Below are 57671 nucleotides of genomic sequence, written 5' to 3' on the forward strand. Positions count from 1 at the left end.
TCGAGCGCTTCCTCGCGGGTGGCGCCGGTGACGATGAGCTTTGCGAGAAGGGAGTCGAACGAACCCGAGATGACGTCGCCGGCCGTGACGCCGCTGTCCACGCGCACCCCGGGGCCCCCGGAGGGCTTGAAGACGTGCACGGGGCCGGGGGCCGGCATGAAGCCGCGGCCGGCATCCTCGCCGTTGATGCGGAACTCGAAGGAGTGTCCGATCGGCTCCGGGTCGGGGTAGTCGAGGCGACCGCCCTCGGCCAGGCGGAACTGCTCGCGCACCAGGTCGATTCCGGTCACTTCCTCGGACACGGGATGCTCGACCTGCAGCCGGGTGTTGACCTCCAGGAACGAGACGGTGCCGTCCTGGCCGATCAGGAACTCGCAGGTGCCGGCGCCCACGTAGCCGACCTCGGCGAGGATCGCCTTGGACGCGCGATACATCTCGTTACGCTGCGCGTCGGTCAGGAACGGCGCGGGGGCCTCCTCGACCAGCTTCTGGTGGCGGCGCTGCAGGGAACAGTCGCGGGTGGAGACGACGACGACCGTGCCGGATGCGTCGGCGAGGCACTGGGTCTCGACGTGGCGCGGCTTGTCCAGGTACTTTTCGACGAAGCATTCGCCGCGACCGAACGCGGCAATGGCCTCGCGGGTGGCGGAGTCGAAGAGCTCGGGCACCTCCTCGCGGGTGCGGGCGACCTTGAGGCCGCGACCGCCGCCGCCGAAGGCCGCCTTGATCGCGACCGGCAGGCCGTGGAGGTCGACGAAATCGAGCACCTCCGCGGCATCCGCCACCGGGTTGAGGGTGCCGGGCGCCATCGGCGCATGCACCTTCTCGGCGACGTGCCGTGCGGAGACCTTGTCGCCGAGCTTCTCGATGGCGTCGGGGGAGGGGCCGATCCAAATCAGGCCGGCCCCGATCACGGCGCGGGCGAAGTCGGCGTTCTCGGCGAGGAACCCGTAGCCGGGGTGCACGGCATCGGCGCCGGACCGTCGGGCCACGGAGAGCAGCTTTTCGATGACGAGGTAGGTGTCGGCGCTCGTGGTTCCGTCGAGACCGTAGGCCTCGTCGGCCAGATGCGAATGCATCGAGTCGCGATCCTGGTCAGCGTAGACGGCAACCGAGGCAATGCCGCTGTCTTTTGCGGCTCGGATCACCCGGACGGCGATTTCGCCCCGGTTTGCGATGAGGACCTTCGTTATTGGGGGCACAGTGCCCTAGCTTATGGGGCAGAGCGACCGGGTTTTTGGTTCTCTCCCACAAAAAGAGGCCGGAGAAAGGTGCGGATGCCTACAAACAACCTCGAAAACCAGCAATCTGTCAGTTGTCGGTGCGGTTCCACAGGCTCGGCCACGCGTGCCCGAGACCGGTCACCAGCCGGCGCAGCGTCGGCAGCGAGAGCCCTACGACGGTGGACGGATCCCCGCTGATGTGGGTGATGAACGGCGCCCCGAGGCTGTCGATGGTGAAGGCCCCGGCCACGAGCAGAGGCTCGCCGGTGGCGATATAGGCGTCCAGCTCCGCATCCTCGATATCGTCGGCGAAGGTGACGTCCGCGACGGCGACGGCGCCGACACCGCGCCCGGCCACGCCGGCCGAGTGGTCGATCAGCCAATGGCCCGAATACAGCTGCCCGGTTCGGCCGCGCTGCAGGTGCCAGCGTTCGCGCGCCTTCGCGGCGGTGTGCGGCTTGCCGTAGATGACGTCGTCGATCACGAAGACCGAGTCGCCGCCGAGCACGAGGCCGTCGGTGATGTCGCCGCTGTCAGTCAACACGCGGGACACGGCCTCCGCCTTGGCCCGCGCCAGCAGCTCCACGACCCGGTGGGGAGTCAGCGGTCCGCCGCCCGACCGGGCCGCGTCGGCGGCGACCACGTCCTCGTCGACGTCGGGCGCGACCGTGACAGGTTCGATCCCCGCGGTGCGCAGCAGCATCAGCCGGGCCGGAGACGTGGACGCCAGGTACAAGCGCATGGGTTTCCTTCGGTGGGGGTGCAAGCGGTGTGGGATCATCGAAGGATGGGCACCAGCAATGACATTCAGGCAGATTCGAACGGGCACTCCGCAGAAGTGGGCGCGGAACTCGAACTCGACGTCACCAACGTAGCCCACGGCGGCATCTTCATCGCCCGGCACGAGGGCCGCGTGGTCTTCGTGAGTGACACACTGCCGGGGGAGCGCGTGCGCGCCCGGCTGACCTCGGCCAGCCACAAAAGCTTCTGGCGGGCGGAGACCGTCGAAGTGCTCACCCCGGCGCCGGAGCGTCAGCCGCACATTTGGGCCGCCGCCGCCCTCGACCGCGACCCCGTCGACCGCGCCGGCGGCGCCGAGTTCGGCCACATCGAGCTCGGTTTCCAGCGCGAGCTGAAGCGCCAGGTTTTGGCTGACGCCTTGAAACGGATGGCCGGCATCGAGTCCGAGGTCACGGTCGAGCCGGTCCCGGTCGGCCCCAACGCCTCGCCCGGAGACGCCGCCGACGGCACCGGCTGGCGCACCCGCGTGCGCCTGCATGTGGACGAGGACGGCTCTGTCGGCCCCTATGCCGCCCGCTCGCACCGGGTGATCCCGGTTGGCGACCTGCCGCTGGCCGACCGCCTACTCGAGGCGGCCGCGCCGCTGGACAAAATGTTTCCCGGCGCCGCATCCGTCGACATCGTCGCCCCGAGCCTGGGCACCGTGCAGATCCTGGTGGCGGAGCAGGACGACAAGGGCCGACGCCGGCACACCCCGAAAACGCTGATCCGCGAGGTTGTGGGCGAGCGCGAGTTCCGCCTCGACGCCGCTGGGTTCTGGCAGGTGCACACCAGCGCCGCCGAGACCCTCTACCGCGCGGTGCAGGACATCATCGACGCTGACGCCTTCGACCCCCGGGCCGCGAACCTGGACCTCTACGGCGGGGTCGGCCTGCTCGCCGCCGCCGTGGGCGACCGATTCGGCAGCACGGTGCGCATGACCAGCGTCGAGAGCGACCCGCAGGCCACGGACTTCGCGGCTGAGAACCTCGCCGAATGGGTGGGGGCCAGCGTGCAGACCTCCCGCGTCGACCGGTTCCTGAACGCGCTCGTGCGCGATTCGAGCGCCGCCGAGAGGGCTCGCCAGTCGGCCGCCACGGTGATCCTCGACCCGCCACGCTCCGGCGCCGGCAAGGAGGTCATCGACCTGCTCGGCGCCGTGGAACCGGCCCAGATCGTCTACGTGGCCTGTGACCCCGTCGCCCTGGCCCGCGACATCGCCCTCCTCGCCGGTCACGGGTACATCCTGCGCCGGCTGCGTGCCTTCGACCTGTTCCCCAATACCCACCATGTCGAAGCCGTCGCGCTCCTGTCCCGGTAGCTATCGTTGACCTGTACGACAACGTGAGGATGTAGGAACCGTGAACCAGCCAGCAACACCTCTCCCCTCGGCCCCGGGAATTCCCGGCGCCCTCGAACTCGGCCATCCCGTGCGGGTGGGCATCGCCGACGATCACGAGTCGGTGCGCCTGGGCATCAAGGCGGCCTGTGAGAACGTCGGCTACGAGGTCGTCTTCACCGCGCCCACCGTGCAGGAGCTCGTGGACGGCATCGACGGCCGCGCCGTGGACGTCATCGTGTTGGATCTGTCGCTGGGCGACGGATCCCGCGTCACCGACAATGTGCACCGTGCCCAGAGCACGGGCGCGTCGGTCCTCGTGCACAGCATCGCCGACCGGGTCGCCCTGGTGCGCGAGGCGCTTGCCGCGGGCGCAGCCGGTGTCATCCCCAAATCGTCCCCCACCACCACGGTCATGGCGGCCGTCGCATCCGTGGCCCGCGGCGACGTTCTCAACAACCTCGAGTGGGCCACGGCCATCGACGCCGACCGCGACTTCGCCAAGGCCCAGCTCGGCCGGCGCGAACGTGACGTGCTGCACCTCTACGCGTCGGGGCTCCCACTCAAAATGGTGGCGATGCAGCTTGGCATCGCTCACTCGACCGCCCGTGAGTACCTCGACCGGATCCGGGTGAAATACGTGGAGGTCGGCCGTCCGGCACCCACCAAGGTGGACCTGCTCCGGCGCGCCGTCGAAGACGGAATCCTGCCGGGCCTCGACCCGGATGGCGGAGATGCCCGCGGGTAAGCCCGCGGGCTCCGGCCCTCTGGGCTCCACCGCGGCGCACTCGGACGCCGAGCTGCTCGATTCCGACCCGATCGTGGGGCCCAAACAGCCGCGCAACCCGATCAGCCGCACCCGGATCGAAGTCGTGGCCTCGCGTTCCGTCGCCGGCGTCGGCGTGGTCTTCGCCCTCCAGGCGATGCCGATCATGCTCGCGCAGGCCCCGGTGCGGGTGCCGGTGATGGGTTTGCTCGCGCCGCTGCTGCTCGGTCTGTCGCTGGCGGCGGTCGTGGTGGCCGCCGTGACCAAGGTCGGGGTGCGGGCATCCGCCGGAACCGTGGCGATGCTCTATCTGGCGGCGCTGCTGGCCTGGCCCATGCTGATGCGTGACCCCGCGGCCGTGCTCGACGGCAAACCGTGGCTCTGGTACATGTGCACCATCGCAACGGCCTGCGCCGCTCTGGCCTTCCCGGTGTTCTGGGCCGTCATCTACACGGTGGTCGTGCCGATCGTCTACGGCGTGGTGCGGTCGACACCGTCCGGCGGCAACGCCGATGTTCTTCTGTCGTCTCTGGACACGGTCTACGCGATAATCCTCGGCCAGGTCATCCTGATCATCATCTTCATGCTGCGGCAGACGGCCCTCGCGGTCGACAACGCGCAGACCAACGCGCTGCACCAGTATGGGAACGCCGTGCGGCAGCACGCGACGGAGGTCGAGCGCGTGCAGGTCGACTCGATCGTGCACGACAGCGTGCTGGCCACGTTCCTCGCCGCGGCCGCGGCCGGCAGCCCGAAGGCGGCCGAGCTGGCCTCCGGCATGGCCTCTGATGCCCTCACCCGGCTCAACGACGCCGCCATCGTGCCTGCCGGTGACGACAGCACGGTTGCCTTCAGCGAGCTCAGCGCGCAGATCCGGGCCGCCGCCGACCGGCTGCCGGTGCCGTTCACCGTCGACGAGTGCGAGATCGACGGGTTGCGCCTCCCGGTCCACGCGAGCGAGGCGATCCTCGCCGCGAGCGTGCAAGCCATGGTGAACAGCGTCCAGCATGCCGGCACGCCGAGCTTCGAGCCCGACCGCGCCCTCACGATGAGCGGGAACGCCCGGGGGGGCTGCACCATCACGATCGCCGACACCGGCGTGGGCTTCGACCCGGAGCTTGTGCCGGCGGAACGGCTCGGACTGCGCATCTCGATCCAGGACCGGGTGGCCAGCGCCGGCGGATCCGTGCGCGTGCGCGCCGGGGTGGGCCGCGGAACGACGATCACCATCGAATGGCCGCCGGCCCAGGAAGGACGTCCCGAGTGATCACCGTTCCGCGCGGACTCGTGCTCTCCCTGGCCGCAATGTTCTCCGCCTATCACATCGTGCTCGGCTTCTACTCGCTGGGCCAACCGCGCAGCCCGGTGCCGGCGATCCTGGCGCTGCTCGTCTACGGTGTGGCGACCGTGCTCAGCCTCTGGCCGACGAGCCCGATGCGGATGCCGGTGTGGCTGGCGTTCTTCAACGTCGCTGTTTGTGCGATGCTGCCGCTGCTCGTGGGGAGCCAGCTCGACGGCTCCGTCGACAACGGCTACGCCACCTGGAATGTCGCGGCTGTGGGCACCCTGATGACTATTACCGCCACCCGACGGCGCCCAGGCCTGGCCTGGGTCGGCGCCGCGACGCTGGTCGTGCACACGATTTTCTGGGCCGGCCCGGCGGCCCTGGGCTCCATGGGCGTCATCGGCAGTGTGGTCTGGGTCGCGGTCGCGGTCATCCTGGCGCGGGCGCTGGCCAAGGCAGGCCGCGACGCCCGGCAGTACGCCCTGGCGGAGCAGGAGGCCACCGAGTGGCAGGCCGCCCAGGACGCGCACCTCTACGAGCGCCAGGTGCGGCTCGCCCAGACCATCCGGCTCGCGGCCCCGATGCTGCGCCGGATCATCGACCAGGGCGGGGTGCTGAACGACGAGCAGCGTCAGGAGTCCCGCTACCTGGAGGCGGCTGTGCGGGACGAGATCCGCGGACGGAAGCTGCTCAATGACGCCGTGCGTGACGCGATCATGGCCGCGCGTCGCCGCGGCGCCATCGTCACCCTGCTCGACGAGGGCAGTATCGACGACATCCGCGGCGCGGAGCTGGAATCGGTGCTCAACACTCTGGCGACCGCGATCGACTCCACCCTGGCGGACACGATCATCGCCCGCACCGCCGGCGACGGGTCCGCGACCGCGGTCACCGTGGTGGGTCTCAGCAGCGCAGACGCGAAGCTGAGCGCCCTCGGCCAGGAGTCACCGGAGCCTGAGGTGCACCTGTGGCTGGAGATCCCGCGCAACCCGGTCCTGACGTCCTCCGGCCCGGGCTAGCTGGTCAGCACGCGGAGCACCGTGCGCCGACGACGCACCAATTCGACGGAGATTTTCGTCCGTAACCACTTTTTCGGAGTGTTTGGGGCCGTTTCCCTCAAAATCTCCGTCGAATTCGTTCGAGACGGGGTTACACCCGGGCCACGCCGGGGCCATGCCGGCAAATGCGAAAGGGACCAACCGTGGTTGATCCCTTTCGACTTCGTGCCAGGGCGACAACCCGAATGTCACCCTGACGCGCCCCCAAAACCCGACTGCTTACCCTAGTCGACGGGCTTTAGTTGTGAACTCTTAAGAGCATCACCGAGCAATAACAATACTGGTCGAACCGGTTCGGTATAAAAAGTCGGCATTTAGGGGGACCGGGAGCCCCCGACGGTTGGGAACCGAAGGGTCAGGCCGAGAATCCGCGCCAGCGGCCTGCGCCGGGGGTCAGAGCCACCCGAACACTGCGCTGGCTGCGCTGCCACGCGCTCTGGCCGCGCACCGGCGTCTGGCGCAGGTTGTCGCCCTCCTCGCGCACCAGGCCGTGCAGCACGGCCGACACGGCGGCCGCCTCGGTGGGGGAGACGCCGCGGGTCAGGAAACGCAGCCCGGGCACCGGGGAAACCTCGGGCGAAGCAGACTCGGTCTTCTCGGCTGAGCTCGGGTCGCTCGGGACGCTCGGGTCATTCGTAACATTCGATGAATCGGTCATAGCACCCGCCTACAGCGGAATGTTCCCGTGCTTCTTGGGCGGCAGACTCGCTCGCTTGGTGCGCAGGGCGCGCAGGGCCTTGGTCACCGCGACGCGGGTCGTGGCCGGCTCGATGATGCCGTCCAGTTCGCCGCGCTCGGCCGCCAGGAACGGACTCGCCACGTTGTAGGTGTACTCGTTGGCCAGCCGGGTGCGCACGGCGGCAACATCCTCCTCGGCTGCTTCGGCCTTTTTGATCTCGGCACGGTACAGGATGTTCACGGCGCCTTGGCCGCCCATCACGGCGATCTCCGCGGTCGGCCAGGCCAGGTTGATGTCCGCGCCGAGCTGCTTGGAGCCCATCACGATGTACGCGCCGCCGTAGGCCTTGCGCAGGATGACGGTGACCAGAGGCACGGTCGCCTCCGCGTAGGCGTAGAGCAGCTTGGCGCCGCGGCGGATGATTCCGGTCCACTCCTGGTCGGTGCCGGGAAGGAAGCCCGGCACGTCGACCAGGGTGAGGATCGGAATCGAGAACGCGTCGCAGAAACGCACGAACCGGGCGGCCTTCTCGCCGGCCGGAATGTTGAGCGTGCCGGCCATGGCGTTGGGCTGGTTGGCGACGATGCCGATCGAGCGTCCCTCGACGCGGGCGAAGCCGACGACGATGTTCGGGGCGAACAACGGCTGCGTCTCGAGGAAGTCGCCGTGGTCGACGATGTGCTCGATCACGGTCTTCACGTCGTAAGGCTGGTGCGCGGAATCGGGGATGATCGTGTTCAAGCCCCGGTCGCCATCCGTCGTCTCGAGCTCGATGTCGCTGTCGAAGACGGGCAGGTCGGCCAGGTTGTTGTCCGGCAGGAAGCTGAGCAGGGTGCGGGCGTAGTCGAGGGCGTCGGGCTCGTCGCTGGCCAGGTAGTGCGCCACACCGGAGATCGTGTTGTGCGTGAGCGCGCCGCCGAGCTCTTCCATGCCGACGTCTTCGCCCGTGACGGTCTTGATCACGTCGGGGCCGGTGACGAACATCTGGCTGGTCTTGTCGACCATGATCACGAAGTCGGTCAGGGCGGGGGAGTAGACGGCGCCGCCGGCGGCGGGGCCGCAGATGATCGAGATCTGCGGGATGACGCCGGACGCGGCCGTGTTCCGGCGGAAGATCTCGCCGTACTTGCCGAGGGCGACGACGCCCTCCTGGATGCGCGCTCCGCCGGAGTCGAGGATGCCGATGATGGGCACCCCGGTCTTGAGGGCAAGGTCCATCACCTTGATGATCTTCTCGCCGGCAACCTCGCCGAGCGAGCCGCCGAAGATGGTGAAGTCCTGCGAGTAGACGCAGACCTGGCGGCCGTGGATGGTGCCGGTGCCCGTGACGACCGCGTCGCCGTAGGGCCGCTTCTTCTCCATGCCGAATGCGTGCGTGCGGTGCCGCACGAACTCGTCGATCTCGACGAAGGAGCCCTGGTCGAGCAGCAGGTTGATGCGTTCCCGCGCGGTCATCTTGCCTTTGGCGTGCTGTTTCTCGATCGCGGCCTCGCCGCTGGCGGTCACGGCTTCGTGATAGCGCAGCTTGAGGTCGGCGAGCTTTCCAGCCGTCGTGTACAGGTCGGGGCCCGCAAGGGGCGAGTTCTCAGTCACGCGGTTCACTCTACCGGCCAGCCCCTGCTCCCGATCGTTGACGATTGTCTACAAAAACCGGCCGGTTTGCTGGTCGGGTGCGTCTGCCTTCCCGTGGCCAACTCCTGAGGATTGGCGGATTCGGGCCGGAATTGTGCCATTTGCGCTCGTATTCGCCAGAATTACAGGAGTTAGCCACAGGGAGAGAGAACCAGATGGAGTTTCCGCTCAGCCGCGAGGTCGTGCCGCGTTTCGAGTACCTGCCCGAGACCGGGTCGACGAACGACGTGCTCGTCGCCCACGCTGCGGGCGAGGATGTCGCAGCCTGGCCCGACCTGTCGACGGTCGTCACCGACAACCAGACCCGCGGTCGCGGCCGACTGGGTCGCACCTGGCTCGCCCCCACCGGAAAGTCGCTCGCCATCTCGGTGCTGCTCCGCCCGAGGGCCTCGGCCGCCCCGCTCCCGATCGACCACTTCGGCTGGTTCCCCCTGCTCGCCGGAGCCGCGATGACCCGGGCCGTGCGCGCGGTCGTCGAGGCGAGCCTGGCAGCCCGGGTGGACGATCCCGGCGAGGAGGCGCCCCGGCACGAGGTCACCCTGAAATGGCCCAACGACGTGCTGATCGACGGTTACAAGGTGTCGGGCATCCTCTCGGAGCTGCTGCCCGGCGCGCAGGGGCTGGTTATCGGCGCCGGCCTGAACGTGTCCCTCGACGAGCACGACCTGCCCACGCTCACCTCGACGTCGCTGCTGCTGGTGACCGGTTCGGCCCCCGACCCGGATGCCGTGCTCGCCCGCTACCTCACCGAACTGCGGCAGCTCACCCGGGCCTTCCTCGACGCGGAGGGCGACCCGGTCCAAAGCGGGCTGCTGCACGCGGTGACCGAAGTGTGCGGCACACTCGGTGGGGTCGTGCGGGTGGAACTTCCCGGTGGCACCGACCTGGTCGGCACCGCGATTGCTCTCGACCGGAGCGGCCGGCTCATCGTCGAAGACCAGACGAACGGTGAACTGCAGGCTGTCGCCGCCGGGGATGTCACCCACCTGCGGTATTAATAGATTATGACAAAGACAGCGGGCTTCGGGGCGGCCGAGGTGCTTCCCCCGGCCGAGTCGGTCGTGGCCGGGCTCCGGCCGCACGCCCGAATCCTGTTCTGGCCCACCCTGGCACTGCTGGCCATTGCCGCGGCGACCGGGTACTTCTACGGTTCTCTGCCGGAGCCGTGGCAGAATATCGCGCTGCTGGCAGCCGCGGCCGCCCTCGTGCTGCTGCTCTGGCTGCTGCCGCTGGCGTCGTGGCTGAACAACCGCTACACGATCACCACCCGGCGCATCATCTTCCGCCACGGATTCTTCGTGCGCACCCGCCAGGAATTGCTGCACAGCCGCGGCTACGACGTGACGGTGCGCCAGAACTGGCTGCAGTCGCTGGCCCACTCGGGTGACGTTCTGATCAGCGCCGGGCTGGAGCATCCGCTCGTCTTGAAAGACGTGCCCAACGCCGCCCTGGTGCAACAGGTGTTGCACGACCTGATGGAGTCCTCGCGTACCTTGATGGGCTTGCGCCGCCTGGAACAGTCAGCACTCGCCGACGAGACCGCGAACTGGGGCTCCCGCTAGGCAGCCAGCGCCCGCTCCGAGTCGGCCGTCGCCGCGCGCCGCGGGGAGAACACCCAGTGCCGGTAGAGCACGAAACGGAAGGCCGAGCCCAGCCCCAGCCCGATCACGTTCGACGAGATGTTGTCGGCGAGCAGGCTGGTGTAGCCGAGCCCGTAGCGGCTGACCCAGAGGCAGGCGAGGCCGATGGCCATGCCGACGAGACTGACCGCGAAGAACTCGGCCGCCTCGCGCAGCGTTCGCGACTGGCGGTTGGCCCCGAAGGTCCACAAGCGGTTGCCGATCCAGTTCACAATGATGGCCAGCGTGGTCGACACGACCTTGGCGTAGATCGGTCCGGACTCCACCACGGCGGGGTCGAAGACCGTGGTGCGCAGCAGGTTGAAGACCGTGAAGTCCACGACGAAGCCGACGAGGCCGACAGCCCCGAACTTGCCGAGTTGGTGGGCGAAGGCCAGAAGCCGTGCTGATCGGCGCTGTGTACTCGGCATGCATCCCTCCGAATGATGGGCAAAGATAGAGGTCGAGAACCCGAGTCTACGGCGAGGTCCAGCCTGCAGCCTGAGAGAACCCGTACCGGCAATGACCGGTACCAAGGAATTGGTGGAGCGATGAACACGACTGTGGGCGTTATCGGCGGCGGCCAGTTGGCCAGGATGATGATTCCGGCGGCCGTCAACCTGGGCATCCGGATCCGGGTGCTGGCCGAGAACGAGGGCATGTCGGCAGACCTGGCCGCGGTGCAGGTGGGCGACTACCGCGACCGAGACGTGGTGCTGGCCTTCGCCGACACCGTCGACGTCGTCACGTTCGACCACGAGCACGTGCCGCAGGGGATCCTGCGCGAGCTCGTGGCCAGGGGCGTGGCCGTGCACCCGGGCCCCGACGCGCTGCTCTTCGCCCAGGACAAGCTGTTGATGCGTCAGCGCCTGAGCGAGCTGGGTCTGCCCGTGCCCGACTGGGCGCGGGTCGAGAACGCCGCCGAGTTGGGCGTGTTCCTGGCCTCCCACAACAGTCGCGCGGTCGTCAAGACGGCCCGCGGCGGCTACGACGGCAAGGGCGTTCGGCTGGTCACCCACGAGCACGAGGCCGACGACTGGTTCGCCGCGCTCGCCGAAGACGGCAACGACGGCGCCCTCCTGGTGGAGGAGCTGGTCGAGTTCCGTCGCGAGCTCGCCCAGTTGGTCGCGCGACGCCCGTCCGGCCAGATCGCGCTCTGGCCCGTGGTGGAGACCGTACAGCAGGGCGGCGTCTGCGCCGAGGTCATCGCGCCCGCACCCCAGTCCGAGGGCAGGCTGGCCCGGGCCGCCGCCGACATCGCCGTGCGCATCGCCGAGGGCATCGGCGCCACCGGCATGCTGGCCGTCGAACTGTTCGAAACGACGGATGAGCGCATCCTGGTCAACGAGTTGGCGATGCGCCCACACAACAGCGGCCACTGGTCGATCGAGGGGTCGACGACGAGCCAGTTCGAGCAGCACCTGCGCGCCGTGCTCGACCTTCCCCTCGGGGCGACCGACGTCAGGGACCCGTGGACGGTGATGGTCAACATCCTCGGCGGGCCGGCGTCGGAGCCCCTGTCCGCGCGCTACCCGGCCGCGTTCGAGGCCTACCCGGCCGCCAAGGTGCACACCTACGGCAAGGACCCCCGGCCGGGGCGCAAGGTCGGCCACGTGACCGTCGGTGGGGACGATTTGGACCTCGTCGCGTACCAGGCGCGGGCCGCAGCGGCAGTTTTTCAGGACTGACCAAATAGGATCGACTGCGTGACAGACAACCCTGAGCTCGAGACCGCCCCGCGCGAGACCGCCCTGGTGCCGCTGGTCGGCGTCGTGATGGGCTCCGATTCCGACTGGCCGGTGATGAGCGACGCGGCGCAACTCCTGCGCGACTTCGACGTTCCCTTCGAGGTGCAGGTCGTTTCCGCGCACCGCACCCCGGAGAAGATGATCGCCTACGGCCAGAGCGCCCATGCGCGCGGCATCCGGGTGATCATCGCCGGCGCCGGCGGCGCCGCCCACCTGCCCGGCATGCTCGCGGCCGTGACCACCCTGCCGGTGGTGGGCGTGCCCGTTCCGCTGGGTCGGCTCGACGGCCTGGACTCGCTCCTGTCGATCGTGCAGATGCCGGCCGGGGTGCCCGTGGCCACCGTCTCCATCGGCGGAGCACGCAACGCCGGCCTGATCGCCGTCAAGGTCCTCGCCATCGCCGACGACTCCCTGCGGGTCAAGCTGCTCGGCTATCGGGAGATGCTCGCCGCACAAGTCGAGCAGAAGAACCTGGACCTGCAAGCAAAACTATGATCAGTGCACGCACGCCGATCCGGCATCCGGATCTCGGGTCCGCCCCGATCATGACCAAACGGGCCTGGTGGCTCGTCGTGCTCAACTTCGTGCTGCCCGGCTCCGCGCAGGTGCTGGCCGGCAACCGTCGGCTCGGCCGGTTCGGCCTCGGCATGACGCTCACGCTGCTCGCCCTCGCGGTGGTCGTGGGGGTCGTCTACACTTTCTGGCCTGCCGTCGCTCTGACCGTGTTCACCAACTCGATCGGCCTGTGGGCGGCCGCCCTGCTGCTGGCCTTCTCCGGTGTGGTCTGGCTGATCCTGTCCCTGGACACCCTGCGCCTCGTGCGGCTCGTTCGCGCCACCCCCAAGGCCCGCCCGATCATCGCCGGGCTCGCGACGGTGCTGATGGTGGGCGTGGTCGGCACGGCCGGGTACGGCGCGTACGTGGCCACGACGGCCAGCGGGTTCCTCTCCTCGGTCTTCGTGGCAGGCCCGACGGAGCCGCCCTCCGACGGCCGCTACAACATCCTGCTGCTCGGCGGCGACGCCGGCCCCGACCGTGAGGGTCTACGCCCCGACAGCATCTCCGTGGTCAGCATCGATGCGGAGACCGGCCAGGCCAGCATGATCGGCTTGCCGCGCAACCTGGAGGACGTGCCGTTCTCTGCGGGGCCACTCGCCGACCTGTACCCGGAAGGGTACGGATCGATCGACGGCTGTGAGGTCTCCGCGTGCATGCTGAACTCGATCTACACCGAGGTGGAGGTGAAGAGCCCGGAGATGTACCCGGATGCTGTCGGCAGCGGCAGCGAACCGGGCATCGAAGGCATGCGCGACGCGGCCCAGGGCGTGACCGGGCTGACGATCCAGTACTACGTATTGATCGACATGCAGGGATTCTCCGACCTCGTCGACGCGCTCGGCGGAGTCGACATCAACGTCGACCACCGTGTCCCCGTGCATACCGACGAGACCTTCACCGAGGTTGCCTTCTGGTTCGAGCCCGGCAGGCAGCACATGGACGGGTACCACGCCCTCTGGTACGCACGCTCACGCCATGACACGAGCGACTACGACCGGATGGTGCGGCAGCGGCAGGTGCAGGAGGCGATCCTGCAGCAGGCGAGCCCCGCCAACGTGCTGACGAAGTTCCAGGCAGTTGCATCGGCCGGCAGCCAGGTCGTGAAGACCGACATCCCTCAGGGCATGCTCGGCTATTTCACGCACCTGGCGTCGAAGACGAAGGCGCTGCCGATCCAGTCCGTCGAGTTGGTGCCGGAAAACGACATCGACCCGGAGGATCCCGATTACGACGTCATCCGCAGCCTGATCGAAGCCGCCCTGGTTCCGCCGCCCACGGCGGAACCGGCCCCGTAGGGCCGGTTGGGTCCGGGGTCGGTCGAACGGCCCCGGATTCGGTGGTGCTGTTACAGGTCCGCGTGCAGCAGCCAGATGCGCTCGGCGGAATCGCGCCAGGTGAAGGCCTGGGCTCGATCGCTACCGAAGATGCGCAGCCGGTTTGCGAGAGTGGTGTCGCTCAGCACCTGGGTGACGGCCGCAGCCAATCGCTCGGGGTACCCGGATGCATCCTCACGCTCGACGACCAGCCCCGCGTCGCCGGCGGCCTCGACCAGGGCCGGGGCGTCCGAATGCACGACCGGGGTGCCCAGGTAAAACGCTTGGATCATCGGCCCGGCGAAGCCTTCTTCCCGGCTGGGGTAGACGAACACGGCCGCCCGGGAGATGACCACGGCCAACTCTTCGTCGGTCAGCCCGTTCAGGGCGCGCACCCGGCCCCACGGGAGGCCGGCCTCGTCGGCGACGGATGCCACGTCGAGCTCACCCCAGGCGGCCGGTCCCAGAACGATCAGCGGGAGATCCGGCGCTCCCGGCAGGCCCAGGGCGGTGATCAGCGCCGTGATGGCCTTCCGCGGCTCGAGCGTGCCGACGGTGACGATGTACTCGTTCGGCAACGCCAGGCGTTCCGCGATGATCTCCGTCGCGGAGGAGTTCGACGGAAGGCGGAGGCCGCTGCCGATTCCGCCGCCGATCACCCGCACGCGGTCGCCGAGGTCGACGATGTTCGCGAGCTGGTGGGCCACGGCGTGGCTGGGGACCACGATCGCATCCGCGTGTTTGCGGGCGCGTTTGACCATGACCTTCGTCCAGGCGACGGTCGCCGGAGTGAGCGCCTCCGGATGCGTCCAGGCCAGCACGTCGTGAATGGTGACGGTCACCTGGGTGCCGTCGTTGACGATGCTGTGCTTGCGCAGAGGCGCCAGCAGGGAGGGGGCATGGATCATGCCCGACCCGGAACTGTTGGCTATGCCCAGTTGCCAGGCCGCCGTGAGCTCGCGCCGCGGCAAGGTGGTCTTGTGCAGACTGGCCAGACCCGGCAGGGACGCCTCGACCCTGGCGTAGTGCTCGGCCGACGACGACGACACGATTCCTTCGACGTCGCAATCGGCCGGCGCCGCCGCGATCAGGGCCCGGGTCAGTTCTTCGGTGTAACGCCCGATGCCGCCCGGGACCGGCGCAATCATCTGGTCCAGGACGACTCTCAGTGTGGTCATTGGTCCGCGAAGATCCCCTGCTCGGCCGCCGCGGCCAGAGCCTCGCGCCAATCGCGAATGGGGGACAGCCCGGCGGCAGCCCAGGCATCGTGGCCGAGCACCGAATACGAGGGCCGGGGGGCCGGGCGCACGAACTGCGAACTGTCGGTCGGGGTGACCCGTTCAGGGTCAAGGCCGGCTGTGGCGAAGACGGCACGGGCGAAGCCGAACCAGCTCGTCACTCCGGAGCTGGTGCCGTGGTAGATGCCGGCGGGGGCGTCGGAATCGAGCAAGGCGACGATCTGCGCGGCCAGGTCAGCGGTCCAGGTTGGCTGACCGACCTGGTCGTCGACGACGCTGAGGGTGTCGCGGGCTGCAGCCAGCTTCAGCATGGTCTTGGGGAAGTTCGGGCCGTGTTGGCCGTAGAGCCAGGCCGTGCGCACGATGTAGCTGCCCGCCGGGTGTTCCTGCAGCACGAACGCCTCGCCGGCGGCCTTGGTGCGGCCGTAGGCGGAGATCGGGTCGATCTCGGTGTCCTCCGCGTAGGGCGCGGTGGCGCTGCCATCGAACACGTAGTCGGTCGAGATCTGCACGAGCTTCGCCCCGGTGGCGGATGCGGCCAGCGCCAGGTTGTGGGGGCCGGTCGCGTTGATCGCGTACGCGGCATCCTCATTCGTCTCGGCGTCGTCCACCTGCGTGTATGCGGCGGCGTTGATGATGACGTCGTAGCCGACGACCTGAGCCAGAACCGCGGCCCGGTCGGTGATGTCCAGGTCGGTGCGGTCGAACGCTGTGACGTCGCGGCCGGCGAGCATGGCCTGCAGGTCGCGTCCGAGCATCCCGGCCGCGCCGGTGATCAGATAGCGGGTCATCAGCTCAATGCCGCACGGGCCTTGAGCGGCTCCCACCAGGTGCGGTTGTCGCGGTACCACTGCACGACGTCCGCGAGCCCCTGCTCGAACGGAACGAGGGGCGCGTAGCCGAGTTCGGCCTGGATCTTCGAGATATCCACGGAGTAGCGCAGGTCGTGGCCGAGGCGGTCGGCGACGCGGTCGACGTAGGACCAGTCCTTGCCGGTGGAGTCGAGCAGCATCTGCGTGAGCTCCTTATTGGTCAGCTCGGTGCCGCCGCCGATGTTGTAGATCTCACCGGCGCGGCCGCCGACGAGCACCATCGCGATGGCGCGAGTGTGGTCGTCCACGTGCAGCCAGTCACGGATGTTGTTTCCCTCGCCATAGAGGGGAACGTGCAAGCCGTCGATCAGGTTGGTGACGAACAGCGGGATGACCTTCTCCGGGAAGTGGTACGGCCCGTAGTTGTTCGAGCAGCGCGTGATCGAGATATTCAGACCGTGCGTGCGGTGGTAGCTGCGCGCGAGCAGGTCGCTGCCGGCCTTCGACGCGGAGTAGGGGGAGTTCGGCTCCAGCGCGCGCTCCTCGTTCCACGATCCCTCGGCGATGGAGCCGTAGACCTCGTCGGTGGAGACGTGCACGAACCGGGCCAGGTCGTGGCGGAGCGCTGCGTCGAGCAGCTGCTGGGTGCCGAGCACGTTCGTCTCGACGAAGATCGACGCGTCGCGCACGGAGCGGTCCACGTGGGATTCTGCGGCGAAGTGCACCACGGCGTCGAGAGAGGGGAAGAGCTCGTCGAGCAGTGCGGCGTCACGGATGTCGCCGTGCACGAACGAGTAACGCGGGGACCCGGCGACCGGGGCCAGGTTCTCGAGGTTGCCCGAGTAGGTGAGGGCGTCGAGCACGACGACCTCGGCTCCTTCGAGGCCCGGGTAGGCGTCTTCGAGGGTGCGCCGAACAAAGTTCGAGCCGATGAAACCGGCTCCGCCGGTGACGAGGATCTTCATATGGAGGTAACCGTTCCGTTTGATGAAAGTGCCCCCGCGATTCTACCGGAACGCGCTTGGGGAAACGGCCGACAGCAAGAGCTCAACTGCCGTATCTTCGACCGCCCAGGCCACGACAACTGGGACTGATAGCCTCAATCAGGGAAGCAGTTGCTTGCCGTGCATTAATATTGGAGGGCTCAAACGTGGATGAAATCCGGTCAGACTCGAATGGTCTGGAAGGTGATACTCGACCTTCTGCTTCCTGGATCAGCGACACGTCGTACTGGATTCCGCGCCATTTTGTCGAGTCAGCTTGGTTGGAGCATGCCCCGTTCGCATTCTGGCTGGTGGATGCAATTAGGCCGACCGCTATTGCCGAACTCGGCACGCACAACGGCTTCTCGTATTTTGTCTTCTGCGAAGCAATCGCTCGATTGGGGTTGCTTGCCAAGACCTTCGCACTTGACAGCTGGCAGGGTGATGATCAAGCCGGATTCTATGGCTCTGAGGTCTACGAAAGCGTCAGCACGATCAATGGAGCTGACTACTCTGCCTTCTCAACACTGCTGCGCGGTTATTTTGATGACAGCCTCGAATCGATTCCGGACGGCTCAATCGATCTCCTCCACATCGACGGCAGGCACGGGTACGACGACGTGCGTCACGATTTCGAGGCTTGGCGCCCGAAGCTCACAAATCGGGGCGTCGTGATTTTTCACGATATCGCGGAGCACCAGGAGGGTTTCGGTGTGTGGCGATTCTGGAAAGAGCTCACCGCGCAATATCCGTCGTTCGCTTTTGACCACGGTCATGGATTAGGCGTGTTGGCGGTCGGTGGCGACATACCTCAGCGCCTGCACGAATTCCTCGAGGTGGGCCTCGTGAAGGCGAGTGAGATCAAGGAGTTCTACGAGTTGCGAGGGGCAGCTATCGGTGAACTGTATGACCGGGGTGTGCGAGCAGCAGAAGTGCCTCTGCTCAAGGGGGAGCTGGAAGCCGTAAAGGGTGAGCTGGCATCCGTGAAGGGTGACCTGGCATCAGTGAAGGCCGGACTGGAAGTCGCTGGGCAGCAAAGCGATGAACAAGACCGCGTCATTGCGGTGTATGCGAGCGAGCGCCTTGGCCTGCTGGATCAGATCAAGAGGATTCACCAGAGCACGAGCTGGAAAGTCACGAGGCCGCTTCGCCTTCTGAGCGCCGCGGTCCGTCGCCCCCGGGGCTGACTGGCCGTGCTCTTAGCCTGAGCCCGATGGGTAGACTGCCAACCGTGAAGATCCGCGAACTCTCCATCCCTGATTCCTACGAAATCACTCCCAGGCAGTTTGGGGACGACCGGGGGGTTTTCCTCGAGTGGTACCGCTTCGACCGTCTTGAGGAGACGATCGGGCATCGCCTCGAGATCGCCCAGGCCAACACGTCGGTGTCCAAGCGCGGTTCCGTGCGTGGCATCCACTTCGCCGACATCCCGCCGAGCCAGGCTAAGTACGTCACGGCCGCGCACGGCGCTGTGCTCGACTTCGTCATCGACATCCGTGTGGGCTCCCCGACCTTCGGCCAGTGGGACAGCGTTCTGCTCGATGACACCGACCGCCGCGCGATCTACATCGCCGAGGGCCTCGGTCACTGCTTCGTGGCACTCACCGACAATGCCACGGTCAGCTACCTGGTCACCGCCCCGTTCAACCCGGGACGCGAGCACGGCATCAACCCCCTCGACTCGGACATCGGCCTGGTCTTCCCGCCCGAAGCCGGAGAACTGCTTCTGTCCCCAAAGGACACGGACGCCCCAAGCCTGACCGAAGCCGCTGCCAGCGGCCTGCTGCCCACCTGGGCCGACGCCCGGGCGTTCTACACCTCCCTGAACGAAGGAAAGTAACAATGCGTGGAATCATCCTCGCCGGCGGCTCTGGCACCCGCCTGTGGCCCATCACCAAGGGCATCTCCAAGCAGCTGATGCCCATTTACGACAAGCCGATGATCTATTACCCCCTGTCGACGCTGATGATGGCGGACATCAAGGAAATCCTGATCATCACGACGCCGGAGTACAACCAGCAATTTCAGGCGCTGCTCGGCGACGGCTCCGAGCTCGGCATTCACATCGAGTACGCGGTGCAGGAATCTCCCGACGGCCTCGCACAGGCATTCATCATCGGTGAGGACTTCATCGGCGATCAGAGCGTGGCGCTCGTTCTCGGCGACAACATTTTCCACGGTGCGGGCCTGGGTTCTGCCCTCCGTGGCAACGCAACACTCGAGGGTGCACGCATCTTCGCCTACCACGTATCCAACCCGCACGCCTATGGCGTCGTCGAGTTCGACAAGTCGATGACAGCGCTTTCGATTGAAGAGAAGCCGCTCAAGCCCAAGAGCAACTACGCCGTTCCCGGCCTCTACTTCTACGACAACCGGGTCGTCGAGATCGCGAAGACCATCGAGCCCTCTGCGCGTGGCGAACTCGAGATCTCTACGATCAACGAACGGTACCTGCAGCAGGGCGACCTGCACGTGCAGGTGCTCGACCGTGGCACAGCCTGGTTGGACACCGGGACATTCGAGTCCATGATGCAGGCCTCTGAGTACGTGCGCGTGATCGAAGACCGCCAGGGCTTCAAGGTCGGCTGCATCGAGGAAATCGCCTGGCGCGCGGGCTGGATTGACGACGCTCAACTTGCTAAGCTCGCCGCCCCCCTGGTCAAGAGCGGCTATGGCTCCTACCTGATGACACTCGTCTGGCAGGGCTAAGACTAGCCGGCAGGCTAGCTCAGCTGGACGTGCCGATAGCCAGCAAGGGGCGGTAAAGCCTGAGGTCGATTGTGCTGCGGAACTGATCGTGATCCGACTGTGGTCAGCGCGCCGGGACAGCCGACCCTGAGCAGGATTCGCCCGGAATACGCCGTCGGCGTGGCTTCGGCTAGAGTAATTGATTCGTTGGGGGGCGTACGCGAAGGGACCACCCACTTTTTGTCCAAATCCAGTATGACTGCCCAGGTGCTGCTCGTCGGCGCGTACGAGCGAGACAACTTTGGTGACCTACTCTTCTACGAGCTCACTCGGGAATACTTCGACGGGCACACTGTGCTGGCCGGCAGTGTCATCGGGGCCGACATGACTCGACTCATCGGAATCCGTGTGCACCCGCACAACGACCTGCTCGCCACCCGCGCCTTCGATCTGGTCTGGGTCGTCGGCGGCGAGATCGGCGGTGTCGACACCCGCGGGGCGCTGGCGATGTCGCTCAGTGACGAGGACGGCAGCGTCTTCGACGGTGCGGGCATGCGCGGCAAGGAACTTATTGCACGCTTCCTTTCGGGCGCGGGGGCGGACGCCCCGGCCTACCTGCCGGTGCTGTCACGCTTTCCTGCGAACGCCGATACGCCTCTCGTGCTGAACTCCGTTGGCTTGGGCAACCTGCGCCCGGCGATCACGGCGGCCGGCGCAGGAACCGTCGCCGACCCCGCTATCCCTGTCATCAGGGGTGCCGCCGAGGTGGTCGTGCGAGACAGCGCCTCTCTCGAGGTGGCGGGTTCGATCGGCACACCGGCGCGGCTGGTGCCGGACATGGTGCACGCGATCAGCCTGCGGCATCCCGAACTCGCCCTGCCTAGCTCGGCGGGGGCGACCCCGTTCTTCGTCTTCCAGTGCAACGCGCACCTGATCCTCGAGTACGGTGCGGAAGCGATCGCGCAGGCGCTCGCCTCGGTGGCTGCGGTAACAGGCTGGAGGCCGGCATTCTTCTTGGCTGGAACCGCCCGGCACCACGACCGCGCCGACCAGTACGCGGAAATCACCGCCACACTCAAACGCATCTCGCCGAATCTGGTGCCGATGACAATGAAGAGCCGTCGCCCCGTCGCCCTCGCCTCCTTCATCGCCCGTTCGCAGCTGTGGGTCGGGTCGTCTCTTCACGGCCGCATCATCTCGGGGTCCTTCGGGCTGCCCCGGGTTAGCCTGACGAACGCCAAGGTGGAGACCTACGCGGCGACATGGGACTCCGTGTTTCCGGTGGGCGTCGGAATCGAGAACCTCGGCGCCGCCGTCTCGGAGGCGATCGCGATCGCCTCCCGACCCGCCGCGGTTCAGGCTTCTGCCGACCTCGCCCGGCTGGCCGACCGATCAACGTGCGCCTTGGTCGAGGAGTTCCTGTGAGCGACAGGCTCCCGCCGATCGGGGACAGTGCCGGCACCGGCGGCGGCGCTGACTTCGACAACGGCACGACCAGCGTGTTACTGCTGCACCAGCTGGATCGCCAGCGTGCCGCGATGATCGGGGCGGTCAGAGACTACGAGCTGCGGCTCGGGCGGGAGACCGACCGGATTCGCGGGCTCGAGGCCGATATCAATGCCGAATGCGGCCGGTCCGGCGAACTGCGCGCGGTCGAAGACGAGCTGCGCGCCGAACTGCAACAGGCCCGGCTGGCCCGCGAAGCGGGGGAGGCCGAAAACCGACGGCGTCAGGAGGAGAACGACGCGCTCCGGGATACGATCGACGAGATCGCCGGCAGCCGGTCGTGGCGAATTACTCGGCCGATGCGATCCCTCTCCCGTGGGGCAAAGCGACTTGGCGGCCCGGCGCACGACGCCTGACCCAAGGTTGGCCGACCTCAGTGCGAGATTCGACGCTCCACGAGGCGTGAGCGCACAAGCAAGGCGAGGTTCAGGGCGGCGCGCACCGGCCAGAGTAACGGCCCGGAGTACTTGCGGGTGAGGAAGCGCCGCGCGCTGTCGTGGTGCGCGCGAGACATCCGCCGGGAGTCGGTGTTGGTGGAGTGTGCACCGGTGTGCACGACAGTAGCCGCCGGCTCATAGACGTTGCGCAGCCCCAACCGGCCGATACGGTAACCGAGATCCACGTCTTCGAAGTACATGAAGTAGCTCTCGTCGAAACCGCCCAGCCGTTCAAACACCGACCGCCGCACGATCAAGAACGCCCCGGACAGCCAGCCGGCATCTCGTCGCACGGCCGCTTCTCCGGTCTCACGGCGGTAGCCACGCGTCCAGGGATTGTTCGGCCACAGGGTACCGAAGAGCGCATGCCCGACTCCTGAACCCAGCGAGGGGATCGAGCGCGCCGATGGGTAAAGGGATCCGTCGGCTGAGAGGATGCGCGGGCCGACTGCGGCTACGAGGTCCTGGCCGCGCACGCTCTCGAGCAGGGTATCGATGGCGCCGGCAGTGACGGTGACGTCGGGGTTGCTCACGACGATCCACTCGATGTCGCCGGGCAGGCTTGCGACCGCGCGGTTGATGGCACCGCCGTAGCCGTGATTCGCGTCGAGACGCAGGTACGTGGCCCCAGCGGCAGAGGCGAGGGAGCGGACGGTGTTTCCGGCGGCATCCGCCTTGTTGTCAATGACGACGACCGTCAGTGGATGCGCGGATGCGGCTGGAAGGGAAGCGAGGAAGGGGCGGAGCACGTCTTCGGAGCCGAAGCTGACGGTGACGACTGCGACCAGCGTGTCGCGTGGAGGCGTGTCAGATGAAATGGCCATATCTTCATTCACCATACTTCTAGGCTAGGTTGGTCTGCGGCCATACCGATCGGCCACTCAGCGAGGTTACATGCGATATCTGAACGAAGTTTTCGCTTCGCGGGAACTCTTGGCCAATCTCACCCTCCGGGAGATCAGAGGCCAATACAAGCGAACCGTCTTCGGGCAGCTATGGTCCTTGGTGAACCCGCTAGCCACGATGCTTGTCTACACGCTCGTGTTCGGCTTCTTCCTGAGGGTGGAACCCGAGCCCGGAAACCCCAGCGGCCTCGACGTCTTCGCTGTCTGGCTGATGTGCGGCCTGCTGCCATGGTCCTTCTTCGCAAACGTCGTGCAGCAGGGCATGGGGGCGATCATTGGCAATGCCGGCCTCGTTCAGAAGGTGTATTTCTCCCGCATCGTGCTGCCGCTCTCCAAGGTCGGCTCTGTCGGCTACAACTGGCTCCTGGAGATGGGCGTACTGATCCTCGTGCTGGCGCTGTGCGGCTCGTTCATCTGGCCGTGGATCCCGTTCACGCTAGTGATGATGGTCGTGCTCGCGTTCTTCGCTGCCGGACTTTCGCTGATGCTCGCCGTCGCCAACGTGCACTTCCGCGATACCCAGTACCTCGTCGGCATCGTCTTCCAGATCTGGTTTTACTTGACCCCGATCATTTACCCGATCAGTCTGGTGCAAGTGCAATCGGATGCGAACGGTGGGCTCTTCGGAACGCCAATCACGCTCATGGACATCTACAAAATCAACCCGCTCGAACACTTCGTCATGATCTTCCGGAACCTGATGTACGACAACCGGATGCCTAGCGGGCGAGAAGTTCTTCTCTGCGTGGTCTGGGCCTTCGGCTCCATGGTCGTCGGCGTCTGGGTCTTCCGCCGCAGCGAAAAGAAACTGGCTGAATTACTATGATCGACAGTGCCGTACACGTTGACAACGTCAGCAAGCGATTCCGCCTGTACCACGAGCGCAACCAGTCCATCAAGTCGGCCATCATGCGTGGCCGGCGTTCGGTGCACGAGGACTTCTGGGCGCTGACCGATGTGACCTTCGACGTTCCGACTGGGTCTACCTTCGGCCTGATCGGCAGCAACGGTTCCGGCAAATCGACGTTACTCAAGTGCCTCGCCAAGATCTACTACCCCGAGAAGGGGTCGATCTCCTACAAGGGCCGCATCGCCGCCCTACTCGAGGTTGGTTCGGGATTCCACCCGGAACTGTCCGGCCGGGAGAATGTCTTCTTGAACGGGTCAATCCTGGGCATGTCGAAGAAGGAAATCACCCGTAAGTTCGACGAGATCGTCGATTTCTCCGGGGTAGAGAACTTCATCGACCAGCCGGTGAAGAACTACTCGTCCGGCATGTACGTGCGACTCGGGTTCGCGATCGCGATCAACGTCGAGCCCGACGTGCTCGTGGTCGACGAGGTGCTTTCGGTCGGCGACGCCAGCTTCCAGGACAAGTGCCGTCAGAAGTTCATCGATTTCAAGGACGCCGGAAAGACCGTCGTGCTCGTAAGCCACTCCATGGGACAAGTGGAGGACATGTGCGATTCCGCAGCGTGGCTGCGCAAGGGCGAGCTCGTGATGGTCGGCGACGCAAAACCGACCATCAAGGCCTACCTTGACTCGCTGCAGAGCGAGGAGCGCGAGTAGCTTGCCCGCGCTGTTGCGACGGGACTAAAAGCGACCAGGGCAATCCGCCCGATTTTTCAGGTTTTCAAGGCCTTCCGGCCGGGAATGAGCGAGGTAGAAATGAAGAAACGACGTGCAGGTGTCGTATCCGTCGTACTGGTCAACTTTCGTGGAGCGGAAGACACGCTCGAGTGCATCGAAGGACTGTTCGGACTGAACTGGCCGATGGAACTGCTCGAGATCGTGGTCGTTGAAAACGGCTCCGGTGATGACAGCATGGCCACGCTCAAGGCTGTGGCCGATCGGGTGACCATCGTCGAATCCAAGGAAAACCGCGGGTTCACAGGCGGCTGCAACGTCGGTGTCGAACGCTCTACCGGCGAATACGTTGCGTTCCTGAACAATGACGCCAAGCCGCACCCGGACTGGATTTCCGAGGCCATCGCCACATTTGCCCAGGGTGCAGACATCGCTGCTGTGGCGAGCAAGGTTCTCGACTGGGACGGCGTCAACGTCGACTATCTCGACGCGGCCGTCACCTGGTACGGCATGGGCTACAAGCCCCACGCCGGCGAGAAGGACCGCGGCATCTGGGACGAAGAGAAGGACGTGCTCTTCGGAACCGGCGCGGCCATGTTCATCAAGGCTGACGTGTTCGAGGAGCTCGGAGGGTTCGACGACAACTTCTTCATGTTCTACGACGACGTCGACCTCGGCTGGCGGCTGAATCTGCTCGGCTACCGGTTCCGATTTCAGCCCAAGTCTCTTGCGTACCACAAGCACCACGCGTCGATGAACAAGTTCGGCAACTTCCGTGAGGAGTACCTACTGGAGCGCAACGCGCTCTATTCGCTGTACAAGAACCTCGATGATGACTCGCTCGCGCGGGTCTTTCCGGGCGCGTTGCTCCTCGCCACCCGACGTGCAATCGGCCGCGGCAATCTTGACTCGACCTCGCTGGACCTGCGCAAGCCCGGCGGAGACGACGAAGGAACCATGCCTGTGCCGAAGTCGACGATGGCGGGCATGTTCGCGATCGACCAGCTCGTCGAGCTGTTGCCGCAGATGACGCTGGCCCGCGCCCAGGTGCAGGCCTCGCGCCGCCGCACGGACCGCGAACTCGAGGGCCTCTTCGGCAACGTTGACGAGCCCGCTTACCCGATCGAGACGTACCTGCGCGGCTACGAGAAGATCGTCACGAGCCTCAACGTGCTGGCGACGCCAACCAAGCGCCGCATCCTGGTGATCACGGGTGACTCCGTCGGAAAGAAAATGGCCGGCCCGGCAATCCGTGCTTGGAACATTGCCAAGCTACTCTCCAACGAGCACGACGTACGCCTGCTCAGCATGACGCACGCCGAGTCACTCGACCCGGCCTTCGAGGTGGGCCTGATCTCGCACCACCGGCCGAGCTCCGTGATGGCCCACGAACACTGGGCTGACATCATCATCGTGCAGGGCCACGCACTCGCTTTGTTCCCCGCGCTCGCCACATCCACCAAGGTCATTGTCGTCGACATCTATGACCCGCTGCACCTTGAACAGCTCGAGCAGGGCCGGGGCAAGATCCTCGAGCTGTGGAACAAGCAGGTCAACGACGCTACGGATGCGCTCAACCACCAGCTGCTTCTCGGCGACTTCTTCCTCTGTGCCAGCGAACGCCAGCGGCACTTTTGGCTCGGCCAGCTCGCCGCTCTCGGTCGAATCAACGCTTACACCTACTCTCGGGACAGCGAGCTCGACTCGCTCCTCGCGATAGCGCCGTTCGGTATCTCGAGCGTCGACCCGGTGATGACCGAGCCGGCCATCCGCGGGGTCGTGCCCGGCATCGGCCAGGACGACAAGATCATCATTTGGGGCGGTGGAATTTACAACTGGTTCGACCCGGGAGTGCTTATCCGCGCCGTCGCGGAACTCTCTGTGGAACACCCCGACGTGCGGCTGTTCTTCATGGGCGTCAAACATCCCAACCCGGACGTTCCCGAGATGGAAGCCGTCGCCGAGGCCCGGGTCTTGTCCGAGTCGCTCGGTATGACGAATAAGCACGTCTTCTTCAACGAGTCCTGGGTCCCGTTCGATGAGCGCCAGAACTACCTGCTTGAGGCGAACTTAGGTGTATCCACCCACTTTCAGCATGTGGAAACCACCTTCTCGTTCCGAACACGCATCCTGGACTACCTGTGGGCCGGGTTGCCGATCGTCACGACTGAGGGTGACTCCTTCGGTGACCTCGTCGAAAAGGAGAAGTTGGGCGCGGCGATTCCCGAGCGGGACCAGTCCGCCCTCGTTGCAGCCCTCGCGAGCTACTTGTATGACCCCGCAGCGATTGAGAGCGCCCGCGCGAACGTGCACCGCGTGCGTGCGGAGTTCGTCTGGGAGAGCGCTCTTGAACCGCTGGTCGAATTCTGCCGTGAGCCCGTTCACGCGGCGGACAAGGCCTTCCCTCCTGGCCATGTCGGAACGAGAACAGGTGCCAAGGTTAAGCCGCTGGAGGCCACGCGCCGCAGCCCGCATACGGGTATCCGGAGAGACGTGGATCGAGCCGCCTATTACTTCCGCCAGGGTGGGGCGACGGCGGTCGTTGAACGTTTTCGGGCCCGGCTGGACCGCAAACGCGAAGTTCGCCTCGGCGGCTGAGAATCGGGTCAGGGGCCGTGTCGGTCCGGTAAGTATCCGTTCGCACCGTACACTTTGATCGGTCTCTCCGTTCGTGGTCGGCCATGATGGGGGAAACCGTGAAATTGTCCGCTGTGTTTCGTGTCTGCGCGGTTTCTCTAGTCCTCCTGCTGCTCGGTGCGGTCGTGGTCGCGGTTCCCCAGCGGGCGGAGGCGTTGACCGGCTCCGAGTTCGACCCGGGTTACATCATTTCCGACTCGCAGTTCTACACTCGTGATGCCATGTCGCAGGAACAGATTCAGAAATTTCTGGACGCGAAAATTGGAACTTGCACCAATTCGCTGTGCCTGAACATTTTGAAGGTCGACACGCCGACAACCACTCTTGGCTTCGGTACGTGCAACACATATTTTGGCGAGGCAGGAGAGCCGGCGGCCAGAATCATCTACAAGGTCCAGCAGGCGTGCGCAATCAGCGCCAAGGTTATTCTGGCTACGCTCCAAAAGGAGCAGGGGCTTGTCGAAGGTAAAATTGCCAAGGCTCCGACAAGTGCCGTGCTTCGGAAAGCTATGGGGCAGGGCTGCCCTGATACCTCGCAGTGTGACTCCGCATTTTATGGTTTCTTCATTCAGGTATTGACGGGCGTGCGGCAATTGGGGTGGTATGGAAACCCGGAAGGCTCGCACACTTCAATCAAAGTCGGCCAGAAAAATGCCGTGCGCTATCACCCCGATTTAACCTGTGGGTCAAGCGAAGTAGTCATCGCGAACAGGGCAACGGCCTCTCTGTACTACTACACGCCTTACCAGCCAAACGCGGCAGCATTGAATAACCTTGATGGAACCGGGGACGGTTGCTCGGCCTATGGAAACCGCAATTTTTGGGTGCACTACTCGAACTGGTTCGGTTCACCCACGGCAAGCAGAAATCCAATCGGCGGCTTTGACGTCACGCCCGTCTTCGGGGCGGTCACTCTCGGCGGCTGGGCCATCGACCGTGACACGACGGGTGCCGTTCGGATCGACGTCTACTCCGATGGACGCGGCCTGACCTCGTTCCCGGCCGATTCGAGCCGTCCCGACGTCGGAGCTGCGTACCCGGGGTACGGCGACAATCACGGAATCGTACGGACGGTCCCGCTCGATGCGGGAACGCACGAAATCTGCGTCTATGCCATCAATGTCGGCGTCGGTTCGAATACCTCCTTCGGCTGCCGGACGGTCCAGGTCAGCCAGGCCAGCCCGTTCGGCGACACGGCGGTGGCGGTCGCCCCGGGTGGGGTGCAGTTGCGGGGCTGGACCATCGACCCGGAGACTGCGGCCCCGCTCGATGTGCACGTCTACATCGACGGCAGAGGTCAGTCGATCAAGGCGGACAAGGCCCGCCCGGATGTCGGCCGAACCTACCCCGGTTACGGTGACAATCATGGCATTGATCAGCGTTTTGATCTCGCGCCCGGAAAGCACAGCGTGTGTGCGTTCGGGATCAATGTGGGCCAGGGCGGGAACACGCTGCTCGGCTGCTACGACGTGACGGTCCCTGCCGGCAGCCCGTTCGGCGGCACGGATGTGGCGGTGCTCCCGGGTGGGGTGCAGTTGCGTGGCTGGACCATTGATCCGGAGACTGCGGCCCCGCTCGATGTGCACGTCTATATCGATGGCAGAGGTCAGTCGATCAAGGCGGATAAGTCCCGCCCGGATGTCGGTCGGATTTTTGCCGGTTATGGCGATAATCATGGGATTGACCAGCGTTTTGATCTGATGCCCGGAAAGCACAGCGTGTGTGCGTTCGGGATCAACGTGGGCGAGGGCGGGAACACGTTGCTCGGCTGCTATGACGTGACGGTCCCTGCCGGCAGCCCGTTCGGCGGCACGGATGTGGCGCTGGTCCCGGGTGGGGTGCAGTTGCGTGGCTGGACCATTGATCCGGAGACTGCTTCGTCCCTCGATGTGCACGTCTACATCGATGGCAGGGGTCAGTCGATCAAGGCGGATAAGTCCCGCCCGGATGTCGGTCGGATCTTTGCCGGTTATGGTGATAACCATGGGATTGACCAGCGTTTTGATCTGATGCCCGGAAAGCACAGCGTGTGTGCGTTCGGGATCAACGTGGGCCAGGGCGGGAACACGCTGCTCGGCTGTTACGACGTGATGGTGCCGTGAAAGCTCGCTCAATGAGGAGTCGGCCTGGGCTCGTTCCCGCGCTCCGCCGTCGCAGTGCGGCGTCGGTGGCGGCGATGTCCCAGCTCACTCAACCGAGCCGGTACGGGCTGCCCAGCCTCTTCGTTTCGCTGTGGTTTCCCGCACTTCTGCTGATCGCCTGCATTCTGCTGGTCGCTTTCGGTGTCTCCGGGTCGTCGACGGGCGTGTACTGGTCGTACTTCGGCACCGGCCAGGACCCGTCCCTGCTCATGGGGGAGCCGCGACCGATTCGCAGTGATGAGTGGCTAGTTCAGTCCAGCTGGGTGATGTCTCAGTACCAGCAGGGGTTTGGGACCTTCAACCAGACTCTGCCGGGAGGAATGGACGCTACCGTTCAGAACGACCTGCCCACCCTCGACTGGTCGTCCATATTCAGGCCGCACCTACTGGGATTTCTTGCCCTCCCGCTGGACCAGGGGATGGCGGTGAGGTGGTGGCTTCCCGCTTGCGTGATGGTCGGTGCATGCTATTCGTTCGTGGTCAGCCTGCTGCCCAAGCACCCGCTGTCGGCTACGCTGCTCAGCGCGGCGCTCTTCCTGACCCCGGTCATCCAGTGGTGGTTCCTGCCCACCACCATCTGGCCGGTCGCCCTCGCGTTCCTGGCGATGACTGGAATCGTGTGGACCCTCCGACACCCGGCCAGGTGGGTTCGTGTCGTGTGGGCAGCCGCGATCGCCTACGTAGCCGTGGCCACCGCGATGTCGATCTATGCTCCGTTCATCGTGCCTGCCGCGTTGGTAGTCGTCTTCTTCCTCATCGGATTCAGTCTCTCTGAATCCAGAGACCAGGGTGTCCCGTTCCGGACGGTTCTGGTGCGGCTGGTGCCCTTGATCGCCGCCGGGGTCGGCGCCGCAGCGGTGCTGAGCCTGTGGATCGCCACCAGACTCGACACCATCCGGGCACTCTTCGAAACGGTCTACCCAGGCCAAAGATTCGAGAAGACGGGGACCGTGGGCCTGGAAGGCCTGATGGGACTCATGGGCGGGCCCTTTGACCAGGCCCTGCTGAACGATGGGGTTGAGGGACTGGGGGGGAACCAGTCCGAAGCCGCTTCGGTGCTTATGGTCGCTCTGTTCCTATTGGTTCCGCTGATCTGGTTGATCACTCAGCAGTGGGCCGAGAACCGGACGATCGATTGGCTGTCGATGTCGGTTGTGGCATGCACGTCTGTGATCCTGGCCTTCATGTTCCTGCCTGGTTGGGACAGCCTGGCCCACCTCCTGCTTCTGGACCGGAGTAGCGCATCACGTCTGCGACTGGGCCTGGCGATCCTGGGAATCGTCTCCGTTGTGGTCCTTTCCGAGCGCCTGTCGAAGGCGCGCATCAGGAGCGTGCCGTGGAGCGTCAGCTGGGTCACCTCCGGTGCCGTGCTGCTGAGCGTGGTCGTGCCCTGGGCTTACTTCAGGACTTCTGCCCCCGAGACGATCGCACTGTCACCGTCATGGAAGATCGCCGCCGTGTTGATAATCGTGTGCGCGGTCGCTTTTTCGCGACAGTGGATCTTTGCCGGGTCGGTGGCATTCCTGCTCGCATCGGCGATAGTCGGGCTGGGCGTCAACCCGCTCTACCTCGGTATCTTTGAGTTGAATGAGACAGCCGTCGGAACAGAAGTTCGGAAGATCGACTCCAGGGAGCCGGGGACCTGGGTCGGCATCGGCAGCTACGTGCCCACGGCTGTGCTCGTGCAATCCGGTGTTGAAGCCATGAACGGCGTCCAGACCTACCCGCCGGAGGAGATGTGGGACGAGATCGACCCCTCGGGGGAGTACGAGGACGTCTGGAACCGGCTCGCCAACGTCGGGTGGGAGCCAGGGTCAGGGGAGCCGACCGTTTCTAGCCCCGTGCGAGATCAAATTCGGATAACGTTCGATTCCTGCAGTTCATTCGGCCAGGATCGTGTGGACTACGTGCTGACGGACGCGCCCCTCGATCAGGAATGCGCGGTTCTGCTGGATGAGGTCAATGAGGGGCCGTCCCAGCACTTCATCTACCAAGTCACGCCGGGCTGAGGTCCGGATTCTTCGGGAATACCCACACGTTGTAGGAGAAGTACCGTAAAACGGTGGCAAGAATCTGGCCAACAATGGTTCCGGAGATGTTGTCGGAGACGGGATCTGCCAGGCCGAGAACATACCGCGAAAAGGCCAGACAGCCCAGCTGGACCAGAATCGCCACACCGTTGATTGCGATAAAGGCGAGGATGTGCCGGAAGGAAGTCTTCGTCTGGCGGTCACGGAAGGTCCACAGGTGGTTTCCGACATAAGTCGCAACGGACGCGGCCACGATGGAGATGATTTTAGCGGCGAGGGGCCAATCGAACATCGGACCCCGCTCTCCCCAGTAAACGAGAGCGTTGAACACGGCCGCGTCGATGATGAAGGCGGCCCCGCCGATGACCAGGAAGGCGCTTCCTTTCTTGGCGTGGTCCATCAACTGCCGTGACTTCAATGGAAAGCTCCTTGCTGTGGACTCGAGCTCCCGGGATGCCAGCGAAGCCTAGAGGAAACAGCATATCCAGAACGTCGGGCAGGGACTGCTTCGTCCGGGCGCGGACGAACTCTTTAATCGAGTACCCTGACAGGGGTCCTTTCGAGTCCGGGCCAGTCCAGTGTGGTCTCGATGAATCTAGTGATCGTGAGTGTCAAAGTTGAATATGTTCACCGGTGTGAAAATTGCTGTCATCGTCCCGTGCCATAACGAGGAGGCGGCAATCACCAAGGTGGTCACCGACCTGTTTCTGGCGTTGCCTGGCGCCGAGGTCTACGTCTATGACAACGTCAGCACGGACCGAACAGCGGAGCTGGCGCTGAAAGCCGGTGCGATTGTTCGCCACGAGGACACCAAAGGCAAGGGAAACGTCGTGCGTCGGGCTTTTGCCGATATTGAAGCCGACGTCTACCTGCTGATCGACGGGGACGACACCTACGACGTTCTCGCTGCACCCGGCATGGTCGAAGAACTTCTGAACGGCCCCTACGACCAGATTCTGGGCGTGCGCGAAGAGTCGTCGACATCTGCTTACCGACCAGGTCACTCCGCCGGCAACCGGGCTTTCAACGCTTTGGTCAGCGCGGTCTTCGGGCTCAGGGTCAACGACATGCTTAGTGGCTACCGCGTCTTCTCGCGTCGTTTCGTCAAGTCGTTCCCGGCAGTGTCGCACGAGTTCGAAATTGAGACTGAACTCACGGTTCACTCAATGAGCCTCCGTGTTCCCCAGACCGAGGTGAAAGTCGGCTTTCGCGATCGCCCGGAGGGCAGTGAAAGCAAACTGAATACATTCAGGGACGGGTTCAAAATCCTCGGCTTGATCGTCAACCTGACTCGGCACGAACGTCCGCTCTTTTTCCACGGCCTGCTGGCAAGCCTTCTGATCGTCGGCGCCGTTGTTCTCGGTGCGCCCGTTCTCCTCGAGTTCTTCGACACAGGACTCGTGCCGCGTCTTCCCACCGCTCTTCTTGCCTCGACTCTGGTCATTGTGGGAGCGTTCATCGGATTCGTCGGACTGATGCTAGACGGAATCACGAAATCCCGACGGGAACTCGCCCGACTGACCTACCTGGCCTACAGCGCCCCCAAACGTCCGGCAGGTCGCTGAGGGCCTCGTGACCAATTTGGTCCGGGCCTGGCGTTTGTGATGCCCGGGGCCCTGCGAAGGTCGAAAGCGTCTCCTCACGCGGTTGAAACCGCAGTGAGCGACGGACGCCGAACAGGCACCTTCTGGACGGCGTTCGTCTTCTTCGCTTTGCTCTCGACACTGTGGTCGTTGGCCAGCCCTATCTTCTCGGTCCCGGACGAGAACGCGCACGTCATCAAGGCCGTTGGCCAGCTCCGTGGTGAACTCGTCGGTCACTTTGAACCGGACGCCAGACATCCGGTGTTCAATCTCCCCGCCGGGTGGTCGGTCAGCCCTCAGATCCAGTGCTTTGTCTATCACCCAGAGGTTCCGGCAAGTTGTGGTGTGGAGATCGGTGACCCTGACGGCGCCACGAGCCCTTCTAGCTGGGTGGCGAGATACAATCCCCTGTACTACTACGTGATCGGCTGGCCGAGCCTGTTCGTCGACGGCTCGGCCGGCGTCTACATCCTGCGTATCCTGAGCGCCCTGTTCGGCTCCGTGTTTCTTGCCTGGGCCTATCAGACCGCGGTCGCCGGCGCCCGTGCCCGGTGGATGCCCTTTGCGGTTGCCTTTGCGGCGAGTCCCATGATCATCTACCTCCTCGGGTCCGTGAATCCGAACGGTGTGGAAATCGCTTCTGCCGTCGCGCTGTGGACAGCCTTGCCTCGTCTGCTGCAAACGTTCCATCCCGCCAGGCCTGCGGTCAACCTGCCCCGCTGGTACCTGTGGGTCATCGTGACAGTGGCCTCCGCCGTGCTCGCGAATGCGAGGGCGCTGGGTCCGCTGTGGCTGTTGGTCGTTGTGTTGCTGTGCTTCCTGGTCGGTGGCTGGTCCAGCGTGCGGGGTCTGTTCACGAATCGCCGGAGCTACCTATGGCTCACCGTTATCGCGGTCACCGGGCTCTTCTCCGTGCTCTGGACACTCGGCGGAGGCAGCCTGTCGGGGCAGGCGGAGAAGGCGGACGCGCCTCTCGTCGGGGCGTCATTCCCGACCGGAGTCGTCTACATGCTGCGCCTGACCGTGCCTTTCCTGAAACAGGCGGTTGGCTACTTCGGCTGGTTCGACGCGAGCCTGCCCGACGTCGCCTTCTGGCCGATCGTGGCTGCCAGCGCGATCCTGCTTGTGCTCGCGGTCACGGCATTGGATCGGCGCGGTGTCCTGACCCTGGCCACTGTCTCTCTGTCGGCGATATTGGTACCTGCGCTGGTGCAGGCCTACGGTGTAGCGAGCACCGGGATTATCTGGCAAGGCCGCTACGGTCTCTTTCTGTACCTGGGAGTGGCCGTCGTCGCGGGCTGGCTGCTATCGGGTCCCGCCGGCGACCGACTCGCTTTTCTGGCGCCTCGTGTGACGTGGATCGGTGCCGCGCTGATTCTGCTGTATGGTGCTGTCGCCTTTGCCTTGGTGCTACGCCGTTACGTGACCGGATCGGAGGCTCTGCCGAGCGCCATGTGGAGCGATCCCCAATGGCAGCCCCCGCTTGGCTGGCCTGCCCTCTGCCTGCTCTTTGGGGTTGTGTCCGTCGGCTTCGTCCTGTGGGTGGGACTCCTCGGACAGAGCGTCGCTCGCCAAGAGCAGAGCGTTGTTCGCGACGAGCGTGCTGCACTCGCTGGCTCGAAGAAGCACTGAGATGAGCCGCCCGCGCGTCGCGATCGCCTACGATTGCCTGTTTCCCCGGACCACCGGCGGGGGTGAACGGGTCTACCGGCGACTCGCGGAGCTGCTCATCTTGAACGGCAGTGACGTCGACTATGTGACACGGACGCAGCAGGCCGTGGAGTCACCGACGGCTGTATTCACTGTCGTTCCGGTCTGGGCCGGAGACATCAGCGATTCGGCCGGAACGCGCACGCCCACCGCGGCTGTCGCATTCGCTTTCGCCCTCTTTCGACACTTCCACAGCCATCGCGGTCACTATGATCTCGTGGTGGTAAGTGCTTTGCCCGTGCTTAACATATTCGCAGTGGCCCTGGCGCTGGTCGGGACGAAAACGTTCGTCGTCGTGGACTGGCTCGAGGTCTGGCCGTGGCCGAAGTGGCGGGAGTACGCCGGCTCGCTGCCGGGAGCGATCGCGTTCCTGCTGCAGACCGTGGGCATCCGCCTCGGTGACTTGCACACCGTCAACAGCGAGTTCACTGGTGCCCGGCTGCGCCGCTATCGGCGCCGTGCCCAGCCGGTCGCCCTGGGTCTGGTCGACCTCGTCGGCGACGAGCCCGATGCCACAACCGAGCGCCCGGCCGACCCGTACCTGGTCTTCGTGGGCCGGCACATCGCCGACAAACGCGTGATCGATCTCATTCCGGCCCTGCGGGAGGCCCGCAGCCAGGTCCCGGCCCTGCGCGCGGTTATCGTGGGCACCGGCCCCGAAACGCCCCGGGTGGCCGCACGAGTGCGCGAACTCGGCCTCGACTCCGCCGTCGAGCTGCTCGGCCGAGTGAGCGACAACGAGCTGAGGGGCCTCGTGCAGGGTGCTCGGGTGCTGGTCAACCCGTCGGCCCGGGAGGGCTTCGGGCTCGTCATCGCCGAGGCGGCGGCCTTCGGCACGCCCAGCGTGGTGGTGGCGGGCCCCGACAACGCCGCAGCGGAGCTGGTCGTCGACGGCGTCAACGGCTACGTGGCCCTCTCCGTGGCGCCCGCCGAACTTGGCGGGGCTATTGTGCGAGCGGTCGAGGCCGGCGAGCCCCTGCGCCGCTCCACGCTCGACTGGTTCCGGCGCGAGCGGGTCAGCCACGGCCTGAGCGCCTCGGTCGACCAGATTCTGGCGCGCTACCGCTCGGCGAGAGCCCGCTGAAACGACGCCAGGGTGTCCCGGGCGGTCTTCGCCCACGAGAAGGTGCGGGCGCGGTCACGGCCCTGTGCTGACAGGCGCGCCAGCTCGGCCGGGTCGTCGAGCAGGCGGGACAGCGTCGCCGCGAGGGCCGCGGTATCCCGCGGCGCGACGTAGACGGCCGCCTCTCCGGCGACCTCGTGCAGCACCGGGATGTCGGAGCAAACCACGGGGCAGCCTCGAGACATGGCCTCCAACACCGGCAGTCCGAAGCCCTCGAACAGGGTCGGGAAGACGATCAGGCTCGACTCGGCGTAGCACCGGTCGAGTTCCTCGGCGCTCAGCCAGCCCCGCAGCGACACCCACGGCTCCAGACCGAGCCGGGCAACGACGGGGGTGAGCGGGTCGTCGCCGTGGCTGCCGGTGATCACCAGGTGCGGCCGGGACTCGGCGGGGATCAGGGCGAGGGCCTCCAGCAGCAGGGGGAAGTTCTTGTGCGGCATCCGGTTGCCCACGGCCATTAGCCGGCCAGGCAACCGGGGGAGAGGCACAGGGTCCGGGTTCGCAGCCGGGTCCTTGCCCGCGAGCGGCACCACGTCGATGCGGGCGGCCGGAACCCGCAGATAGCGCACGATGTCTTCTGCCGAGGCGACGCTCACGGTGAGAACGCGGCGGGCGCCGTGCGCGGCCACCCGGATCATGGTGCGGAGAATGCGCGAATAGGCCCCAGGCACGTATTCCGGATGCCGGAACGGCAGCAGGTCATGCACCGTGAGCACCACGGGCACCCGCGACCAGACCGGGCCGAGGTTTGCCGGACAGTGCACCAGATCGGCGCGCAGCCAGCGGGCCGCGCGGGCGACGGTGACGAGCTCACCGCGGGCCCAGGCGATCCGGTTCTCACCGCTGATGCCCGAGTCGACGATCTCGCCGGGGAACCAGGACGTGTCCGAGCCGGCCAGCTCGCTCGACGCGAGGCCGATGAATTCGATCCCGCCGGCATCCGGTTCGATCCGGCCGTACACCTCCCGCACGTACGACTCCATGCCGCCCTTGCGGCCGGTGTAGAAGAGCAGATCGACGAGGACACGGCTCACGCGGCGGCCACCACGACCAGCGCGGCGGCGCGCACCCGGCGGCGTCGCGCGAGCTCGTAGACCACCGCCGAGGCCAGCTCAGCGATGAGCAGGCCCAGGAACACGGCGGATAGGCTGTTCAGCGCCAGGCCGATCCCGGCGAGGACGAACGCCATCACGGAGACTGCGGCGCGCAGCCCGGTGAGCAGCCGCACCTCGCCCATCCGGCGCAACGCGGCGAACGGAATCGTCGTGGCGAGCGACGCGGCCCGCCAGCCGCACGCGAGCACCAGCGGCAGGACGGCGGCCGAGCCGGTCCAGACGCCGCCGAAGATGAAGCCGAGCACTCCGGTGAGCTCCAGCATCATCAGCACCACCACGGCCGCGACCACCGCGCCGGCCGACACCACGATGTCGAGCCGGGAATGCTCCTTGAGCAGCCGCAGTCGCATGAAGTTCAGGGGGATCGCGAGCAGGCCGGACACCGTCGCGATCGCCGTGAACAGCACTGCGCCGCCGGGCCCGATCAGTGTCAGGATCATTACATTCAGGAGCGGATAGATCACCCCGGTGATCGCCGTGTCGGCCACCACCCAGCTCATCACGGCCGGCTCGGGGCGACTGGCCCGGTGCGTCACCGGCAGGCAGCGCACCGGGGTGGCCAGGGCGATTCCGGCCACGAGCGGGATCAGCGCCCAGTCCTGGCCGGTGAACGCTGCCGCCACACCGGCGAGGGCACCGAGCCCCACGGCGATGGATGCCCAGATCTCCCGCAGGTCGAGACGCTCGGCGACCGAGACGCCCCGGCCCACTTCCAGCGCGGCGATCAGCAGAGGCAGGCCGAGACAGAGCACGACCGGGTTCGTGGCGTTGAGGGCGATCACCACGGCGGCGACCAGGGCAAGGCCGGCCAGCCAGAGCGGGAACACCACCCGGCGGTCGGTTGCCGCCGAGCTGAGCCGGGATTCCAGCACGACCGCGAAGGTGAGCTGGCCGGCGAAGGTGGCCACCATCACCGCCACGGCAATGACGCCCTGCTCCGGCCGGCTGAACAGTCGGGACGAGATGGCGACCGTTGCTGCGGGGATGACGGCCAGCGATACACCCCCGAGCAGGGTGATCAGGCTGAGTGTGGCCCGGCGCAGACGGAGAGGGGCGGGCAGATCGGCCGTCATCGGGTCACCGCGGTGAGCGTGCCGACGGGGCCGAGGGCGCGCCCAAGCATTCCTTCGAGCCGGCCGAGGAACACCCACCAGCCGTCAGTGAGGGCGTTCGTGCCGCGATTGCGCAGACCGAAGAACAGACCGCCGCCGAGGAACGCGAACCGCCACCACAACGGATACCGCCAGCGGGTCACCAGGCGTCCCAGCCCGCGGCCGTAGCCGCGCAGCTTGTGACGGCGTTCCGCGCTGCTGAGCCCGCTCGGGTCGCTGATCCCGCCCACCGTGAGCGCGGGCGGCTGCCAAGCGAAGCCGAGGTGCTCCCCGGCACAGATCAGTTTCAGGAGCAGGTCCGTGGCCTCCCCGGCCTGCCAGGGCGTCGGGGCGCCGGTGCCAATCTCCGGGTTGAAGCCCCCGATCCGGTCGAACACGCTGCGCCGGATCAGGATGCCCATCTCGATCACGCTCCAGACCGTCCACCGGGTCAGGGCCGCGCCCGGCTCGGGCAGCACGAACTTAGGCCCGTTCTCGTCGACCACTGTGAGGGCGCCCGCAAGGAAGCCCTCGGGGAGAAGCCTCATTCGTTGCAGCGCGCCCGGTGGGTACCAGGTGGTGTCATTGGGAAAATTAAGCAGCAGATCCCGGTCGGCCGGCAGCGCCGCGACGCCCGCGTTCCGGCCGCGGGCAGCCCCGGGCGGCGACGTCGTCACGATGATTCGCATGCTCTCCGAGCGATAGACGGATGCGAGGGCCTCCACTTCAGACAGGTTTCGCTGGGCGACCACAAGGAGCGTGTCACCCACCAATAGCTGACCAGACAGGGAATCGAAGAGTCGCTTCAGGCTCTCGACACGGCCGAGCGTCGACACAACCAGTCCAAGGTCCACACAGCCCAGTCTGTACGATGAGGGGGCCAGACCAACAATGACGGGACTTGCAGCGAGCATGACATTCACCGCAACCATTGAACTTTCGATCCTGATGCCGTGCCTCAATGAGGCCGAGACGCTTGCGATCTGCATCGACAAGGCCCAGGGATATCTGCGGCGAAGCGGCATCACCGGTGAGGTCCTGATCGCCGACAACGGCAGCACTGACGGGTCGCAGCAGATCGCCGAGGCGCACGGGGCCCGGGTCGTGAATGTCACGGAAAAAGGCTACGGCAGCGCTCTCATCGTAGGCATGGAGGCCGCCCACGGCACCTATGTGATCATGGGTGACGCCGACGACAGCTACGACTTCAGCGAACTCGACGGTTTCGTTGAGCGGCTGCGTGCGAGCGATGAACTGGTCATGGGCAACCGCTTTCGCGGCGGCATCGAACCCGGCGCCATGCCGCCGCTGCACCGGTACCTCGGAAACCCGGTGCTGTCGTGGATCGGGCGCTCCCTGTTCCGTTCCCCGATCAAGGATTTCCACTGCGGGCTGCGCGGCTTCAACCGCCAGTCGATGCTTGCCCTGCACTTGCAGACCTCGGGCATGGAGTTCGCCAGCGAGATGGTGGTCAAGTCCACACTCGGTGGGTCCCGGGTGAGCGAAGTGCCGACCACGCTTAAGAAGGACGGCCGCAGCCGGCCGCCGCACCTGCGCAGCTGGCGGGACGGCTGGCGGCACCTGCGGTTCCTGCTCATCTTCAGCCCGCGCTGGCTGTTCCTGATCCCCGGCATCTCCGCGTTCCTGATCGGCCTGGTCGGCACCGTGCTGCTCGGCTTCGGACCCGTCGTGGTGGGGGAGGTGGGCTTCACCTACTCCAGTCAGATCTACCTGGCCGCCCTGGCGGTCGTCGGCTACCAGGCCTTCCTGTTCGCCCTGCTCACCAAGATCTACGCCCAGCATGAGGGGTTCCGCATCCCCCGCAGCCGCAACTTCGAACGGCTCGAGAAACGCATCAGCCTCGAGAGCGGTGCGATCCTCGGGGTCGTGCTGTTCCTGATCGGCCTGGGCATAGCCTTGTCGCAGCTGATCGGCTGGGCGGCGGGCGGTTATGGCGCGCTTGAGGCCGGTGCCACCGTGCGGGTGGCCATCCCATCTGCCCTGCTGATGATGCTGGGCTCGCAGACGGTCATGGGCGGCCTCTTCCTCGGCGTGCTGTCGGTCGGCCTGAAGCGACGCTGATGGCTCGCTCCACCGCTTCCTCGTCGCGCGCGCCCGGGGCATCCCTACCGCGCGTGTCCGTGGCCCTCTGCACCTACAACGGCTCCGCGTTCATCGAGGAGCAGCTGCGCAGCATCCTCGGCCAGACCGCGCCCGCCGACGAGATCGTCGTCTCCGACGACGGCTCCACTGACGACACCCCGGCTGAGGTGGAAAGCGTCTTCGCTGCCTGGAAGGTAGAGCATCCGCGGCAGGCCGTGACCCTGCGCCTGATCCGCAACTCTGCCCCGCTGGGCGTCACCGCGAACTTCGAGCAGGCGCTCACTGACTGCACGGGCGAGCTGATCGCGCTCAGCGACCAGGATGACGTGTGGCCCCCGGAGCGGCTGGCCCTGCTGATCGCCGAGTTCCGGGTCCGCCCGGACCTGCAACTGCTGCATACGGATGCCCGCCTCGTCGACGAGGCGGGCCTGCCGACGGGCCGCACCCTGCTCGCCACCCTGGGGGTCACCGCCGCGGAGCGGGCCGCGGAGCATGAGGGGAACGCCTTCGACATCCTGCTGCGCCGCAACACTGTAACCGGCGCCACCGTGATGCTGCGCCGCGGGCTCGTGCAGCGTGCACGACCGTTTCCGGCGGCGTGGGTGCACGACGAATGGCTGGCGATCGTTGCCGCCGCGACCGGGGAGGTCGACCTGCTTGAAATCCCGCTGCTGGACTACCGCCAGCACGCAGGAAACCAGATCGGCGCCTCCAACCTCGACGCGGCCGGCAGGTTTGGCCGGCTGCGGGCGCCGCGCACGGCGCGCAACGCCCGTTTGCTGGCCCGAGCTCAGGCGCTGCAGGCGCGGGCGGCGCAGCTGCAGCCTGCGCCGGCAGCCGGAACGCTCGCCCTGATCGACGCCAAGCTGGCCCACGAACGCCGGCGCAGCACCCTTCCGGCCCTGCGCGCGGCCCGGGTCGCGTCCGTTTTCGCGGGCTGGCGTGCCGGCGACTACCGTCGCTTCGGCCTCGGCCTACAGGACATGCTGCGCGACCTGGTGCAGCCGGTCTGAGCTTTCGCTCGGCTCGGCCCCCGCTCAGTTCTCCGGGTGCCGGTGCGGGGTGGGCTGCAGCAGGCTGCGCCAGCTCTTGCCCTGCGCGGCCTTCACCGCGCAGATCAGCAGCAGCAGCCAGCCGAAGTCGACCAGCACGGTGCTTTCAGCCGCCGAGGTGACCAGCAGGGTCACCAGCACCAGCGGCGACCAGACGTAGACCATCGAGCGTTTGTCCGAGGCAAGCAGCCACGACCGCCAGAAGGCGAGCATCACGAGCGCGAGGAACGACAGGAGGCCGACCAGGCCGACCTGGAAGTAGACGTCGAGGAACGCGTTCAGCGCGGAGGCCTGCGGGCGCCCGGTGACGAAGCTGAGCCAGCCGTAGGGCGTCACGTCGACGGGCCAGAGACCGGCCCAGCCCCAACCCTCGAGCGGGTTCAGCATGGCCAGTCGCCAGATTTCGCCCCAGAGTGTGGTGCGGGCCTCGAACTCGCTGCCCGCGTTCAGCTGGTCGGTGATGCGCGCGCGGGCCGCAACCGCGATGATGCCGGCCACGACGGTGCCGCCGAGCAGCCCGATCTGCAGCAGCCACCGGTTCGCGGCGGGCGTGGCGCGCAGCCAGATCAGCGCCAGCGCGGCGAGGCCCACGAACAGGGCCACCACGAGGATGACGGGGGAGCGGGTGAGTAGCAGGCCGAACACGGCCAGGGCGATGGAGCCGATGCCGAGCCCGCGCCGCACCGACCGGGACCGCAGTTCGACCGCGAAAGTGACCGCCGCGATCAGCGAGACCAACCCGAACACGTTGCGAGAGCCGAAGAGGCCCTGCACGGGCCCGAAAGAGTCGATGTTGCCCTGGATGCCGAGGAAGACGAAGGGCGTGTCGAGCAGCAGGCCGGAGAGCACCTCCAGAGCCAGGGACAGTCCGAGCAGCACCCGCAGCACGTCGCCGGTGGCGCGCACGACCTGGATGGTGTCGCGGGCCAGGGCGATGTAGATGGCCAAAAAGGTGAAGGCGAGCTGGTAGAGCGAAGCGCTGAGGGTTTGCAGCGGGTAGCTGGACCACAGCACCGACAGGGCACACCAGCCCACGAAGACCATGATCGAGATCGGCAGGAGCCCGTGCCAGTCGACGCCGGCCCAGCGGGCGGTGAGCGAGAACGCGGCCAGCACGACGAGGCCCACGAGAATGCCGACGACGCCGGGCGGGCCGATCACGGCGCGCAGGGCAGTGGTCGAAAAGGCGAAGCCGATGATGACCAGCGCCAGCGAGGAGGCGAACTTGGGGGAGGCGAACAGCCGTGTGAACTGGTCCGGCACGGCGGGGGGATACGCGCGGTAGGTCATGACGTTCCCACGCTACCGCCTAAGGCATCCGTTGATTGGTTGCCTGCTGTCGCTTTGTGATCACGGCGAGCACGACCAGCAGCAGCCAGCCGGACTCGATCAGGATGCGGCTTTCGGCCAGGCTCTGGGCGATCAGGGCTACCAGGAGCAGCAGCGGGAGCAGGGCGGAGGCCGCGTAGGGTTCCGTGTCGGCGAGGGCGCGCCTGGGCCGGTCGACCGCGAGGAACCAGCAGCGCCACAGCGTGGAGAAAACGGCGGCGGCGAAGATGATCAGCCCGAGGACGCCCAGCTGCAGCCAGACGTCGAGCCAGGCGTTGTGCGCCTGAAGGTAGACGACGCCCCGGCGCACGGCGAGACCCTCGAAGGGTTCGACCCAGGGGGCCCAGTAGCTCACCCAGCCCCAGCCGAACACTGGGCGCTCGGCGGCCAGCCCGGCCACGCTGCGCCAGATGTCGAGGCGGCCGGTGAGGTCGGCGGATTTGCCGAGCAGGGCGAGGAGCTGCGGCGTGAGGGCCACCAGGCCGACACCGCCGACGACCACGGATGCCGCGGCCACCAGGTACACCGGCCGGCGCCCCTCGGGGAGCCGGCGGCGGGCCCAGAGGGCGAAGAGCAGCGCTGCGGCGACGGCGGCAGCGGCAAGCGTCACGGTCGCGGACCGGGTCAGCAGCAGCATGAGCACCCCGAGGCCCAGCCACGCCAGACCCCAGTTGCGGCTCACGGTGCCGGCGGCGAGCTGCACGGCGAAGACGATCACGGCGATCAGCGCCACGAATCCGAGCAGGTTGCGGTTGGCGACGATGCCCTCGATCGGGCCGCCCTGCAACAGGATGCTGCGGGTCCAGTAGTACGACTCCGGCACGTTGCGGGTGCCGTAGTCGACCCAGAAGGGGAGCACGGCCTGCCGCACGAACACGGCGACGATGAGCTCGAAGGCGAGGGACAGGGCGAGGATCCAGCGCAGTGCGGCGGCGAGCGTGCGCAGCAGCTCGGCCCAACTCAGGCACAGGGCGAGGAACAGTGCGGCCAGCGTGGTTGCCCACTGCAGGGTGACCCCGATCAGGGAAGCGCCGAGGTAGAACGACCAGGCCAGCGACAGGGTGGCCAGACCGAGGAAGGCGATGAGCGATTTCGGGAACCGCGACCACATCCAGTCCGGGTTCAATTTGACGAGGGCGACGACGCTGCTCACGACGATGACCAGCGCGATCGCGCCGTAGCCCCACCAGCCGAACAGGCTGCGCCAGAACTGGCCGGCCAGGACGGAGAAAAAGACGAGCGTCGCGAAGGTGCGAACGACGAATCGACTCTGGACGGCGGGCATGTGTCTAAGGCTAGAGCGTGCCGGGGCGGCCATCGATCATTTTCTATACCCCCTGGGGTATACTTATCCCGGAGGTTCGAATGAAAACGATCATTGTTGGTGGAGTTGCGGGCGGAATGTCGGCGGCGACGCGGTTGCGTCGGCTGGACGAGACGGCAGACATCATTGTATTTGAACGCGGCCACTATGTCTCGTTCGCAAACTGCGGACTTCCCTATTACGTGGGCGGCGTGATCACGGACCGCAGCAATCTCCTACTCCAGACCCCGGAATCCCTCGGGGCCCGCTTCCGCCTCGACGTGCGCGTCGACCACGAGGTCACGGCGATCGACCGGCAAGCGAAGACGATCTCCGTGCGCCAAACGCAGACCGGCGCCGAGACCACCGAGACGTACGACCGCCTCATCCTGGCTGCCGGAGCGACGGCCCGAACCGGGATCACCCCGGCCGGCCTCGCCACTCGCACCCTGCGCACGGTCGACGACGTCGACCACATCACCGCTCTGCTGGCCGGCATCACGGGTCAGGCCTCCGCCGTCGTCATCGGCGCCGGGTTCATCGGCTTGGAGGCCGTCGAAAACCTCGTTCGCCGCGGCGTGCACGTGACCCTGGTCGAGTTCGGCTCCCAGGTCTTCGGGCCCTTCGACGCCGAGATGGCCGCGCCGATCTTCGACGAGCTGCTCTTGAGGGGCGTTGACGTACGCCTGAACACGACCGTCGTCGCCGCCGCCGACGCGGGAGTCAAGCTCAGCGACGGATCCATCGTTCCGGCCGACCTCGTCATCGACTCCGTCGGGGTGCTCCCCGACACCTCGCTCGCCGCCCGGGCGGGCATCACGATCGGCGCGAGCGGCGGTATCGCCGTCGATGGCAGTCAGCAGACCAACGACCCGTCGATCTACGCGGTCGGCGACGGCGTCGAGAAGATCGACGCCGTCGACAACAGCGGCATCCTGATCACCATGGCCGGCCTCGCAAACCGGCACGGCCGGGCGGCCGCCGACAGCATCGCCGGCGAGCCCGCGTCGGCCTCCCCGGTGCTCGGAACCGCCATCCTCGGCATCTTCGGCCTGACGGCGGCCATGGTCGGCTGGAGCGAGAAGCGTCTCGTGCAGCGCGGCCGCGCGCACCGGGTCGTGCACACCCACCCGGCCTCGCACGCCACGTACTACCCCGGCGCCGAGGGCATGTCGATGAAGCTCCTGGTCGACCCGGCGACGGATGCCATCCTCGGCGCCCAGATCGTCGGCGGCAGCGGCGTCGACAAGCGCATCGACATCCTGGCGACGGCGATGACCGGCGGACTGACGGCATCCGCTCTCACCCGCCTCGAGCTGGCATACGCGCCGCAGTACGCGTCGGCGAAGGACCCGATCAACCAGCTCGGCTATGTCGCCGACAACCTTGCCGCGGGAACGACGCGTGCGCTGCAGTGGCACGAGCTGGCCGCAGCCCGGGCCGCGGGCGCGGTGCTCGTGGATGTGCGCTCGGCGGCGGAGTTCGCCGCCGGGAACATTCCCGGCGCGATCAACGTTCCGGTGGACGAACTGCGGGACCGCCTGGCCGAGCTGCCCGACGCACCTGTGATCGTGCACTGCCAGGTGGGCCAGCGCGGGCACACGGCCGCACGCATTTTGAGCCAGAACGGGCTGGACGTGCAGAACCTCGACGGCGGCTACCGCACCTGGATCGCCGGCGAAACCGCTCTCGGCCTGATGCCCGTCATCGCCGCCAAGTCTGAAAGGATTCCGGCATGACCGAAATCACCGCTACCGCTGCCGACGTCGCTGCTGCAGACGTCGCTGGGGAACAGAACCAGAAGAAGATCCTCAACCGGTTGCGCCGGGCCCAGGGCCAGCTCGCGGCGGTCATCACCGCCGTCGAGGCCGGCGGCAGCTGCAAGGATGTCGTCACTCAGCTTGCCGCCGTGTCCAGCGCCCTCGACAAGGCCGGTTTCGTCATCGTCTCCACGGCGATGCGCGAGTGCCTCGACAACCCGCAGGGGGAAAATTCCCTCACGGTCGAAGAGCTGGAGAAGCTCTTCCTGACGCTGGCGTAGCCGCCCGACGCGACCCGGGCCCGCTCGGCGTTGAACCAATTCGACGGAGATTCTCCCGTAAAAGCGCGTTTTCGGGGTTTTGAGGACTAGTTTCGCCCAAATCTCCGTCGAATTCGTTCGGGGCTCGCGGCGGTAAGGCGGGCGCGGCCCCTGACTCGCCTAGACGAAGGCCGCCTGGCCGGTGATGCTGCGCCCCACGATCAGGGTGTTCATCTCCCGGGTGCCCTCATAGGAGTAGACGGCCTCGGCGTCGGAGAAGAAGCGCGCCACATCGTACGAGAGCACGATGCCGTTGCCGCCGAATAGTTCGCGGCACCAGGCGACCGTTTCGCGCATCCGGGCGGTCGTGAAGAGCTTGGCCAGGGCGGCGTGCTCGTCGCGCTGGCTGCCCTCGTCGAGCATCTGCGAGACCCGCACGACCATGCCCAGGCTGGCGGTGATGTTGCCCAGCGACTTCACCAGCAGGTCCTGCACCAGCTGGTGGCCGCCGATCTCCTTGCCGAACTGCGTACGCTCCTTCGCGTACGCGACGGCCGCCTCGTAGGCGCCGATCGACGTTCCCACGGCCGCCCAGGCCACCTCGGCGCGGGTCAGGCGCAGAACCTTGGCGGTGTCCTTGAACGAGTTCGCGTTCTGTAGCCGGTTCTTTTCGGGCACGGCCACGTTCTCGAGCACGATGTCGGCGTTCTGCACCGAGCGCAGGCTGATCTTGCCCTCGATCCTGGTGGCGCTGTAGCCGGGGGTGTCGGTGGTCACGATGAAGCCCTTGACCATGCCGTCGGCGGTGTCTTTCGCCCAGATGATGGTGATGTCGGAAAAGGTGGCGTTGCCGATCCAGCGCTTGGCGCCGTTCAGAAGCCAAGTGTCGCCGGTGCGGGTGGCCGTCGTGCGCAGTCCCTGCGCCGCGTCCGAGCCGGAGAGCGGCTCGGTCAGCCCGAATGCCCCCACGAGCTCCCCGCTCGCCAGGCGCGGCAGCCACTCGTCGCGTTGCTCCGGCGAGCCGGTCGCCGAGATGGTTCCGCAGGCGAGGCCGTTCTGCACCCCGACGAACGTGGCGACGGATGCGTCCACGCGCGCCGTCTCCAGGGCCACGAAGCCGCGGAACACCGCGGAGTTCTGGAAGGGCCGGGTCTCAGGCCAGCCGAAGGAATAGGCCCCGAGCGCCGCCAGCGGCCGGATGACCTCGGCCGGGAACTCGGCGCGCTCCCAGCATCCGTTCGCGATGGGCCGAACGTCGGACTCGAGGTAGGCGCGCAGATTGGCGAGCGCGGTCTTCTCCTGATCGGTCAGCAGATTCTCGTAGCCGTAGAAGTCGCTGGGAAGTAGCTCGAAGGTCATCAGGTGCTCCATTGCAGGGGGTGGCGACGGCCGGCGTGCGGCGGTCGGCGGATGTTCGCAGCCTACGGTCGCGGAACCGGCACGCCGCAAGCGGTTGGTAGTTTGGTCTAAACCTAAGAGTGCAGGAGAGCGCCATGTTTGTGGGCATCACCAATACGCCGCGGCACTATGCCTGGGGTTCGACCACCGCCATCGCGGGTCTGCTCGGCTACGATCCGTCGGGCACAGCTGAGGCCGAACTCTGGCTGGGCGCTCACCCGGGATCGCCGAGCGTCATCACCGACCCCGAGCAGGTCGGCGGCCACCACACCCTCCTGGACTGGATCCACGCAGCCCCGAAGGAGGCCCTCGGCGCCGCGCTCGCCGCGCCCGCTGCTCCGCGGTTGCCGTATCTCCTGAAGATCCTCGCCGCCGCGGGACCGCTCTCGCTGCAGGCGCACCCGACCGCGGAGCGGGCACGGATCGGCTTCGGCCTGGAGAACGCGGCCGGCATTCCGCAGGATGCGGCGGACCGCAACTACCGCGACCCGTTCCATAAGCCCGAGGTGATTTTCGCCCTGAGCGACACCTTCGAGGCCCTCTGCGGGTTCCGCGAGCCGGTCGAGATCCGCGGCATCCTGGGCGAGCTGCGCGCCCTCGACGTGGCCTCGGACGACCCGCAGCCCGGCGCGCTCGATGCGCTCGAGCGGCACCTGCTCGGCGACGACGCCCTGCGCGACTGCGTCGACTGGTTGTTGCGCGACGGCCGCGGCGGCGATTCCGGCGAGGTGGCCTGGCTGGTCGAGCGGGTGGTTGCCCTCGCCGTCAGCGCGGCCGACCTGGCCGAGAGCGGCGCGATCCTCGACTACCCGCTCGAACTCGCCACCGTGCGGGACCTCGCCCGTGCCTACCCGGGGGATCCCGGCATCGTGATCTCGCTGCTGACGAACCGGGTGTCGCTGCGCCGAGGCGAGGTGCTCTACCTACCTGCCGGGAACATCCACGCCTACCTGTCCGGCCTCGGTGTGGAGCTGATGGCCGCCTCGGACAACGTGCTGCGCGGCGGGCTGAGCCCCAAGCACATCGACGTCGACGAACTGCTCGAGGTGCTCGAATTCACACCGCTGCCCGTGCCGTACCTTCCGCCCGTGCTGTCGTCTCCGGGCGTCTCGGAGTACCGACCCGACGTGGACGACTTCGTGCTCGTGCACATCGCGGCGGAAGCCGGGGGTGCGGGTGCGCCTGCGGCTGCGGCTGCGGGTGCTCGTGCGGCTGCGGCTTCTCGCGCGGGTGCTGGTGCAGATGCGGCTGCGGCTTCTCGCGCGGGAGTGCCGATGCGGCAGTTCACGCTGACGGGGCCCGCGATCGCCATCTGCACGGCCGGGGGATTCCTGGTGGCCGGTGCGGGGGCATCCGTCGCCCTCAAGCGCGGCGAGTCCGTCTACATCACGCCCGACGAAGGCACGCTCACGTTCGCCGGCGTCGGCGAGGTCTTCTTGGCCACGACCCCCTAGCCCTGGCTCCCCACCAATTCGACGGAGATTTTGCGCTCGAACCCGCTATTTGCCGGTTTGTGCGCTGTTCGGAGCAAAATCTCCGTCGAATTCGTTCGCGGTCGCCCTTCCGCGCAGCAGCGCGGGGGTGCTGGGGCGGTCTGATCGGGAGCGTCCGGGCGGGAAACGGTGCCCCCCCACCCGGTGGGGGCGGCGCGTTATCCCCAAGGTGACGGATGCCGCGGCGCGGGTTCGACTCCGCTGCGAGGCTGCGGGCCATGCGCTCACTCACCAGGGACATCCTCGACCACGGACTCTTCGTCAAACGCGCCGCACTCCGCGCCCGAGGCTGGAGCGATGGGCACCTCCGCGGCGAGGTCAACCGGGGAACGGTCGTGCGGGTGCGCAAGGGCTGGTACTCGGCGCCGCCGTCGGCCGTCGAGGCGTTCCGGATCGGAGGCCGGCTGGCCGGATTGAGCTGCCTGAAGTCCTACGGGATCTGGACCCCAACCACCGGCAGGCTCCACGTCAGCGTCCCCAGCGCCGCGCGCGGGTTGCGGCGCCCGACGGACATGCGCGCACGGCTGGATGTGCTCGACGGTGTGCGGTGTCGCGTGACGTGGAGCGACGACGCGATCGACGGACGGGGCGACTGCGTGTGGCGTACCAGCGTGCACGAGGCCCTCGTGCACATTCTGAACAACCACGACCGGGTCACCGCAATCGTGTGTCTGGATGCCGCGTTGCACAGCGCCCAGGAAAACGGCGTCGGGATTATCCGCGACGACCTTGGCTGGATCTTCGCCCGCGCGCCGCTGCGGGTTCAGTCCTGGCGCGACGAGGTCGACGGACGCGCCGCCGCGGGTGGGGAAACGGAATTCCGACTCAAGGCCCTGGCCGCGGGCATCCCCTTCGTTCCGCAACCGTTCGTCAGCGGGGTCGGGCATCCCGGTGGCCAGATCGGGCCGTCGACCTTCGTTGAGATCGATGGGAAGGACTGGCATGACGATCCGATCGCCTTCGAGGTCGACCGGGAACGCGATCTGCTTGTTGCAAGCCAGAACGGGCGCACCCTGAGGTTCAGCTACGCGCTCCTTCGCAAACAGTGGGGGTTGTGTGTGCGGGCGATGGTCACGGCGCTGGAGTACGACTACCTGCGCGAGCCGTCGGCAGCGTTTCCGTTGTTCCACGAGCGGATGCTGCGGGCGCGCCACCGTCTTGGCTAGGGCCCGGGTCGGTTCCCCCGCCACCGAGGCTAGGCTTGCAGAGCGGCAGTGCTCGATTGCCGTCAGATCTTGCGAGGTTCAGATGGCGTGGCTTGTCACCGGAGGTGCTGGATACATCGGTTCCCACATCGTTCGTGCTTTCCTGAAAGAGGGCATCGAGGTGGTCGTCATCGACGACCTCTCCAGCGGGCACGCTGAATTCGTGCCTGCCGACGTGCCGTTTGTGCGCGGCACCCTCCTCGACCGCGAGCTGCTGATGCGCACCTTCGCCGAGCACACCGTGACCGGCGTCGTGCACGTCGCGGGCTACAAGTACGCCGGGGTCTCGGTGCAGCGCCCGCTGCACACCTACGAGCAGAACGTCACGGCCATGGCCACCCTGCTGGCGGTCATGCAGGAGTGCGAGGTCAAACGGATGGTGTTCTCCTCGAGCGCGGCCGTCTACGGCACCCCGCACACCGACCTGGTCACCGAGGAAACCCCGAAGAACCCCGAATCTCCCTACGGCGAGTCCAAACTGATCGGCGAATGGTTGCTGCGCGATCAGGCCGTCGCCGCCGGACTGCGCTACACGGCGCTGCGCTACTTCAACGTGGTCGGGTCCGGAGCGCTCGACCTGCGCGACACCAGCCCGCACAACCTCTTCCCCCTCGTCTTCGACGCGCTGATGGAGAGCCGCATCCCGAGCATCAACGGCGACGACTACGCCACCGCCGACGGAACGTGCGTGCGGGACTACATCCACGTGGCAGACCTGGCCCTCTCGCACGTGGCCGCGGCCCGGCACCTGGACGCCGGCGAGCCGGTGCTGCCCGTCTACAACCTCGGCAGCGGCGACGGAGTGTCGGTGGGGCAGATCATGTCCACCGTGGCGGCCGTCACCGGCATCGACTTCGCGCCCGTGATCGGTCCGCGCCGCGCGGGCGACCCCGACCGGATCGTCGCCTCCGGCGAACTCGCGGCCCGCGATCTGGACTGGGCCATGCGCCACAGCCTGGAGGAGATGGTGCAAAGCGCCTGGGAATCGCGGCAGGCGGCATCCGTCTCAGCGTTGTGACCAATCAAATCTCACCGATTTTCGCTCTTGGGCGAGTCGAAACCCTCCAACAAATATTGACGGTTTAGTATCAGCGACTTGACGGCAAGGAATTACACGGCTGTAATTAGGGCTGACGCGTAATTTTGGGCACATTTTGCAGTGGGGTGGATGACGATATGGCGCTATCAGAGTCTCGTGCCGGGGTACCGGAGGACTGGTTCATTGACCCGGTTCGTCTGGGTGTTCCCGGGGTTCGCAAGGAAGCGGGCGACGGCGATCTTCTGTCGTGGCAATCGGACTCGCTCTGCGCGCAGACCGATCCGGAGGCGTTCTTCCCCGAAAAGGGAGGGTCGACCCGCGATGCCAAGAAGATCTGCTCCTCGTGCGAGGTGAAAACCCAGTGCCTGCAATACGCGCTCGCCAACGACGAGCGGTTCGGAATCTGGGGCGGCCTGTCCGAGCGGGAACGGCGCAAACTGCGCAAGCGGGCCAGCTAGGCCTCAGACGGGCCGTAAAACGACCCACGGCATGCGAATCCGGACCCGACGCCGGCTGCGGCACCGGAGGCGAAACAGTGTTTTTCAGGCTCGCCCCTCCCATTGCTCCTCATCGGGCCCGATCCAATCTAGGCTGTTCTCCATATGCATGCCAGAGTCACCGCCATCCTCGTTGCCCGTAACGGCGCCAAGCACCTCGACCGCACTCTCGAGGCGCTGAGTCGCCAGACACGTCAACCCGACGTCGTGATCACGGTCGACTGCGGATCGACCGACACTACGGCCGCGCTTCTGGCTGCCTACGCACCGACTCACTTCATCTCAGCGGATGCCGGACTCAGCTTCGGCGAGGCCATCGTCACGGCCGAGAGGGTCATCGCGCCCGCCGAGTCCGATAGCGAAATGCTGTGGCTCCTCGCCCAGGACAGTGCGCCGGAACCCGACGCCCTGACGGCCCTGCTCGGCGAACTGGAGATTGCGCCATCCGTTGCCGTGGCCGGTCCCAAGGTCATGGACTGGGACGCCGGCGACTACATCCACGAATTCGGGCAGTCCCTGACGCCCGGCGGTGCGACCGTCACCCTGGTGGAGAGCGAACTCGACCAGGGCCAGCACGATGGAATGGGCGACGTGCTCGGTGTGAGCGCCGGCGGCATGCTGGTGCGCCACCTCGTCTGGCAGCAGCTCGGCGGCTTCGACCCGGCCCTGCCGTCCGCGGACGACTCCCTCGATTTCTGTGTGCGCGTGCGGATGGCCGGTTACCGCGTCTCTGGCGTCGCCGCGGCTCAGGTGGCCTCAGCCGGAGACGGCGTTGCCGGCACCAGCGGCTCCTCCCGCGGCCGCGCGCGCCGCAAGCGCCTCCGTGCCATGCGCGCCGCGCAGCTGCATCGCCGGCTTGTCTACTCCCCGCGCTGGATGATCCCTCTGCACTGGCTGGCCCTGGTTCCCCTCGCGGTGCTGCGCTCGTTCGGGCAGTTGCTGCAGAAGGAACCCGGGGCGATTCTGGGTGAGTACTCCGCCGCGTTCGCCGCGGCTTTCAGCGGTCTGCGGGTGAGTGCTGCCCGGCGCCGCTTCGGTGCCACCCGCACCCTGGGCTGGGCGTCGATCGCCTCGCTGCGCGTGCCCACCGTCGAGGTGCGCCGCCGCCAGGCGCTCCGCCGTGAGGCCAGCCTCACCAGCGTGAACGGCGAGGTGCCTGAAATCCGCTTCATCTCCGGTGGCGGCGCGTGGACCGTGTTGGCCGCCTTGGTAGCCGGCCTCATCGTCCTGGGCCCTCTGATCGGCGCCCGCACCCTCACCGGCGGCGCGCTGCTGCCACTGTCGGACACCCCCGCCGAACTCTGGGGGAGCATCGGCTACGGCTGGCGCGACATCGGCCTGGGCTTTGTCGGCGGCGCCGACCCATTCGCCACGGTGCTGGCGGTGCTGGGCTCGCTCACCTTCTGGGCGCCGTCCTTCTCGCTCGTCCTGCTCCACTTCCTTGCCCTGCCGCTGGCCGCCCTCGGCGCCTGGCTTGCCGCGACCCGCCTCTCCGAGCGCGCGTCCATTCGCGCCATCGCCGCCGTGCTCTGGATGCTGTCGCCCACCTTCCTCAGCGCCCTCGCTGCCGGGCGTCCGGCTGCGATCCTCGTGCACCTGCTGCTGCCGTGGCTGTTCTTCGCCGGGTTCATGGCCGCCCGCTCGTGGTCGGCGTCCGGCTCCGCGGCCCTGCTGTTCGCCGCCATCGTGGCTGCGGCGCCGTCGCTCGCGCCCGCGCTCCTGGTGGTCTGGCTGATCGCCATGCTGCTCAGTGGGCGCAGCGGTATGCGGTTCATCGGCATCCCTCTGGCGGCGCTCGCCCTCGCGGCACCTCTAATCTGGAATCAGGGACTGCGCGGCAACTGGCTGGCCCTGCTGGCGGACCCGGGCCTGCCTCTGCCCGCCCCCGACGTCTCGGTGTGGCAGCTGTTGCTCGGCTTCCCGTCCGGTGAGCTCGGCGGGTGGACCCCGCTGCTCGAGACGCTCGGGCTGCCCGGTGTCGACGCGTCCGTGCTCGTGCCGGTGCTCCTGATTCCGCTGGCCGTACTCGGCGCCCTTGCCCTCTTCCTGCCTGGGGCCCGCGGCGCGAGCTTCGCGCTGCTGACCGCCCTGCTCGGTGCGGGCACGGCCATCGCCGCCAGCCAGCTCTCCCTTTCCTCGGTCGGCGGCCAGCCGGTCGGCATCTGGGCCGGCGCCGGGCTCAGCCTGTACTGGCTCGGACTGGTCGGCGCGGTCGTCTTCGCCCTGCGCGGCCTGCGCCGCTTCGCCATCGCCCCGGCGGTCACCGTGGTCGCCCTGCTCGTGATCGTGGTGGCGCCGCTGGTCGCAGCCCTGCCCCTCGGCACCAGTGTCGTGGCCGAGGGCATCGACCGCACCCAGCCCGCGTTCGTCAGCGCCGAGGCGCAGACGGATGCCCGGGTCGGCACCCTGCAGATCGTGCCGCAACCCGACGGGGGCATCCTCGCGACCATCGTGCGCGGTCCCGGCGCCACCCTGAACACCCAGTCCACCCTCAGCAGCACCGACGTGACCCTCAGCCCGCGGGAGGAGGAGCTGGCCACTTTGGCCGGAAACCTCGCCTCGCGCAGCGGGCTCGACGCAGCGGCCGGCCTGGCCGACTTCGGCATCCGTTTCGTGCTGCTTCGACCGGCCGCCGTCGCACCGGCCGGTCCCGGAAACACGGCGCCGGTCACCCCCGCGGCAGAAGAGACCGCCGGCCGCACCACGACCGCCCTCGACGGCAACGCCGCCCTGGCGCCGGTGGGAGACACGGTCTTCGGCCGGCTCTGGCAGTACGAGGTGACGGATGCCCCGGTCCCCACCGCGGCCAACGGCGCCATCCCGGCCAACGCCGGGGGCACCCTCGGTCTGGTGTTCCTCGTCATCGCCGTGCTTGTGGTCGGGGCCACCGTGCTCCTGTCGATCCCCACCGGTGCGGGGCCGGAGGCGGTGCGTCAGGCCAGCCGGGACGCCATCCGCAACACGGCGAAGGCCCGCACCAGGGAGAATAAGCGCATCGCCAAGGCGGCGGCCCGTAGGAAGCCCGCGCCCGGCTTCCGGCCCTCCGCCGAGCGCGCCGTCACGCCCTCGGCGGCGAGCGCCCTCGACACAGCCGCACCGGTCACGTCGACTGAAGCCGTCCCTGGAACGTCACCGTACGTCGGTTCCGGTACCGGACCCGACTCCGGACCTGACACGGAAATCGGCGCCCGTTCGGAGGAGCACGACCATGCCCAGTAAACGCGGAATCGCCCTGTTCGGGGCGCGGGCGGTGGCCGGATTGGTCGGTCTCGGCGTCGTCGTCGCGTCCGTCGGCGCGGCAACCCTCGTCACCTGGCCCACGCTTGAGAAGGGGCCGTCGTCCATCATCGTGTCGCCGACTCCGAGCGAGCAGCAACGAGTCTGCCCGGGGCCGCTCCTCGTGCTGGCCGAGGATTCCAGCCAGGCACAGGCCGCCAGTTCCGTCGGAAGCGCTGCAGCCGTTTTCGGCGCCCATGCGGCGTCGGGCGAGCCGGGGTGGATCGAACCGCAGGTTACGTCCATCGCGGCCCCGGACAACGCGAACACCGAATCGTTCGGCGCACCGCAGTTGCTGCGCGTTCCGACCCCGCCCGGGTCGGGGGCGGCACCGCTGGTCACGGGCAGTCAGTCCCAGATCGCGGGCGGCGAATCGCTCGGTGGCCTGGCCGTCGCGGGCTGCGGGGAGGCGGCCGGTGATAGTTGGCTCGTCGGCGGTTCCACCGACATCGGCCGCACCAGCCTCGTGCTGCTCAGCAACCCCACCACGGTCGTGGCCACCGTCGACCTGGCCGTGTTCGGCGAGACCGGTCAGGTGGATGCCCCCGGCTCCACCGGAATCCTCGTGCAGCCGGGCACCCAGCGGGTCGTTTCCCTCGCCGGACTGGCCCCCAACCTCCGCTCACCCGTGCTGCACGTGCAGTCCAAGGGCGGCCAGGTGGCGGCCACGCTGCAGCAGAGCATCGTGCGCGGGCTGGAACCCGGCGGCGTCGACCTCCTCGGTCCCTCCAACGGCCCTGCCGAGGCATTGGCCATCGCCGGCGTGATCGTCTCCAACGCGGCCGGATCGGATGCCCCCGACGAGGTCGGCGGCCTCAGTGACGACGTCACCTCGGTGCGGGTGCTTGTGCCCGGAACGGTGGCGGCGACGGTCCAGGTCGGTGTGACCGGTGCGACCGGCCAGGCGGCCGGGGCCTCGGTCCAGGTCGACATCCAGCCGGGGGTTGCCACCGAGGTGCCCCTGACCGGGCTCGTTCCCGGTACCTACTCGCTGGAACTGACCGCCAGCGAGCCGATCGTGGCCGCAGCGCAGAGTTCCGCGGCGGGTTCCGCAGGCCGCGACTTCGCCTGGTTCGCGTCGTCCGACGCCCTCGCCGACGAGTTCCTGGTGGCCGCCGCCGACGGCCCGTCCCCGCAACTCAACCTGGTCAACATGGGCACCGTCGACGCCACCTACACGGCCACCCCCGACAATGGCGCATCCAGCACAGTGGCGGTGCCGGCCGGCGGCTCGGCCACGATGCCGTTGGAGCAGTCGCAGCGCTACCTCGTGTCCGGCGGCACCTCGACCGTGGCTTCGGTAGCCTACGCGGGCGACGGGCTGCTCGCGGCATTCCCGCTGAGCCAGGCCGGGCCGCTGGCGGCCCCGATCCGGGTCTACCCCCGCTAACCGTCTTCCAACCTCTGGAGATCCCGTGATCGAGACCACCAGCACCACCACTAGCACCACCAGCGCCGCCGACGTGGGCGTCGCCGTCATCGGCGGGTCCGGACTGTACCGGCTCTTCGACGCCGGCACCGAGACATCCGTCGACATCATCACGCCCTATGGCCCTCCCTCGGCGTCGATCACCATCGGACTGCGGGCCGGCCGGCGGGTCGCCTTCCTGGCCCGGCACGGCGGCGACCATTCGGTGGCGCCGCACCTGATCAACTATCGGGCCAACATCTGGGCGCTCGCGTCGCTGGGCGTGAAGGCCATCATCTCCTCGTCGGCCGTCGGCGGCGTCAGCCCCGCATACCCGCCGGGGATGCTGGTGGTGACCGACCAGTTCATCGACCGCACCTCGGGCCGTGCCGACACCTTCTACGACCAGGGCACGGTCGGGCACCTGGCCGCGGCCGACCCGTTCGATCCGGAGTTGCGCCGCCTCGCGATCGGCGCGCTCGCGGCGCTGGAGGAGAACTTCGCACCCACCGGCACCTGCGTCGTGATTCAGGGCCCGCGGTTCTCCACCCGGGCGGAATCGCTCTGGTTCCGCGCCGCGGGCGCGCACACCGTCAACATGACGCAGTACCCGGAGGTCGTCCTGGCCGCCGAACTCAACATGGGCACGGTCAATCTCTCCTTCGTCACCGACGCCGACGCAGGCCTGGCCCCGGTGCCCAACGTTCAAACCGACACCGCTCAGACCATCACACCTCAGTCCGAGGCCGACCCGGATACCGTTTCCGCCAGCCTGGTCTTCACGCGTCTCCGGGCCGCCCAGCCGAGGATCCTGGCCGCAATCGACGGCATCCTGCGTGCCCTGCCCGAGAATTTCGCCCCCCGCGAGCTGATCTCCCCCGAGCAGGTCGGCGTCGTGCTCGATCGTCGACCTGCACCTGCACCTGCCCCTGCCGCGCCGGCCGGAGCCGACGCGTGACCCGGCGCCTGCTCGTCACGGGTGGGGCCGGTTTCATCGGCGGCGCGATCGTCCGGGACGCGCTCGCCCGCGGCTGGCAGGTACGGGTGCTCGACTCCCTTCGCAGTGACGTGCACGGTGGACTCCCGGTGCTGCCGGACGGTGTTGACGTGATCGTCGGCGACGTGACCGACGCATCCGTCGTCGCGCTCGCTCTCCGCGACACGGATGCCGTCTGTCACCAGGCCGCGAAGGTCGGCCTCGGCGTGGACTTCGCCGACGCCCCCGACTATGTGCACAGCAACGAGGTCGGCACGGCCGTTCTGCTCGCGGCGATGACCGAGGCCGGGATCAACCGGTTCGTGCTGGCCTCCTCGATGGTGGTCTACGGGGAGGGAAGCTACCGCGGCCCGGAGGGGTTCACGCGTCCGGGACCGCGCCGCGAGGCCGATCTGCTGCGGGGCGTGTTCGACCCCGTCGATGAGGCCACCGGTGAGGCCCTCGAGCCACTGCTCATCTCCGAGGACGACCCGCTCGACCCGCGCAACGTCTACGCGAGCACCAAGCTGGGACAGGAATACCTCGCATCGGCGTGGGCCCGCGTCACCGGAGGCCGGGCCGCGGCGCTCCGTTACCACAACGTCTACGGGCCGGGGATGCCGCAGAACACGCCCTACGCGGGTGTCGCGTCGCTGTTCCGCTCGGCCCTGGAACGCGGCGAGGCCCCACGGGTCTACGAAGACGGCGGCCAGCGTCGCGACTTCGTGCACGTCGCCGACGTCGCCTCGGCCAACCTCGCCGCGCTCGACTGGACCGCCGGCACCGAGCCGTCCACCTTCCGCCCCTTCAACGTGGGCAGCGGCGTCGTGCACACTATCGGCGAGATGGCCGCGGCCCTCAGCGTGGCCACCGACGGACCGACCCCCGTCGTCACCGGGCAATTCCGGCTCGGCGATGTGCGGCACATCACGGCCTCCTCGGGGCGACTCCGCCGCGAACTGGACTGGGCACCCAGCATTTCATTC

General features: G+C 67.1%; 50 protein-coding genes (2 of these 50 cut by a window edge). 34 read left to right on the forward strand and 16 right to left on the reverse strand.

The window, feature by feature from the left end:
- Positions 1–1202, reverse strand: the 5' portion of a protein-coding gene (locus CXY82_RS13560; protein ID WP_104171378.1) for a biotin carboxylase N-terminal domain-containing protein. The gene continues 604 nt to the left of window position 1, outside the view; only the first 1202 of its 1806 coding nucleotides appear in the window; the start codon lies at positions 1200–1202; the stop codon falls past the left edge of the window.
- A gap of 109 nt (positions 1203–1311) precedes the next feature.
- Positions 1312–1965, reverse strand: coding sequence for a nucleoside triphosphate pyrophosphatase (locus CXY82_RS13565; RefSeq protein WP_104171379.1), 654 nt, complete (start codon positions 1963–1965; stop codon positions 1312–1314).
- A 45-nt stretch (positions 1966–2010) separates the two neighbouring features.
- On the opposite strand from CXY82_RS13565, the gene CXY82_RS13570 reads away from it, so the two are divergent.
- The 4 genes from CXY82_RS13570 (at position 2011) to CXY82_RS13585 (ending at position 6412) form a co-directional block, all read left to right on the forward strand.
- Positions 2011–3324: a class I SAM-dependent RNA methyltransferase gene (locus CXY82_RS13570; RefSeq protein ID WP_104171380.1), complete on the forward strand. Its 1314-nt coding sequence runs from the start codon at positions 2011–2013 to the stop codon at positions 3322–3324.
- A 79-nt stretch (positions 3325–3403) separates the two neighbouring features.
- Complete coding sequence (locus CXY82_RS13575; RefSeq protein WP_104171437.1) at positions 3404–4090, forward strand: response regulator transcription factor; 687 nt, start codon at positions 3404–3406, stop codon at positions 4088–4090.
- Positions 4077–5375: a sensor histidine kinase gene (locus CXY82_RS13580; RefSeq protein ID WP_146067644.1), complete on the forward strand. Its 1299-nt coding sequence runs from the start codon at positions 4077–4079 to the stop codon at positions 5373–5375. Before CXY82_RS13575 ends, CXY82_RS13580 begins: the two co-directional genes overlap by 14 nt.
- The gene (locus CXY82_RS13585; RefSeq protein WP_104171382.1) at positions 5372–6412 is read left to right on the forward strand and encodes a hypothetical protein; all 1041 of its coding nucleotides are present in this window, start codon (positions 5372–5374) and stop codon (positions 6410–6412) included. Before CXY82_RS13580 ends, CXY82_RS13585 begins: the two co-directional genes overlap by 4 nt.
- A gap of 394 nt (positions 6413–6806) precedes the next feature.
- Here CXY82_RS13585 and CXY82_RS13590 read toward each other — a convergent pair whose 3' ends face one another.
- Together CXY82_RS13590 and CXY82_RS13595 are read right to left on the reverse strand one after the other, a co-directional pair.
- Positions 6807–7109, reverse strand: a complete 303-nt coding sequence (locus tag CXY82_RS13590) for an acyl-CoA carboxylase epsilon subunit (protein ID WP_146069134.1) — start codon at positions 7107–7109, stop codon at positions 6807–6809.
- Between the two features lie 9 nt (positions 7110–7118).
- A complete protein-coding gene (locus tag CXY82_RS13595) occupies positions 7119–8732 on the reverse strand; it encodes an acyl-CoA carboxylase subunit beta (RefSeq protein ID WP_370287838.1) in 1614 nt (537 codons plus the stop codon).
- A 185-nt stretch (positions 8733–8917) separates the two neighbouring features.
- Here CXY82_RS13595 and CXY82_RS13600 point away from each other — a divergent pair, with 185 nt between their 5' ends.
- Entirely contained in the window at positions 8918–9760 is an 843-nt protein-coding gene (locus tag CXY82_RS13600) for a biotin--[acetyl-CoA-carboxylase] ligase (protein WP_104171383.1), read from the forward strand.
- Positions 9761–9766: 6 nt separating this feature from the next.
- Positions 9767–10324: a PH domain-containing protein gene (locus CXY82_RS13605; protein WP_233194039.1), complete on the forward strand. Its 558-nt coding sequence runs from the start codon at positions 9767–9769 to the stop codon at positions 10322–10324.
- Here CXY82_RS13605 and CXY82_RS13610 read toward each other — a convergent pair.
- Positions 10321–10812, reverse strand: coding sequence for a GtrA family protein (locus CXY82_RS13610; protein WP_104171384.1), 492 nt, complete (start codon positions 10810–10812; stop codon positions 10321–10323). The two genes, CXY82_RS13605 and CXY82_RS13610, sit on opposite strands and share 4 nt — an antisense overlap.
- Before the next feature lie 120 nt (positions 10813–10932).
- Here CXY82_RS13610 and CXY82_RS13615 point away from each other — a divergent pair, with 120 nt between their 5' ends.
- The 3 genes from CXY82_RS13615 (at position 10933) to CXY82_RS13625 (ending at position 13982) form a co-directional block, all read left to right on the forward strand.
- Positions 10933–12069, forward strand: a complete 1137-nt coding sequence (locus CXY82_RS13615; protein ID WP_104171385.1) for a 5-(carboxyamino)imidazole ribonucleotide synthase — start codon at positions 10933–10935, stop codon at positions 12067–12069.
- An 87-nt stretch (positions 12070–12156) separates the two neighbouring features.
- Positions 12157–12624 (forward strand): 5-(carboxyamino)imidazole ribonucleotide mutase, encoded by a 468-nt coding sequence (gene purE / locus CXY82_RS13620; protein ID WP_104100370.1) that lies wholly within the window; start codon positions 12157–12159, stop codon positions 12622–12624.
- Positions 12624–13982 (forward strand): LCP family protein, encoded by a 1359-nt coding sequence (locus CXY82_RS13625; RefSeq protein ID WP_104171441.1) that lies wholly within the window; start codon positions 12624–12626, stop codon positions 13980–13982. Before purE ends, CXY82_RS13625 begins: the two co-directional genes overlap by 1 nt.
- Before the next feature lie 50 nt (positions 13983–14032).
- On the opposite strand, the gene CXY82_RS13630 is transcribed toward CXY82_RS13625, so the two are convergent.
- Genes CXY82_RS13630 through rfbB form a run of 3 tightly spaced genes read right to left on the reverse strand, consistent with a single transcriptional unit; the run spans position 14033 to position 17015 of the window.
- Positions 14033–15178: a glycosyltransferase family 1 protein gene (locus CXY82_RS13630; protein WP_104171386.1), complete on the reverse strand. Its 1146-nt coding sequence runs from the start codon at positions 15176–15178 to the stop codon at positions 14033–14035.
- Positions 15175–16029, reverse strand: a complete 855-nt coding sequence (gene rfbD, locus CXY82_RS13635) for a dTDP-4-dehydrorhamnose reductase (protein WP_104171387.1) — start codon at positions 16027–16029, stop codon at positions 15175–15177. Before rfbD ends, CXY82_RS13630 begins: the two co-directional genes overlap by 4 nt.
- Positions 16029–17015: a dTDP-glucose 4,6-dehydratase gene (rfbB, locus tag CXY82_RS13640; protein WP_104100325.1), complete on the reverse strand. Its 987-nt coding sequence runs from the start codon at positions 17013–17015 to the stop codon at positions 16029–16031. Before rfbB ends, rfbD begins: the two co-directional genes overlap by 1 nt.
- A 185-nt stretch (positions 17016–17200) precedes the next feature.
- On the opposite strand from rfbB, the gene CXY82_RS13645 reads away from it, so the two are divergent.
- The 5 genes from CXY82_RS13645 to CXY82_RS13665 all read left to right on the forward strand — a co-directional run bounded on the left by CXY82_RS13645 (position 17201) and on the right by CXY82_RS13665 (position 21583).
- Positions 17201–18220 (forward strand): class I SAM-dependent methyltransferase, encoded by a 1020-nt coding sequence (locus tag CXY82_RS13645; protein WP_158252192.1) that lies wholly within the window; start codon positions 17201–17203, stop codon positions 18218–18220.
- Between the two features lie 44 nt (positions 18221–18264).
- On the forward strand, positions 18265–18873 hold the full coding sequence (locus tag CXY82_RS13650) for a dTDP-4-dehydrorhamnose 3,5-epimerase family protein (RefSeq protein ID WP_104171389.1): 609 nt from the start codon (positions 18265–18267) through the stop codon (positions 18871–18873).
- 2 nt (positions 18874–18875) lie between these two features.
- The gene (rfbA, locus tag CXY82_RS13655) at positions 18876–19742 is read left to right on the forward strand and encodes a glucose-1-phosphate thymidylyltransferase RfbA (protein ID WP_104171390.1); all 867 of its coding nucleotides are present in this window, start codon (positions 18876–18878) and stop codon (positions 19740–19742) included.
- Positions 19743–19976: 234 nt separating this feature from the next.
- Complete coding sequence (locus CXY82_RS13660) at positions 19977–21146, forward strand: polysaccharide pyruvyl transferase family protein (RefSeq protein WP_104171391.1); 1170 nt, start codon at positions 19977–19979, stop codon at positions 21144–21146.
- Positions 21143–21583 (forward strand): hypothetical protein, encoded by a 441-nt coding sequence (locus CXY82_RS13665; RefSeq protein WP_104171392.1) that lies wholly within the window; start codon positions 21143–21145, stop codon positions 21581–21583. Before CXY82_RS13660 ends, CXY82_RS13665 begins: the two co-directional genes overlap by 4 nt.
- A gap of 17 nt (positions 21584–21600) precedes the next feature.
- Here CXY82_RS13665 and CXY82_RS13670 read toward each other — a convergent pair whose 3' ends face one another.
- Entirely contained in the window at positions 21601–22503 is a 903-nt protein-coding gene (locus tag CXY82_RS13670; protein WP_233194041.1) for a glycosyltransferase family 2 protein, read from the reverse strand.
- Between the two features lie 55 nt (positions 22504–22558).
- On the opposite strand from CXY82_RS13670, the gene CXY82_RS13675 reads away from it, so the two are divergent.
- The 5 genes from CXY82_RS13675 to CXY82_RS13695 all read left to right on the forward strand — a co-directional run bounded on the left by CXY82_RS13675 (position 22559) and on the right by CXY82_RS13695 (position 30943).
- Complete coding sequence (locus CXY82_RS13675) at positions 22559–23395, forward strand: ABC transporter permease (RefSeq protein WP_104171394.1); 837 nt, start codon at positions 22559–22561, stop codon at positions 23393–23395.
- Positions 23392–24138, forward strand: a complete 747-nt coding sequence (locus tag CXY82_RS13680) for an ABC transporter ATP-binding protein (RefSeq protein ID WP_104171395.1) — start codon at positions 23392–23394, stop codon at positions 24136–24138. Before CXY82_RS13675 ends, CXY82_RS13680 begins: the two co-directional genes overlap by 4 nt.
- A gap of 99 nt (positions 24139–24237) precedes the next feature.
- Positions 24238–26754 carry a glycosyltransferase gene (locus CXY82_RS13685; protein WP_104171396.1) on the forward strand — a complete coding sequence of 839 codons (2517 nt, stop codon included), beginning with the start codon at positions 24238–24240 and terminating at the stop codon, positions 26752–26754.
- Between the two features lie 83 nt (positions 26755–26837).
- Positions 26838–28895, forward strand: coding sequence for a hypothetical protein (locus CXY82_RS17120; protein WP_146067645.1), 2058 nt, complete (start codon positions 26838–26840; stop codon positions 28893–28895).
- 74 nt (positions 28896–28969) lie between these two features.
- Positions 28970–30943: a hypothetical protein gene (locus tag CXY82_RS13695; RefSeq protein WP_146069135.1), complete on the forward strand. Its 1974-nt coding sequence runs from the start codon at positions 28970–28972 to the stop codon at positions 30941–30943.
- On the opposite strand, the gene CXY82_RS13700 is transcribed toward CXY82_RS13695, so the two are convergent.
- Positions 30930–31382 (reverse strand): GtrA family protein, encoded by a 453-nt coding sequence (locus CXY82_RS13700; protein ID WP_199180971.1) that lies wholly within the window; start codon positions 31380–31382, stop codon positions 30930–30932. The genes CXY82_RS13695 and CXY82_RS13700 overlap by 14 nt on opposite strands.
- Before the next feature lie 190 nt (positions 31383–31572).
- Here CXY82_RS13700 and CXY82_RS13705 point away from each other — a divergent pair, with 190 nt between their 5' ends.
- The 3 genes from CXY82_RS13705 to CXY82_RS13715 all read left to right on the forward strand — a co-directional run bounded on the left by CXY82_RS13705 (position 31573) and on the right by CXY82_RS13715 (position 35341).
- Positions 31573–32529: a glycosyltransferase family 2 protein gene (locus CXY82_RS13705; protein WP_233194042.1), complete on the forward strand. Its 957-nt coding sequence runs from the start codon at positions 31573–31575 to the stop codon at positions 32527–32529.
- A 147-nt stretch (positions 32530–32676) separates the two neighbouring features.
- The gene (locus tag CXY82_RS13710) at positions 32677–34179 is read left to right on the forward strand and encodes a DUF2142 domain-containing protein (RefSeq protein WP_158252193.1); all 1503 of its coding nucleotides are present in this window, start codon (positions 32677–32679) and stop codon (positions 34177–34179) included.
- 1 nt (position 34180) lies between these two features.
- Positions 34181–35341, forward strand: coding sequence for a glycosyltransferase family 4 protein (locus CXY82_RS13715; RefSeq protein WP_104171402.1), 1161 nt, complete (start codon positions 34181–34183; stop codon positions 35339–35341).
- Here the strand turns inward: CXY82_RS13715 and CXY82_RS13720 are convergent.
- From CXY82_RS13720 to CXY82_RS13730, 3 genes are read right to left on the reverse strand one after another with little or no spacing between them, the layout of a single operon-like run.
- On the reverse strand, positions 35317–36414 hold the full coding sequence (locus CXY82_RS13720) for a glycosyltransferase family 1 protein (RefSeq protein WP_104171403.1): 1098 nt from the start codon (positions 36412–36414) through the stop codon (positions 35317–35319). The genes CXY82_RS13715 and CXY82_RS13720 overlap by 25 nt on opposite strands.
- Positions 36411–37568, reverse strand: a complete 1158-nt coding sequence (locus CXY82_RS13725) for a hypothetical protein (RefSeq protein WP_104171404.1) — start codon at positions 37566–37568, stop codon at positions 36411–36413. Before CXY82_RS13725 ends, CXY82_RS13720 begins: the two co-directional genes overlap by 4 nt.
- On the reverse strand, positions 37565–38440 hold the full coding sequence (locus tag CXY82_RS13730; RefSeq protein WP_104194437.1) for a glycosyltransferase family 2 protein: 876 nt from the start codon (positions 38438–38440) through the stop codon (positions 37565–37567). The genes CXY82_RS13725 and CXY82_RS13730 overlap by 4 nt, the downstream gene beginning before the upstream one ends.
- A 58-nt stretch (positions 38441–38498) precedes the next feature.
- Here CXY82_RS13730 and CXY82_RS13735 point away from each other — a divergent pair, with 58 nt between their 5' ends.
- Both CXY82_RS13735 and CXY82_RS13740 read left to right on the forward strand, forming a co-directional pair.
- The gene (locus tag CXY82_RS13735; protein ID WP_233199347.1) at positions 38499–39668 is read left to right on the forward strand and encodes a glycosyltransferase family 2 protein; all 1170 of its coding nucleotides are present in this window, start codon (positions 38499–38501) and stop codon (positions 39666–39668) included.
- Entirely contained in the window at positions 39668–40702 is a 1035-nt protein-coding gene (locus CXY82_RS13740; RefSeq protein ID WP_104171407.1) for a glycosyltransferase family 2 protein, read from the forward strand. The genes CXY82_RS13735 and CXY82_RS13740 overlap by 1 nt, the downstream gene beginning before the upstream one ends.
- Positions 40703–40726: 24 nt before the next feature.
- On the opposite strand, the gene CXY82_RS13745 is transcribed toward CXY82_RS13740, so the two are convergent.
- Complete coding sequence (locus CXY82_RS13745; RefSeq protein WP_104171408.1) at positions 40727–42031, reverse strand: O-antigen ligase; 1305 nt, start codon at positions 42029–42031, stop codon at positions 40727–40729.
- A gap of 19 nt (positions 42032–42050) precedes the next feature.
- Complete coding sequence (locus CXY82_RS13750; protein ID WP_233199348.1) at positions 42051–43355, reverse strand: O-antigen ligase; 1305 nt, start codon at positions 43353–43355, stop codon at positions 42051–42053.
- A gap of 80 nt (positions 43356–43435) precedes the next feature.
- Here CXY82_RS13750 and CXY82_RS13755 point away from each other — a divergent pair, with 80 nt between their 5' ends.
- Positions 43436–45112: an FAD-dependent oxidoreductase gene (locus CXY82_RS13755; RefSeq protein WP_104171410.1), complete on the forward strand. Its 1677-nt coding sequence runs from the start codon at positions 43436–43438 to the stop codon at positions 45110–45112.
- Positions 45109–45414 (forward strand): metal-sensitive transcriptional regulator, encoded by a 306-nt coding sequence (locus CXY82_RS13760; protein ID WP_104100304.1) that lies wholly within the window; start codon positions 45109–45111, stop codon positions 45412–45414. The genes CXY82_RS13755 and CXY82_RS13760 overlap by 4 nt, the downstream gene beginning before the upstream one ends.
- A 159-nt stretch (positions 45415–45573) precedes the next feature.
- On the opposite strand, the gene CXY82_RS13765 is transcribed toward CXY82_RS13760, so the two are convergent.
- Positions 45574–46752: an acyl-CoA dehydrogenase family protein gene (locus CXY82_RS13765; protein WP_104171411.1), complete on the reverse strand. Its 1179-nt coding sequence runs from the start codon at positions 46750–46752 to the stop codon at positions 45574–45576.
- 134 nt (positions 46753–46886) lie between these two features.
- Between CXY82_RS13765 and manA the strand changes: the two genes are divergently transcribed.
- From manA to CXY82_RS13805, 8 genes are all read left to right on the forward strand, one after another.
- Positions 46887–48245, forward strand: coding sequence for a mannose-6-phosphate isomerase, class I (manA, locus tag CXY82_RS13770; protein WP_104171412.1), 1359 nt, complete (start codon positions 46887–46889; stop codon positions 48243–48245).
- 257 nt (positions 48246–48502) lie between these two features.
- A complete protein-coding gene (locus tag CXY82_RS13775) occupies positions 48503–49450 on the forward strand; it encodes a hypothetical protein (RefSeq protein WP_104171413.1) in 948 nt (315 codons plus the stop codon).
- A gap of 82 nt (positions 49451–49532) precedes the next feature.
- A complete protein-coding gene (galE, locus tag CXY82_RS13780; RefSeq protein WP_104171414.1) occupies positions 49533–50507 on the forward strand; it encodes a UDP-glucose 4-epimerase GalE in 975 nt (324 codons plus the stop codon).
- Positions 50508–50665: 158 nt separating this feature from the next.
- Positions 50666–50986 (forward strand): WhiB family transcriptional regulator, encoded by a 321-nt coding sequence (locus CXY82_RS13785; RefSeq protein ID WP_104100299.1) that lies wholly within the window; start codon positions 50666–50668, stop codon positions 50984–50986.
- Positions 50987–51130: 144 nt separating this feature from the next.
- A complete protein-coding gene (locus tag CXY82_RS13790) occupies positions 51131–54244 on the forward strand; it encodes a glycosyltransferase (RefSeq protein WP_104171415.1) in 3114 nt (1037 codons plus the stop codon).
- The gene (locus CXY82_RS13795; RefSeq protein ID WP_104171416.1) at positions 54234–55691 is read left to right on the forward strand and encodes a DUF5719 family protein; all 1458 of its coding nucleotides are present in this window, start codon (positions 54234–54236) and stop codon (positions 55689–55691) included. Before CXY82_RS13790 ends, CXY82_RS13795 begins: the two co-directional genes overlap by 11 nt.
- A gap of 25 nt (positions 55692–55716) precedes the next feature.
- Positions 55717–56667 carry an MTAP family purine nucleoside phosphorylase gene (locus tag CXY82_RS13800; RefSeq protein WP_233199349.1) on the forward strand — a complete coding sequence of 317 codons (951 nt, stop codon included), beginning with the start codon at positions 55717–55719 and terminating at the stop codon, positions 56665–56667.
- Positions 56664–57671, forward strand: partial view of an NAD(P)-dependent oxidoreductase gene (locus tag CXY82_RS13805; RefSeq protein WP_104171417.1) — the 5' portion only. 57 nt of this gene lie beyond the right edge of the window; the window shows 1008 of its 1065 coding nt (coding positions 1–1008); it begins with the start codon at positions 56664–56666; its stop codon lies off the right edge, out of view. Before CXY82_RS13800 ends, CXY82_RS13805 begins: the two co-directional genes overlap by 4 nt.

This window comes from Cryobacterium sp. M23 (assembly GCF_002929655.1).
Classification (GTDB): domain Bacteria; phylum Actinomycetota; class Actinomycetes; order Actinomycetales; family Microbacteriaceae; genus Cryobacterium; species Cryobacterium sandaracinum.

What these genes read in the sequence shown, in the direction of transcription:
- CXY82_RS13565 (WP_104171379.1), bottom strand. Translation starts at nt 1,965, where the DNA reads ATGCGCTTGTACCTGGCGTCCACGTCTCCGGCCCGGCTGATGCTGCTG.
- CXY82_RS13570 (WP_104171380.1), top strand. Translation starts at nt 2,011, where the DNA reads ATGGGCACCAGCAATGACATTCAGGCAGATTCGAACGGGCACTCCGCA.
- CXY82_RS13580 (WP_146067644.1), top strand. Translation starts at nt 4,077, where the DNA reads ATGCCCGCGGGTAAGCCCGCGGGCTCCGGCCCTCTGGGCTCCACCGCG.
- CXY82_RS13590 (WP_146069134.1), bottom strand. Translation starts at nt 7,109, where the DNA reads ATGACCGATTCATCGAATGTTACGAATGACCCGAGCGTCCCGAGCGAC.
- CXY82_RS13600 (WP_104171383.1), top strand. Translation starts at nt 8,918, where the DNA reads ATGGAGTTTCCGCTCAGCCGCGAGGTCGTGCCGCGTTTCGAGTACCTG.
- CXY82_RS13605 (WP_233194039.1), top strand. Translation starts at nt 9,767, where the DNA reads ATGACAAAGACAGCGGGCTTCGGGGCGGCCGAGGTGCTTCCCCCGGCC.
- CXY82_RS13610 (WP_104171384.1), bottom strand. Translation starts at nt 10,812, where the DNA reads ATGCCGAGTACACAGCGCCGATCAGCACGGCTTCTGGCCTTCGCCCAC.
- CXY82_RS13615 (WP_104171385.1), top strand. Translation starts at nt 10,933, where the DNA reads ATGAACACGACTGTGGGCGTTATCGGCGGCGGCCAGTTGGCCAGGATG.
- purE (WP_104100370.1), top strand. Translation starts at nt 12,157, where the DNA reads ATGGGCTCCGATTCCGACTGGCCGGTGATGAGCGACGCGGCGCAACTC.
- CXY82_RS13630 (WP_104171386.1), bottom strand. Translation starts at nt 15,178, where the DNA reads ATGACCACACTGAGAGTCGTCCTGGACCAGATGATTGCGCCGGTCCCG.
- rfbD (WP_104171387.1), bottom strand. Translation starts at nt 16,029, where the DNA reads ATGACCCGCTATCTGATCACCGGCGCGGCCGGGATGCTCGGACGCGAC.
- rfbB (WP_104100325.1), bottom strand. Translation starts at nt 17,015, where the DNA reads ATGAAGATCCTCGTCACCGGCGGAGCCGGTTTCATCGGCTCGAACTTT.
- rfbA (WP_104171390.1), top strand. Translation starts at nt 18,876, where the DNA reads ATGCGTGGAATCATCCTCGCCGGCGGCTCTGGCACCCGCCTGTGGCCC.
- CXY82_RS13660 (WP_104171391.1), top strand. Translation starts at nt 19,977, where the DNA reads ATGACTGCCCAGGTGCTGCTCGTCGGCGCGTACGAGCGAGACAACTTT.
- CXY82_RS13670 (WP_233194041.1), bottom strand. Translation starts at nt 22,503, where the DNA reads ATGGTGAATGAAGATATGGCCATTTCATCTGACACGCCTCCACGCGAC.
- CXY82_RS13675 (WP_104171394.1), top strand. Translation starts at nt 22,559, where the DNA reads ATGCGATATCTGAACGAAGTTTTCGCTTCGCGGGAACTCTTGGCCAAT.
- CXY82_RS13680 (WP_104171395.1), top strand. Translation starts at nt 23,392, where the DNA reads ATGATCGACAGTGCCGTACACGTTGACAACGTCAGCAAGCGATTCCGC.
- CXY82_RS13685 (WP_104171396.1), top strand. Translation starts at nt 24,238, where the DNA reads ATGAAGAAACGACGTGCAGGTGTCGTATCCGTCGTACTGGTCAACTTT.
- CXY82_RS17120 (WP_146067645.1), top strand. Translation starts at nt 26,838, where the DNA reads ATGATGGGGGAAACCGTGAAATTGTCCGCTGTGTTTCGTGTCTGCGCG.
- CXY82_RS13695 (WP_146069135.1), top strand. Translation starts at nt 28,970, where the DNA reads ATGTCCCAGCTCACTCAACCGAGCCGGTACGGGCTGCCCAGCCTCTTC.
- CXY82_RS13715 (WP_104171402.1), top strand. Translation starts at nt 34,181, where the DNA reads ATGAGCCGCCCGCGCGTCGCGATCGCCTACGATTGCCTGTTTCCCCGG.
- CXY82_RS13725 (WP_104171404.1), bottom strand. Translation starts at nt 37,568, where the DNA reads ATGACGGCCGATCTGCCCGCCCCTCTCCGTCTGCGCCGGGCCACACTC.
- CXY82_RS13735 (WP_233199347.1), top strand. Translation starts at nt 38,499, where the DNA reads ATGACATTCACCGCAACCATTGAACTTTCGATCCTGATGCCGTGCCTC.
- CXY82_RS13740 (WP_104171407.1), top strand. Translation starts at nt 39,668, where the DNA reads ATGGCTCGCTCCACCGCTTCCTCGTCGCGCGCGCCCGGGGCATCCCTA.
- CXY82_RS13745 (WP_104171408.1), bottom strand. Translation starts at nt 42,031, where the DNA reads ATGACCTACCGCGCGTATCCCCCCGCCGTGCCGGACCAGTTCACACGG.
- CXY82_RS13750 (WP_233199348.1), bottom strand. Translation starts at nt 43,355, where the DNA reads ATGCCCGCCGTCCAGAGTCGATTCGTCGTTCGCACCTTCGCGACGCTC.
- CXY82_RS13755 (WP_104171410.1), top strand. Translation starts at nt 43,436, where the DNA reads ATGAAAACGATCATTGTTGGTGGAGTTGCGGGCGGAATGTCGGCGGCG.
- CXY82_RS13760 (WP_104100304.1), top strand. Translation starts at nt 45,109, where the DNA reads ATGACCGAAATCACCGCTACCGCTGCCGACGTCGCTGCTGCAGACGTC.
- CXY82_RS13765 (WP_104171411.1), bottom strand. Translation starts at nt 46,752, where the DNA reads ATGACCTTCGAGCTACTTCCCAGCGACTTCTACGGCTACGAGAATCTG.
- manA (WP_104171412.1), top strand. Translation starts at nt 46,887, where the DNA reads ATGTTTGTGGGCATCACCAATACGCCGCGGCACTATGCCTGGGGTTCG.
- CXY82_RS13775 (WP_104171413.1), top strand. Translation starts at nt 48,503, where the DNA reads ATGCGCTCACTCACCAGGGACATCCTCGACCACGGACTCTTCGTCAAA.
- galE (WP_104171414.1), top strand. Translation starts at nt 49,533, where the DNA reads ATGGCGTGGCTTGTCACCGGAGGTGCTGGATACATCGGTTCCCACATC.
- CXY82_RS13785 (WP_104100299.1), top strand. Translation starts at nt 50,666, where the DNA reads ATGGCGCTATCAGAGTCTCGTGCCGGGGTACCGGAGGACTGGTTCATT.
- CXY82_RS13790 (WP_104171415.1), top strand. Translation starts at nt 51,131, where the DNA reads ATGCATGCCAGAGTCACCGCCATCCTCGTTGCCCGTAACGGCGCCAAG.
- CXY82_RS13795 (WP_104171416.1), top strand. Translation starts at nt 54,234, where the DNA reads ATGCCCAGTAAACGCGGAATCGCCCTGTTCGGGGCGCGGGCGGTGGCC.